The following is a 57,671-nucleotide window of genomic DNA, read 5'->3' on the forward strand; positions in this document are numbered from 1 at the left end:
CAGACATATTTGATTTATTTGCCCAATCAAGAAGTCCTAACTCTCATTTATTAATTCGAGGAACTCATAACCGAAAAGTTAACTATCTCGAAGATAAGCAAAGGTCAGGGCATCCAGAGACTAAATATTTACATCAATCCATCAGAGAAATAAAAGCCTGTGGTAGCCTAGATGTGCAAGTAAAACGCAATCCTAATCACGAGGCTAGACTAGCTAAACTAACAGTTAGATTTGCCAGTTTTGAAATACAAGTACCTAGCCATCACTCCAAGGCGACCCCTCGTCAACCAGTCAAATTACCGGTAATTTTAGCTGAAGAAGAAAATCCGCATACCGGGGTTAATCCTATCAGTTGGCTCCTCTTAACTAGCCTAGACATTAGTAGCTTTGAATCGGCGATAACCTGCGTGCGCTGGTATAGTTATCGCTGGTTAATAGAACGCTATCATTTTGTTTTAAAAAGTGGTTGTGGACTAGAAAAACTGCAATTAGAAACGGGTCGGAGAATTGAGATGGCCTTAGCTACCTATTCAATTGTAGCTTGGAGATTACTCTGGTTAACCTATCAAGCACGCTTACACGGAGAGGAGAGTTGTGAAAGTTTTTTGGAAGAACATGAATGGCAATCTTTGTGTGCCACTATTCATAAAAAGAGTCCGCCACCTGAAAAGCCGCCCTCCTTTCGAGAAGCGGTCAGAATGATTGCTTCTCTTGGGGGGTTTTTAGGTAGAAAAGGTGACGGTGAACCAGGTGTTAAAACTATTTGGTTGGGACTGCGAAGGTTACATGATATCAGCGAGACTTGGAAACTATCTCATCAAATTAGTTCCCCCATAGAACCCCCTTGAGCCATCTGGCACACTTTTCTCTTTTTGTCAAATTTTATGTTAAGAAAGATGTGACTAATGGATAGCCTTGATAAGGGGGGGGTGCCTTTTGCATGAGTGCCTCTTGCCTGGTCTCAACAAGCAATTTAAATTACGAACAGCTTATGTTAGTTAACGCGCATTTGTTGGCGCTGTTAAACGAGCCTCTCCGATTTTATGTTGAAAAATGAAAAAACCAGCGTATGCAGGGGAAGCATTGGGGGGAATATCTAGTTTAGATGTATTTAATGCGTAAACAGTAATTTGATAGTTATGGGGTTTTGAGCCTTCCGGTGGGCAAGCACCACCAAAGCCGTTGTAGCCGAAGTCATTCCGCAATTGAATCGCCCCTTGAGGAAGCTTTTTACTGTCTTTCACGCCAGCATTTTCTGGTAAACTACGCACATCTGCCGGGATGTTGACGACCACCCAATGCCACCAACCGCTTCCTGTTGGTGCATCAGGATCGTACATAGTGACAGCAAAACTCTTAGTTCCTTTGGGAACATCGCTCCATTTCAAAGCGGGAGATTCATTTTTACCAGTACATCCCCATCCATTATAGATTTGTGCATTTTGTAATGATTTACCGTTTTCAATTGTTGGGCTAATTAATGTCATAGCTTGAGCGCCCAAGCTAAAACCGCCCAATGCAATCAAGCCGGCAACAATCTCTGCTTTAAACATAAAATTACTCCTTCGCTCTGGATAAGATAGGGGACAATCTCACTGGGGAAACGCCCCCAGCATTACAGATTTGTGGAAGAATAAGTAGGGAGGCACAATTATTTGTAGGATGGGTTAGCGGTAGCGTAACCCATGCTGGCTGCTTGACACCCCCCCCTGAACGGTTACAATGTTCTTGCTATGTTGCAGAGAACTCACAAAACCAATAGCGATCGCTATTGGACAAAAACTTTTCCATCTACTGATATTGTTATGCCAAAGTTTGTCTTGGATATGCTTGATTGTGACATACTCCTACACTTCTCTTCTTTTTGTCTGAAGTTGGATAACTTCTTCCAGATTAGCTCTTTTTTTATCCCTCAAAACAAAATTGATGCTCTAGTAGGCTTCTCATCCAATCCAGCTATTGCTTCGGAGGCGATGAGCTTTGTTTGGCTCTACCGAACCTGTCATGCAAAACTATTTTTTGCTAGGCTGCTTGTCAGCATTTAATTTGGATTACACCTATCATTGTCAGTCTAAGAGGAAATAAAATGACAATTAAAAAGCACAATAATATAGCTCAATATATAGCTAAACAAATCTCTAAACAAAGCTTTTCTCTTATCCGAGCAGATGTTTTACAAGCAAATGTTGATTTGACGAAAAAAGACTTACAACATTTTTTTGAAAGTTGGAATGATTTAAAAGTAGATAGCTATATGAATGATGGAGGTCGTTATCGTTATCGTAGATATTCAGTATTTAGATATGAGGGATCTCAAAAAAAATTAATAGAAAGGCAGGGGGAACCTCATTATCAATACAAAGAGTTTAATGTATTAAATGGAGGAATCAAAAGATATTTTGAGCCAATTAAAGCCGAAATTCAATCGAGTTTAGTATTTGTTAAAATAATTAGCTTGTGTATTAATACCTTTGAGGAAATCAGTATGAAAACCAAAGATTGGCATATAGAAGCTCATCAATTTCGTATTATGACAAATGCACAAGATTTTGGCTTCCCTACCCCAGAAGGAATTCATCGAGATGGAGTAACCTATGTCTTTATTATGCTAATCAGCAGAAAAAATATTATTGGTGGAGAGAGTCATCTGTAGGATGATCAAAAACAGCATTTTTTTAGCTATTTTTTAGAAAATCCTCTGGATTGTACTTTTTTGGATGATGAGAAATTAATGCACAGTGTTTCAGCTATTCAACCTTCCAAAGATGCTCAGGAAGGATATCGTGATACCTTAGTTATCACATTTACTAAACTATAAAAGATCAAGACTATGTACCCACTCTATTACTGATTGTGAATGCAAATGTATCAAGTAAATTTTAATACTGGAAAAATTTTTTTAATTCTCTTTTTCGGAGTTTTTGGAATATCAACAGCTGCTATTTTTGTTAAACTTGCAACAGAAACAACAGGATTAGATGGAATAGGATTTAGCCTATTTTTAGCAGCTTCTCGCTTGATAATTTCCTCTTTATTAATGTTCCCCTTTTGGAAACAATTAAAACACGCTAAAATACAGCCTAACGCAATTAGATACTCCATTTTAGCTGGTATTTGTCTAGCTATTCACTATGCTACTTGGTTTTTATCTCTTTCTTATACATCAGTTACTGCTTCTACTGCAATAGTTACAACCTGTCCAATTTGGGTTGCACTAATATCAAGATTTTTCTTTGGGGAGAAATTATCAAAAGAAACAATTATAGGAATTACAATAGCAACATTTGGAGGACTTATTATTGCTAATGATGGAATGAAAGGAGGCACACCTGCCCAAAATCCAATCTTAGGAAACTTACTGTCTTTAGTTAGTGCATGGGTTTACAGCATCTATTTCTTGTTTGGTAAAGAGGCACAACGGAAGGGATTAGTAACAAGTTTGTATGCAGTGATTGCTTATAGTGCTTCAGCGATAACTCTTTTCCCTTTACCCTATTTTTTTCAAACAAATTATATTGGCCATCCTATAATTGTCTATTTGTATATATTTTTGATGGCGATTTTTGCTCAAATTATAGGGCAAAATTGTCTTAATCTCTCGCTACGGTGGACATCACCTATTATTGTTACCTTGGCTGTTATGTTTGAACCTATTTTTGCAGGTATCCTTGCTTATATTGTTTTTGATGAAGCTCCTAGTTATATTTTACTAATTGGTGTAACAATTCTTCTAATAGGTGTAGGAGTTACTGCCGTTAATCTCAAAACCTGAGTGAGATCGCCGCTTCGTAGATTGTTTTGACATTCATGAAACCCAACATTTCTACACAAACAATATTCCCTTAATTTGCTGGGTTACGTTCCTTAACTTAACCTACCGTTGTTAATTTATAAATCAGGCTTTTTCACCTTTGAACTAGATAAATCTTGAGACTTTTTAATGAATTTCTCATCAAAAGTATAAAACTCGAAACAATGAAGACTAGATGCCAAATGAAAAGCATCAGCAAAATCAAGTCCATTTTCATGCCATTCAATAACTTTTAAAATCAGCCTTTCATTAGTCAAATACACATTGGGTAAACCAAAAACTTTTCTAAAAGCCTGACAAATTTCAACAGACTTAAATTTATAGGCAAATCGCAATACCCATTCCGTTTCTAAAATTACCGTGTCAGCAATAAAGATATTTTTATCATGGAATATCTTAAAACTCTTTTGATATTGTTCCTCATTATCCCTTGTTATTAATCTAACAATAACATTTGTGTCAATAGCGATCAATGATTCCATGATTTTTGTATTCCTTCAGCAATTGCTAGATCCATTTCTTCAGTGGTTTTTGCTTTACCCCGATAGTTCAAACAGCCAGCAACTTCATCTAACTTTGTTTTCGAGAAAAGTTTTTTAGGCTTTACTAAAACTCCATCCCCTACATTAATTAGGATTAATTCTTGACCCTCTTCCCACTGCTCTCGTAACGACGGAGGAACAGTCACTTGACCCTGACTAGATAGTTTTGTAGTTTCCATTACCAGAATCTTAAAAAATTTTCTCTATTTGAGCCTAACATAAAATGAGCAGCCATAGGTTGTTTTGACATTCATGAAACGCAACATTTCTACACAAACAATATTCCCCGAATTGGCTGGGTTACGCTCCTGAGCTTAACCTACCTTTATTTGTAGTGCGATCGCTGTTTCCATCGTTGATCCACCTCGTCTTCAGAACCTTGCTTGAGGCTTTCGCCGAGAGCTTCACAGATTATCCTGAATCCGAGTTAGCTGCCTGCTTGTATTTTGGCAAAAAGGGACAAACCCACCAGCCGTGGTCAAGATGTTAGTTAACGCGCATTTGTTGGCGCTGTTAAACGAGCCTCTCCGATTTTATGTTGCAAAATGAAAAAACCAGCGTATGCAGGGGAAGCATTGGGGGGAATATCTAGTTTAGGGACTGGCGTAGAAATAATATCCCAGCCAGAAAATCGCTCCGTAGAAAAACCAGACCAGCCAGATGGCACATTATCAAAGCGCAAGTCCCTAACATCTCGAAGGCTCTCCCCCTACTTAGGGTGATCAGCAAACCTGAGCGAGCGGAGGGCGCAAGCTTTGCGCCCCTACAGTAACGGATTTTGTCCACAATGTAGGGGCGAACTGCGTTCGCCCAAAAGGTACATTATCAAAGCGCAAGTCCCTTAGATGTATTTAATGCGTAAACAGTAAAAGGAAAGCGAAAAAAAGTGAATGGGCAAAGAAAAAGAGGAAGGGTGAATGTGATGGGAGCCTTAAGATATAATGATAAAAAACGAGTCTGTTTTATGATCAAAAAAGGAAATTCAGAAACTTTCCATGAACAATTAAAGAAACTTCATGAAGAAATTCGTCAAGAATGGATAAACTTGGGAAATCTGGTTCTTCGTTACTTAGTATGGTTCGATATGGGGGCATAAATCGACTGAATCCTTATCTGGCAAGAGATTTAATTGATTAGTTCGCTCTAGATCGAAACCAATTAACAAAAATCGCCAAATGTCTTTCTCTATAAGAGTTTCATTCCTTATAACCCTGTACGTTGCATAAGACAAACCGAAGAGCCGGAAATCTGCCCGAAGATTTTCCAGAAAAAGGACCGAAGATTATCATTATATTAGACAATGCTAGTGATCACAAAAAGAAAGATGTTATTGAGCAAGTGGAAAAAGAGTTGCCCAATATTAGGCTAGAGTTTTTACCAGCTTATAGTCCAGATTACCACCTAATAGAATTAGTGTGGCATTCCGCTAAAGAATACATAGCTAATCGAGAATTTGAAAATAAAGAAGAACTGGAAAAAGTAGTCAATCAGCTTTTAAATGAAGGGGGATTGATTATTAAATGGAGTAGAAAACTGAAAAATAAGGGTAATGCTGTCAATGTAACTTAAATGCGTAAAAGCTTATCAGTTATCAGTTATCAGTTCACTGATAACTGTTTACTAATAACCTATGAAAAAAACCTGATCTAAATAGGGCTTGCTGAATAATGGTAAAACCCTTTTAAAATAAGGCTTTTGACCTGTTAAAATCCGATGTTAGTGCAAGAAAATAGGATTGGGACATTCAAAAACCTTGCATTATTCTTTTTGTAGTACATAAACTGGTACAAAAAACTAGGGCAACAAAGCCTGAAACTCCTGACTCCTGACTCCTGACTCCTAACCCCACCAATACACTTTTTCAGCAAACCCTAAATACCATTTTTCCAAAGTAACGACAGAGATGGTCATGTCTGCTACGAATAAAGAAAAATGGTATTATTCTTCTTCTAAACTTAATCCTAACGCCTGTAAGCGTTCCGCTAGTCGATCCGCGCGTTTCTTTTCTTTATCGGCACGTTTCTTTTCTTTATCGGCACGTTTCTTTTCTTTATCAGCGCGTTTCTTTTCTTGACGCATTTGAGACTCTAACTCAACAGTTGTTAAAAATTTCTCTCCATCGGGACGATACAATTCTAAACTAGATTTATCCCAGATAAAACGCATACCTAAGCGGGGACTTATCCAGTCATTGATGGGGATAATTTCTCTTAAATTTTCTCCCTGTCTTTGCCAACCTTGTAAACGACAGCGCATCGGGTTATATAAATAGTATTCTTCTACACTATATGTGTCATAAAACTCTAATTTTCGACTCATCTCTGCTTTTGTATTCTTCGGTGATAGAATTTCAAAAACTACTTGAGGAGCGATATTTTCTTCCTGCCATTGACGATAGGAACCCCTCCGTCCTTTGGGACGGCCAAAAGCTACCATCACATCGGGAGCAACCGGTGAAACCAAAGTAGAACGCAGAGGATACCAGAGTAAATCTCCGGCAATAAACACCCTAGGGTCATCGGCAAAGATAATCTCTAAATTCTCCTTAATTTTGACAATCCACTCATATTGTTCGGTATTATCTGCCATCGGTTGACCATCACTATCTGGGAAAAGAAGATCGTCGTCAATATCAAGATAACTAACCATTGTCTTTTATTTTTAATAGATGGTTGTTTTTTGATTGTAGCAAGATAATTATGAATTATGAATTATGAATAGGAATTATGAATTGGGGAGTGGGGGAGATGGGGGAGTGGGGGAGTGGGGATGAGGGGAGGAGGGAGAAAAAAGCTGATGGCTGACAAAAGGTCTTAAGCGGCGGTTATATCTAGTAGAGTCTATATTTATCAAAAAGTTAATTGACTAGAATCTATAAAAGCGTTAGGATTGATGGTGACAAATAGTTATTATTGAGGAGGGGATAAGAACTTGATACAGGCAACCCTGCACCAGTTAAGGGTTTTCGAGGCTACCGCACGACACAGTAGCTTCACCAAGGCGGCCGAGGAGTTATTTATCACTCAACCTACCGTCTCAACCCAAGTCAAACAACTCACAAAAGCTGTGGGTTTACCGCTATTCGAGCAAATTGGCAAACGTTTATTTTTAACCGAAGCGGGTCAGGAATTACTGTTCACCTGTCAAGAGATTTTTAATAAATTGGACAACTTTCAGATGAAAGTGGCCGATATTAAGGGAACTAAACAGGGAAAGCTGACTTTAGCCGTAATTACCACCGCTAAATACTTTGTACCGCGATTACTGGGGGCATTCTGTCAACAGTATCCCGGTATCGACATCGCTCTACAGGTGACTAACCACCAGAAACTGCAAGAGCGAATGTCAAACAACGAGGATGACCTCTATATTCTCAGTCAACCGCCGGAAGAAGTGGAACTGTGTTCTCAGTCTTTCCTCGAAAATCCCCTAGTGGTGGTGGCGCGACGAGATCATCCATTGGTGGGCCAGAAAAATCTCCCCCTTGAGTGCCTCAATCATCAACCTTTTATTATGCGCGAATCGGGATCCGGAACCCGCCAAGCGGTACAAAAATTATTTAATCTCCACGATATTAAAGTTAAGGTGCGCTTGGAATTAGGCAGTAACGAGGCGATTAAACAGGCTATTTCTGGCGGTTTGGGAATATCGGTACTATCTAAGCATACTCTCATCTCGGAAGGGGAAAACGGAGAATTAGCCATCCTCGACGTGGAACAGTTTCCGATTCAGCGCAATTGGTACGTTTGTTACCTGGCCGGAAAACAACTTTCCGTGATTGCCGATGCTTTTTTCAAATACCTGCTGGAAGCTAGTCAAACCATCCCCATTCATGCCCCGTTAAAAAATGATCACAGCTTATTAGTGAGCCATTAAACCTTAAACTTTAATTCAGGATCATTTTTCTTCTTGAGGTGGTTATATGTTCGAGTCCTTCAGCCAGACTATCTGGTTGGTACCTCTTTATGCCTTTGCGGGCGCACTTCTGGCTCTACCCTGGTCTCCCGGTATTATCCGGCAAACCGGCCCGCGACCGGCTGGTTATCTGAATTTGATCATGACTTTCTTGGCTTTTTTCCATAGCCTTTTTGCTTTGCTCGCCGTTTGGGGTCGTCCGCCGCAATCTATAGCATTTAATTGGCTAAATGCCGCAGATTTAAGCATATCTTTAGATGTGCAGATTTCGGCTGTTAATATCGGGGCTTTATTGCTAATTACTGGCTTAAACCTCGCCGCGCAGGTATATGCGATCGCCTATCTAGAAATGGATTGGGGTTGGGCAAGGTTTTATTCTCTCGTCGCTCTCTTTGAAGGGGGTATGTGCGCCCTAGTTATCTGTAATTCGCTATTTTTCAGCTATTGTGTGCTAGAAGTTCTCACCCTCGGCACTTATCTACTGATTGGTTTCTGGTTCAATCAATCTCTGGTAGTGACGGGGGCGCGGGATGCTTTTCTGACTAAACGGATTGGCGATTTAATCCTGTTGATGGGAGTGGTGGCCCTTTTACCCCTGGCGGGAACCTGGAACTTTGACCAATTAACACAATGGGCGGCTACAGCCAATTTAAACCCCAATGTGGCTAATTTACTCTGTTTAGCCCTGATTGCCGGTCCGATGGGCAAATGCGCTCAATTTCCCCTGCATTTATGGCTAGATGAGGCCATGGAAGGACCGATGCCAGCGACAATTCTGCGGAATACGGTCGTCGTTTCCACCGGCGCTTGGTTATTGGTGAAATTAGAGCCGGTGCTGCAATTATCGCCCTTAACCTTGCAAGTAATGATCATTGTTGGCTCTGTCACTGCCATCGGTGCGGGTTTAATTGCGATCGCCCAGATCGATGTCAAGCGCTCCCTTTCCTATTCCGTCAGTGCCTACATGGGACTGATTTTTATCGCTGTGGCCACCGGACAAACGGAAACCGCTTTAGTGTTACTCTTTACATACGCGATCGCTATGTCCCTGTTAGTCATGGTGGTGGGTAACATCATTTGGAATAATATCAGCCAAGATTTAAGCCAATACGGCGGTTTATGGTCTCGTCGTCCCGTTTCTGGCATTTGTTATCTCGTCGGTGCCGCTAGTTTAGTCGCACTGCCTCCCTTTGGTGGTTTTTGGTCATTGGCCCGCATGGGCGATCGCCTCGCAGAAATCAGTGGTTTACTGTTATTAGTGCTATTGTTGGTCAATGCCTTAACTGCCTTTAGTGTCACTAGAGAATTTTGCGTTTTCTTTGGCGGTAAAATCAAACCAATGACCCTGCGCTCTCCGGAAGCTCTTTGGCCCTTAGTTATCCCCATGACTGTGACCATGGGTTTCGCCCTTCATCTGCCGATTTTATTAGCGCAATGGCATTTATTACCAAGTAACTTAAATCTGGGAGTGGCTTTTCTCTTGGTGCTTTCCACTGCTGGGGGCGTAATTCCGGCAGCATATATTTATCTGAATGAAAATATCTCCAAACCGATCGTTTTTCAACCGAAAGCCCTTCAAGATTTCTTTGCCAACGACCTTTATACAGCCAAATTGTATAAAGTCACCATCGTTTTTGTCGTCGGATTAATTTCGCAAATTATTAACTGGATCGATACCTTTCTGGTGGATGGGATCGTTAATCTGGTGGGATTAGCCACGGTTTTTGGTGGTCAGAGTTTGAAATATAACGTCTCAGGCCAGACCCAATTTTACTTTCTGTCGATTATTTTGGGGGTGGCTTTGATTGGTATTATCATCTGCTGGCCCCTACTAGCACAAATTTCTCTAGTTTTCAGTTAAAGATTTGATAACTTAGGCTTTTCTTTAGCATCCCCGGCCCTGACAATAGAATTTGTCCTGATTAATGGAAACAACTACCGATGTTCAATACCTCTCGTCGCCAATTAATCCGTTATGGGGGTGGTTTTTTGGGAACCGGTCTGGCCGCTACTATTTTAGGCTCGCAACTGTCCCAAACTAACGCCCAAACTGCTGTTAATTCTGAGCCATGGCTAACTGCTCAAAATAAGGGATTGAACCCCGACCAAGCTTTAACTATGCTCATGGAAGGCAATCAACGTTTCTGGGAACGAAGACAAAAAAGTCCTAACCGCGATCAAGCTCGACTCACAGAAGTGGCCGAAAGTCAAGCCCCTTTTGCGGCAATTTTGGGCTGTGCCGATTCTCGCGTACCGGCAGAAATCGTTTTTGATCAAGGATTAGGAGATCTATTTGTTTGTCGGGTAGCGGGAAATTTAGCCACTTCCGAAGAAATTGGTAGTCTCGAATTCGGCACGTTGGTGTTAGGAGCTAAGGTAATTATTGTCCTCGGCCATTCCCGTTGTGGAGCGGTAAAAGCCACCATTGAAGGGGGTCGTTTCCCCGGACAAATCGGTCGTTTAATCGATGGCCTACAGGTGGGAGTTGATCGGGCCGAAAAACAACCCGGTTCCAACAAACTTGAGCGAGCCATTAAATCCAATGTTGTCTATCAAGTAGAGAAATTAGGCAAGTCCCCAGTCATGGGTGATTTAGTAGATAAGAAACAATTAAAAATTGTTGGAGCCTACTACGATCTCGATACCGGCAAAGTGAGTTTAATTTAGTCAATTCTAGATTAGTCATCGTGTCGTTTGGCTAATCCTTTTCTCATCCCAGTCATTATAAATTCGATCGATACCAATATGCTCAGTACCCTGCTTTGGTTGCCAATAATTGGAGCAATTATCGTCGGTCTTTTCCCCGATAAATTTGCCCCAGCAAAATTACGTCAAATTACCCTCTTTTTTGTTGCCGCCGTCCTCCTTTGGTCTTTATATCTGCTGACCCAATATAACTTAACCAGTAATGGCTTTCAATTTTCTGAATACCGCGAATGGGCAAAACCAATCGGTTTAAGTTATAACCTCGGAGTCGATGGTTTGTCCTTACCGTTAATTATTTTAAACTGTTTCTTGACAGGAATAGCTATCTATAGTACCGAAGAAAAAGTAGAGCGTCCCCGACTTTATTACATCCTAATCCTCCTGATTAACGCCGGGGTTTCTGGGGCATTAATGGCCAAAAACCTGCTGCTGTTCATCGTTTTCTATGAACTAGAATTAATCCCCTTTTATCTGATGATTGCTATCTGGGGAGGCGAAAAACGTGGCTATGCTTCGATTAAATTCCTTCTCTACACTGCTGTCTCTGGGTTATTAGTCCTAGCGGCATTTTTAGGCATAGGTTTCCTCAACGGTGGTACTTTTGACTATTCCTCCCTCTCCACCGCCGATTTCTCCCAAAAAACCCAATTACTGCTCTTAACTCTGCTGTTAGTGGGATTTGGCATCAAAATCCCCCTCGTACCTCTCCATACTTGGCTACCGGATGCCTATACGGAAGCTTCCCCCGCTACGGCAATTTTACTAGGTGGTATCCTCGCTAAACTCGGTACTTATGGCTTAGTTCGCTTTGGTCTGCAATTATTCCCGGAAACTTGGTCTTTAATCGCCCCCGGACTGGCAATTATCGGCGTTATTAGCGTTATTTACGGAGCCTTGAGCGCTATTGCCCAAAAAGACATTAAACGCATGGTGGCCTACAGTTCGATCGGTCACATGGGCTATATACTGGTAGCAGCCGCCGCTGGCACGGGTTTAAGCGTCCTTGGTGCCGTCGCGCAAATGATTAGCCACGGTCTTATTCTCGCCCTCTTATTCTATCTGGTGGGCATCGTCGAACGCAAAGCCGGAACTAGAGATTTAGACGTTTTAAACGGTTTAATGAACCCAATTCGCGGTTTACCCTTGGTTAGCGCTCTGTTAATTCTCGCCGGTATGGCCAGCGCTGGTATCCCCGGATTAGTGGGATTTGTGGCGGAATTTATCGTTTTTCAGGGGAGTTTTTCCCGTTTTCCCGTGCAGACGGTTCTCTGTATCATCGCTTCCGGTTTAACGGCGGTTTACTTTGTTATCCTGCTTAATCGCACCTGTTTTGGTAAATTGGATAATAAACTTGCCTACTATCCCAAAGTCCTGAAATCGGAAACTATCCCCGCTTTTGTCCTAATGGTATTAATCGTCTTTTTAGGTATTCAACCCAATTATTTAGTCCGTTGGATTGAACCCACCACTAACTCGATGGTTGTCAGCTTATCGGGGGAAGCAAAACCTAGTTTTGTCTTCAAAAAATCTCCGCAAAAGTCCTCAAAAACCAACTGGTTGAATCGGGGTAAATTTTTGAGTAATAGTTAGTTATCCCTCGCTGTTTCCGAATTATTGTAACCGCTGCTAATTACTTTACCTAAAACTATGACTGGGACATTAATCAAAGCCAAAATTCCCCCTTCTACTCACGAATTTGCCGACATTATCCACCGTTTAGAAGCGGGTGGTTCCATGTTACCGGATACTCCCGAAAACCTGATGCAAATTATCGGCATTTATAAAGCTTATGCCGTGCCGATGGATTTTTATTGGCGAGATCTGCTCTATATTGCCGAACGAGTTTTCCTCGATCCTTTGCCCTTTTTTAAATATTTTCTACCCCAAGAATACCTAGACCTACAAAATCATTACGCTGGCGATAATGCCGATTTACGCATCTGGCGCGGTACGGGTTCTGCTCACCCTGAATTGTTAGAATTCATGGATAAAGGTAAAACCAGAAAAATGCCCAGATTAATCCATCATCTTTGGCATGACCGCGTTAATATGGAATTTGCTGAAGCTTGTATGCAAGCCATGTTATGGCATGGCCGCGATATGGGTTGGGGTTTATTTGATGCCTATCTTGATTCAGAAGAATATCGCCAAAATGCCGACCGCGCTATTAAGGCCTATTTCAAGAAAAACCCCGTGATGATGAAACTTTATGACCTGTTCCCCGATATGTTTTTGGAACAGGTGCGGATGATGTCCTACTACTCTAATTTAGGACTATTCTGGGAAGTGATGGCCCCGGTGTTTTTCGAGATGTCTGATATCTACGATGAAGGCGGGTTTAAAGGTGTTCCCGATGCTATGAATTTCCTAGTTAATGGCATTTTTGCCATCGCCGGCCGGCCAATTTACCATCACGTTTATATTGATGGTCAATGCTACGAAATTATCCCCAAATCAAAGGCTTTTACTTGGCTTTATGAAGCGGCTTTACCCTATGTGGAAGCGGTCTTTTATCGTACTGCTCCCTTCCGGGGTACAAAGTCCTATAATGCCCAAGCAAAACAGGTTCCCGACCAACAAAAAGACTTTCACTATGGTATTCTTTACGCGGATGTTTTCCCCGTGGGTACTGCGGGAATTCCCCCGACGTTGTTAATGGATGATATGTATCATTTTTTACCCCAATATCTGATTGATTACTATCAACAAAACTGCCGGGGGGAAGACGATATTTTGATTCAATTGGGTATTACTTTCCAGCGATCGATGTATAATGTTACTTCGGCAGTTATTCAAGCTCTACGCACTGCTTTACTCTATCCCCTCGACGATCCTAATCCCAAACATTTACTCAAAAATCGTCAATTCTTTGAGGCACAAATGGACAGATTTAAACGCCCCGAAGCGCGTCTTAGAGATATCCAAAATCCTAATTATCGTTAAGGTTTCTTGATTATTTTTCTGGTGGGTTTATCGCCCACCTTTTTTGATATAATGAGATAACCGACACCCAACCTCAAAAAAGATGACCACTTTTCCCATCATCGACAATAACGAGTTTTGTGCGGATGAGGTAAAATTTCCCCCCAGGGATATCTGGAGTGAGGAACCCCCCTTGGAAAGCTACGCTCATTTACAACAAATTCTGATTTTACTTCAATGTTTAGAATGGTTATGGCAAGATCGCAATGATTATTTTGCCGCCGCTAATTTGAGCATTTATTATAGTCCTAATCAGAAAAAATCTGAGGATTTTCGCGGGCCAGATTTTTTTGTCGTTTTGGGAACAGAAAGACGCTTAGATCGAAAAAGTTGGGTAGTTTGGGGAGAAGGGGGCAAATATCCCGATGTTATCGTGGAAATTCTCTCTCCTAGTACCGCCAAAATAGATCGCGGCCAGAAAAAACAAATTTATCAAGATATTTTTCGCACTCCCGATTATTTTTGGTTCGATCCTGAAACCTTAGAATTACAAGGATTTCGGCTAATGGAAGGGCAATATCAAGCAATTGAACCGACGGACCGGGGTTGGTTATGGAGCGATCGCTTAGGCTTATTTCTGGGTATTTATCAACAACAATTACGCTATTTCAATAGGGAGGGTGAATTAATTCCTACCCCCGCAGAAGTGGCTAAACAGGAACGTCAAGAGAAGGTTTTAGCCTTACAACAAATAGAACAGTTAAAATCTCGCTTACGCGAGTTAGGAGCCGATTTAGAAGGTATTTAGAGCCAGTTTTTTTGAGGAGAAACAGGTAAATTTTCCGTAAATTCCCCCACCCCTAACACCTCACTCCCCTCTCCCATTTAGATAGTCAACAGCTTAGTATTTTTTGCCTCTTGCCTGACTGGGAGTCACAAGTCTAAGCTAAGAATAGCTTGCCAACCCGTCCCGACCACCGGATAACTGATAGAATGAATGATTCTAACGCTAATTCTCCCGCTCAATCCTCAGAAGAGACAATAGATGAAACCAATTGGGTAGATCTGGGGGAAGAGGAGAAACCCCTAGATAAACCCACTGCCAAACCTATCCAACCATCTCCTCTCAAGTCTATCGCTACCCTGATCACGGTGGAGACGGCTTTTTTGGCCAGTGCTACCAGTTTAATCTGGTTAATTGACTATTATTTTCCCCTCGGACCGTTATTAAGGGTTTTCTTCCCGATTCCTATCGCTTTAGCCTATTTACGTTGGGGCGCTCGTTGTGCTTCCATGACAGCATTAGTTTCCAGTTTACTTTTGTCGGTGTTAATGGGACCGACTCGCAGTATCGTCTTTTTGATTCCCCACGGCTTGATGGGGTTACAATTGGGGCTATGCTGGCGCCGGGGTGCGCGCTGGGAATTTTCTATCTTGACTGGGGGACTGTTGGGTGCTTTTGGTTTATTCTTTCGTTTTTGGCTGTTTTCAATTCTTTTAGGCGAAAATCTCTGGTTATATGTGATTACCCAAGCGACTAATTTTATCGATTGGATTTTCACCCAGTTAGGGATTCTCGCTAAACCGACGCTGCTGCAAGTGCAATCGATAGCAGTTGTGGGCATATTTGTCAATAGTTTATTATACTTATTTGCCGTGCATTTAGTGGCGTTATTAGTTCTCGATCGCCTCGGTAATCCGATTTCTCGTCCGCCCAAATGGGTGCAGGTCATACTAGATTATGAGTGATTATTTAGCGCTTTATCGTCAGTATCTCCAGTCAATTAATCCGGCACTGGATGGAGAGTTTTTAATCGCAGAAAATCTATCTACTAATTGGGATGAACCAGAAACGGCTTTAGATTTTCATAACTGTGCGGTGATGGCTTTAATTGAAGCGGAAAATTCCCCAATGCGATCGATGTATGTGGAGATGGCTTTTCAATCTCTGCAAAGAGTCCTATAAATGGCGGTTTATCCCCTTGCTACTGCCCATTTAGCTCTAGTTTATTATCTAGTAGGCGATCGAGATTTAGCGGCACAAAATGCTTTTAATGCTTTAGTCCAAGTGCTATCATCGGTGAATGCTAATTACCCCCAGGGTTTAATTTACTATTTTCCTGCCCATAACCGACAGGAATTATTAAGGGATTTATTGGAGACCGCTAATTATAGCGAGCAGACCTTGTTCTTATCCACAGAAATATTATATCGCTCATCCCTAGCTTTTTATAATCAAAATGGGGTAAGATTTCTGGAATTAGCCAATCATGTTAACCCCAATTCCTGTCATCTCAATCGTCAATTAGGTATCGCCAAATTAATTAATCAACAGCTAGAAGGTTTATTTCATCTCCATCGCGCCGTTAATCTCGATCCGGAAGATGCCGAGAATTTGCAAGCCCTTTATTTGGCCTATCGGGGATTAGGACAACAACAATTAGCTAATTTTTGGTTAGAAACAGCGAAAGTAACGGGTAAAAGTTGGACAAATTTAGATATAAATCAGCCCTTTACCTATCTAGATTTTGATCGGGATATTACCCTAGCTGTAGAAGCAAGTTTTCGCAGTTTTGTCACGGGAGTTTTACTCGCGCAAGGGGATTGGTTTGAAGCAGAAATGGAATTTTGGCGCCATAGTATTAGGGAAGGAATGACGGTTATTGATGTGGGGGCAAATGCCGGAGTTTATACTTTTAGTGCCGCTCATCGAGTCGGAAAAACGGGAAAAGTTATCGCTATCGAACCTTTTTCCCAATGTATCCAGTTACTAGAAGAAACCTGTCGGGTTAATCAATTTTCTTGGGTTTATCCCTGTGGAGGAGCGGCCAGTAATCAAAGGGGAAATGTTTATTTATCCCTGTATCAAGCTAGTGAATTAAATGAAGTCGTTACCGATGCAGCCCAATTAAAGTCAGACAATTACGAAGCAGTTCCCTGTTTTACCCTCGATAGTTTAATTGATACCTATCAGTTAGAAAGGGTGGATTTACTCAAAATTGATGCGGAGGGCCACGAATTACCGGTTTTAGAAGGTAGTCAACTTTTACTTGAGCGTTTTGCCCCGATTATTCTCTACGAAAATATTGCCGGTAATCAAGGCAGTAATTTAGCCGCGGCCCGATGGTTAAAGGGGAAAGGTTATCGACTATACCGTTATCGTCCCTACCTGCAAGAATTGCTAGAAATCGAGTCAGAAGCCGATTTACAGGGAATTTTGAACGTTATCGCCTTACCAGAACGGGAATTAAGGGATTAAGGAAACCGTCAATCCGGTCATCTCATGAATAATCCTAGCTGGACTAGCGGGTTAATTAATTCTTTAGAAAGCCAAAAGGAGATAAAAAGAAAATTTTAGCCTAAAAAGTCAGCTATATAGCTTTTTAGGTCTATTTTATTGCCTATCATTGCTCCTGACTCCTGAATTCTAGCTATTGACTCCTTTCTTGCCCCGAAAAATTTATCTTGGTCAGGGGATCATCGTCTTGTCAGAGAGTGACCGAGTGAGTTATAGTCGTCTATAAGACTCGATTAAAGCATTTCTTAAAAGAATCGTGGTTTTTGGAAAATCGAAAAGTGCGCTATTTTCCCTTCCACAGAAACCTGTTGCCGAGGGGAGTAACTCAAAAACTCCTTTTTTCCTAGATTCTGATAGACAGAACCGGCGGAAACGGATAAAAAATGCTGTTATCGAGCAAGACTCAGGGATTAATTGAAAATCTCGTCTCCTGGCTGTGCTTACCTAATTGTGGGTCAAGCCGGCAGTTGCCAAACAGACTTAACAACTGAAACCAAGACTCAGTTCCCACGTCTGAGAGGCAGATGAACATCAAGATGAGGCTTTAACGATGCGGACTCATCTTCTTAGAACTTTCTTAACAAGACCAGATTTCCAGAAGTAGCCTCAAAGCATAGACAAATAGCCCATGGTCCGTCGCTTTTGAAACCGAAAGATTGAGGAAATTGAATGCCAAAACAAATAATCATAGCCGAACAACACCATATAGCGGCTGTTTTTTGGGAAGATCAAATTCAGGAATTAGTTGTAGCCACAGGTAATCAGCAGGTGGCCGACATCTATCTAGGATTAGTAGAAAATGTCATCCCCGGGATAGATGCAGCCTTCGTCAATATTGGCGATGCGGAACGCAATGGCTTTATCCATGTCACCGACCTGGGCCCCTTAAGACTGAAAAAAACCGCCGGTGCCATCACGGAATTACTGGCCCCCCAGCAAAAAGTGCTGGTACAGGTAATGAAGGAACCCACCGGCAATAAAGGACCGCGACTAACGGGAAATGTCACTCTCCCTGGTCGTTATCTGGTATTGATGCCCAATGGTCGCGGGGTGAATCTTTCCCGTCGCATCCGCAGTGAAGACGAGCGCTCCCGTTTACGAGCTTTAGGGATTTTGGTCAAACCGGCGGGGATGGGTTTGCTGGTACGCACCGAGGCCGAAGGCAAAGCGGAAGAAGCGATTATCGAGGATTTGGAATTTCTGCAAAAACAGTGGGAGAGCATCCAACAGATGGCCGTCAGCAGCCGCGCCCCGGCCCTGCTTAACCGCGATGATGACTTTATTCAAAGGGTTTTGCGGGATATGTACAGTGCCGATGTCAATCGCATTGTTGTGGATAACCCGGTGGCGGTAAAACGAGTTAAACAGCAATTGACGAACTGGGGCGGCGGCAAAGCTCTCGAAGGGGTTTATATCGACTCCCATCGGGAAACCCAGCCAATTCTCGACTATTTCCGGGTTAACGCCGCCATTCGCGAGGCCCTCAAACCCCGGGTTGATTTACCCTCCGGCGGCTACATTATCATCGAACCGACGGAAGCTTTAACGGTAATTGATGTTAACTCCGGTTCCTTTACCCGTTCGGCCACGGCCCGAGAAACCGTACTCTGGACTAATAGCGAGGCCGCCACAGAAATCGCCCGACAACTGCGCTTGAGAAATATCGGCGGTGTGGTGGTGGTGGACTTCATCGATATGGATTCCCGTCGCGACCAGTTGAAACTGCTGGAATTGTTTAATAAGGCCCTGAAAAGCGATAAGGCCCGGCCCCAGATTGCCCAATTATCGGAATTGGGGTTAGTGGAATTAACTCGTAAGCGTCAGGGGAAAAACATTTATGAATTATTCGGCAAAACCTGTGACCATTGCGGCGGACTGGGCCATTTAGCCCATCTACCCGGAGAAGGCAACGCCATCGCCTTAGAAACCCCCACCCTTAGCCGCGCGGAAAAAGAAACCCTTGTCGTTGCCCCAATTAATACAAAAGTTCTACCAGATAAGAGCGCTCCTAGCGTTGCGGCGGCCGAACCCTATCTAGAAGTTTTCTCCGAATTTGAGGCCGAAGAAAACGCCCAAGAGATAGATCTTTCCTTCCATCCCAACTATCAAGAACAGGTTAATAATTCTCGTCGTCGCCGTCGTCGTCGTCCCTCGGAACTGTTACTAAAAGAGGAACGGAGCGAAAAAGCCTCTACTAACGGTGTTAACAACGAAATCGAGCCGGAATCAGAACCCCAACGCCTTGAGGAAAAACGAGAACGCCCGGCCCGTCTCTCGAAACGGGGAGAAGATGCCGGTGCTGGCAAAAATATCCCCGTCACCGAACGGGAGCGGGTTTCCGTGGAAATGACCCCCGTAGAACAGGAAGTTTATTCTTTAATGGGCATTTCTCCCCTGATTCTGGTGGATAAGGAGTTTAGAGACCCGAAATCGGTGATTGTTTCCGTGAAACTGGCAGGGGAAAGAGAAGCGGAAAACCCAGAAATGCCTGTTACTCCTGAAATATCCTTGACTCCTACCCTAGAAGTCGAGGACACCCCGGTAGAAGCGACGGAAACCAGCGAGGAAGCCGAAAATCGCTCCTTGGTGCGCCGTCGTCGTCGTTCCACCACTAGCGAAGTTGGTCAGGAAATCAACCAAGAAGCTAGTCCGCCACTGACTTTTACCCCCGAACCGATTGCGCCCGAAACTCCAGTTTTTCCGAGCGAAGTCATTCCTTTAGAAACCCCGGTGAGCGCCGAGGTGACGGAGGAGCCACAAGTAGAGGCTGAAACTGCGGTGCTGCGTCGTCGTCGTCGTCGTTCCTCCGCCACTGTCGATGAGTCATGAGCGCAGAACCCTTAATTGCCGGTGTCGATGAAGTGGGGCGCGGGGCTTTATTTGGCCCCGTGGTGGCGGCGGTAGTGGTCACTGTCCCCTCTGATTTTCCGCGGCTGTGGGAGTTGGGGGTCAAGGATAGTAAGCAACTTAGCCCCCAAAAACGGCAAAAATTGAGCCGGCAAATACAACGGGATTTTGTTTGTCGCATCGGTTATGCTACGGTTAAAGAGATCGATCGCTTGAATATTTTTCATGCCTCCCTACTGGCGATGAGCAGAGCTATCGGGAAATTACCCCTTTCCCCCAGTCTCTGCTGGGTCGATGGCAAGCACATTATTAAAGATTTGTCAATCCCCCAAAAGGCGGTAATTCAGGGAGATCAACAATCGCCAGTAATTGCGGCGGCTAGTATCGTGGCGAAAGTCTGGCGCGATGACTTAATTACTCGTTGGCACGGACGCTATCCCGATTATGGACTCGCTCGTCACAAGGGTTATGGCACTGCTCAACACCTAGAAGCGATTGGCAACCATGGACTTAGTTCTCAGCACCGGCTCTCTTTTAGTCCCTGTCAATGATAAGGCGTTGCTGAATCAAGGTATGAATGTCATCGGATGCAAAAGTTAGTTTGGGTCTAGGTTTTAAAAATCCCAGAAAAGAAGATTCATATCTCAAATCAGCAACCCCGTCAAAACTACTCTTCAACAATTTCGACTTCTCTAGTGAAAAGGGGTTCTTGGGTAACAATTTCTACTTCAATAGCCTTTTTCAGGTTAAGTTTTAGCACTGGAGAAATTGGCAAACTTTTCACCTCATTGATGAGATATTCTTGAGTTTCTGTTTCACGACGTTTGAGATAGACTGCTTTCAGCACTGCCTCAATGCCATAACCCGTAACCATGTCACCAATAATAGTAGAGATACCTAAGACCCCAAGTCCACCAATTACCCCTAGCGGACCGCCTAACCCCAAAAGTGCATAAATCATGGGATAGGTTGTACTACTGGATGCGGCAACAGCAATAATGAAAATAATGCCGGGGAGTCCAAGAGAGGCAAGTTTTTGAACGACTTCATCCAGAGAAATTCCCCAGGAAACAAGTTTTTTGTTGATTTCTGCGGGATTAATTCCGAGAAAATCCCAGGCAATGACGGGTGCGGTAGTTTCCGTCATTGATGAGACTCCTAAAATCACTAAGTTGGATTGGTTGCTAGGGATTTCAGTCATATAAAGTCCATGGTAAGGCAAAGGCGTACAATAGCGGCCGTCTAGGGATTCCGATGCCTGGCAGCATTCTACATCAGTCTTACTGTGCACACAACTTGCAGAAAATCCTCAGTTCTTAAAGAAATAGCCATTTCTGGGCATTATCGGGTTAACCCCTAGGGCATATCCCAGAGGGAGGCCAGAATGGGCAAGCTGACAATTTAGATTCTGTCTCTTTTGTCAAGTCCAATTTATACTAAAATTGATACGCTTATCAATCTCGGACAGAGCTATTATTATCACACCGTAAGATTAATGTTAATATCCTACAGTCATCAGTTCATTTTTTTTCATGTCACAAAAGCTGCGGGGACAAGCGTTAAAGCGATCTTAGAACCTTATGCACAACAACCTGAAAAATTCAAAATTAATCGTCCTCCCAGAATGTTAGGAGAGCAAATTAATCCCCTGTATGAAATGTGGGAATCCTCTCTTTGGCACGCTAAAGCCAGAGATATGCGAAAAGAACTGTCAGAGGAAGTATATAATAATTTTTATAAATTTTCTTTTGTCAGAAACCCTTGGGATTGGCAGGTATCCTATTATCATTTTATTCTTAAGCAGAAAGATCATGTTAGATATGAATTAGTTAAATCTCTGGCTGGTTTTGAAGAATACTTGGAATGGGTTATTAGTACAAAAAATCCCTTTCCCAAAGGAGCAACTAAACTACAAAAAGATCTTATTACTGACTTAGAAGGCAGAATCATAGTTGACTTTGTTGGTAGATACGAAACTTTAGAAGCTGATTTTGATCGGGTCTGTCAAAGGCTGAATATTAAAGCTTCTCTGCCCTGTTTAAATAAGTCAAAACATCGTGATTATCGAGAATATTACAACAACAGAACCAGAAAATTAGTAGAAAAACACTTTCAGGATGACATCGCCTTATTTGGCTACACATTTGATGGTTATCAATCCGAAATTGCGGCGGAAAAAATTTTCGTCACAGCCGCCGGGTGTTATTGAGAGTTTACAAAAATTTAGCTAAACCAATTTTCTGCCCCGGGGTTCAAAACCAGCGTCTATGTGAGTGGTTCTAATTAATCTGATCCCCCCGCCTATCGGCACCCCCCTTATTAAGGGGGGCAGGGGGGATCGAACCTAAAATCCATTTTTAATTTAATTATAACCAGCGTCTATGTGAGATATTCTAACAATAGTCCATTGACAAGACAAAATCTAATGATTTCACAAGCATCATCCCCTATTATCTTGACAGAACGAGAAAAAACCCAGCCAAGAAACATGAGTGACCTAATTGTCGATTATTTAGAGCAATTAGGAGTAGAATACGTTTTTGGCATCCCGGGAGGACATAATAGTGCCTTCTACGAAGCCTTAGCACGCAGTGAAAGACGCGGGGGGGTTCGTGCCGTTTTGACTTGTCACGAAACCGGTGCCGCTTTTATGGCTGATGGTTATGCTCGTGAAACCGGAAAAATCGGGGTTTGCTGCGGCACAACTGGACCGGGTAGCACCAATTTCATTACAGGATTAGCCTCAGCTTATGCTGAAGGGATACCTCTACTTGTTATCACCGCACAAACTGCCCTACCTCATTTTAGCTGGAGTGCCTTTCAAGAATCATCCCCCGATACCATTGATACAGTGGCCATGTTTAAGCACTGTACCCGTTATAACACCCTCGTCACCCACCCTAATCAATTAGAAAGAAAATTGGCAGCGGCATTAACAACAGTTTTACATTCACCTTTTGGACCGGCTCATCTTAGTATTCCTGTGAATATTTTCCGGGTTGAGTCTCCCTCATCCCTTGCTTATCCCCAGGTAGTGACTCAAGCTGCTGCATTAGTTGATTTAAAAGCCTTAGATGAGCTTGATAGTACCATAAACAATATCTTAGATCAAGGTCAAACCATCGCCATCTGGGTTGGTCAAGATTGTACGGAAGCCACCCCAGAAATTATGGCATTAGCCGAATTAATTAACGCTTCTATTGTCACAACTCAAGGTGGTAAAACCTGTGTTAATCCTTATCATCCTTTGGTAAAAGGTGTCTTTGGTTTCGCTGGACATCAAACAGCCCGTCAAGCTTTAACTGATGATTCTGTTGCTTTAATTTTAGCGGCTGGGATGAACTTAGGGCAATGGGAAACCTCGGCTTGGGATCAGGCATTGTTAACTAAAAAAATAGTTCATATTCATCACGCAAGGGATTATTTTAAAAGTTCTCCGATGGCCAGTTTACACATTCAAGGTACAATCAAAACCACCTTGGCAGAATTACTAAAAAGATTGCAAAAAACTCGGCAAAGGGGACAAGTAAAACCGCAGTTATCAACCAGCTTATCCCCCGAATTTTCCCAGCCTTATCAACCCGCTCAAATTACCGTTAAAGAACCGGATAGATATCGACTTTCAGAGGATAATTCCCCCGTTAAACCCCAGCAATTAATCGGTGAACTCATACAACATTTTCCCCCAGAAACCCGCTATTTAGTCGATGTAGGTAATTGGTTAGCTTGGACAATTCACTATTTCTTCCCACCCCGTCCGGAAAATTTCCGTTTAGCTGTGGCCACTGCCCCCATGGGTTGGGGAATTGGCAGTGCGATTGGAACAGCTATGGGGGCAAAAAATACCCCAGTGGTTTGTCTTACAGGTGATGGATGTTTTCTAATGCACGGCAACGAACTTGCCGTTGCTGTTGCCGAAAAATTACCGATTATTTTTATCATTCTTAATGATCGATCTTTTGGTATGGTTAAACACCGGCACCGTCAAACGGGAGTAGAATCTTTAGAATTTGCTTTACCATCAGTAGATTTTAGTCAAATTGCTCGAGGAATGGGAGCGAATGGTTATATTATTGGTAATAGTCAAGACTTGCAGGAATTAGATTATGAGGCAATTTATCGGGATGGCAAACCTACCGTCTTAGATGTGCGAATTGATTCGGAATATGTTCCCCCCATAGGAATGTTTTAAGGTGATGAAACCCGTTCAATATTTTCCCTATTCACTATTGACTGAAAAGCGATGTCCTATACAAAGTTAGTGGCCAAGCGATTACTAATTAATTCCTTGCCAAAAAGTGGCACTCATTTATTGGCTAAGTCCGTTGAAATTCTGGGCTATAAAGAACATTTTGAAGATCAAGAAGTTCAAGAAGTGCCTCTATTTTTTAACTATCGAGAAGTTAAAAAAAGAATCGAGCATCAAACTCAATTTAGCCAAAAACAAATTAGCATAGGGGCCTTAACCCCCTACTATGTAGATTTGGCGATTGTTCGACATTGGTTAACTCTTATTGCTCAAAACCGATACATTTTAGGTCATATTCCTTGGACACCTCTGTTAACCCCAATTCTTCAGGAATTGAATTATCAGCATATCTTCATTATTCGTGATCCTCGTGCTGTTATAGCTTCCTCAATTCCCTTTGTTTTAGATACGGGAAAAATGCCAGCAAGACACTTTTTAGAAGAGGATTTTAAGTCCATGTCTCCTAGCCAAAGATTAGATTTTATTTTAGTGGGAGGCTATGGGGCAAAAGCGGGAGTAGAAATCAGAAATTTTGCCGAAGTGTTCCGTTCTATGTTAGCTTGGTCTCAAGAGCAAAATTGTTTATTTATCCGTTTTGAGGATCTGGTGGGAGAACAGGGAGGTGGCAAGTCGGAAAAACAAAGGGAGACGATGGAAAAAATTTGCCACCATTTGGATATTCCTTTTAATGAAACTATTGCTTCTCAGTTGGGGGAGATTTATAACCCTTCTGCTAGAACATTTAGAATGGGGAAAATAGACGGATGGAAAGACTCAATAGAGCCGGCAGATATCGAAAAATTAAACACCTATTGTCAACCATTATGTCAAGAGGCGGGTTATGAAATGTCTTGAGTTATACCTACGGATTGGTCTAATAAATTACCAGTTTATTGGTGATTATTTTCCTAGATATGGTACGATCCTTCCACGACTTAAAATAAGGAAACCCAAAAATGGACTTACAAGCAAATCTTGAGAGATTTAAAAGCAAACACCCCATCAGTCGCAATCATTATATTTCCTATCGTAGTATATACAAAGCTACTCCCAGTCTCAAATTCATATTCAAGCATTATTGCCCGATTTATCATATTTCACTAGATGAGTTTTTTGAATATTATCCGCTTTTAGCGTTTATTGAATACCTTGTCTATGAAACTGATACAGAGATGGAAAGCAATCAAAGGGATAGCAGCCCATCAAGTCAGTCTTCTCTATGGGATTCTAAAAAAATCATCATTCGATCTTTTTTACAGGAATTTGATTTAGAAGATCCTAGGATTTTAAATCAAATGGATAATTTAGGGAAATACATCGAATTGGAAAGTAAGCTATTAACCTCTGAAAAGATCACATTAGAAGACGTAATTCGTGCTTCTGAATTGCGGTCTTCTGACGAGTTAATTCTCCACTGTACCTTGATTGCTATGTCAGGTAAACCTTATAGAGATGAAATTTTTGAGATTATGTCACCTATACATATTCTGCTAGAATTTCATGATGATTTTCGTTCCTATCAAGAGGATAGGGCAGCAGGTAATTATAATACCTACTGGATGTTTCAGAAATTGTATGGAGAGGAAGCACAGCATTATTTAAAGGCAGAAATAGACCGTTACAGTAAGCTATTTGAGGCAACCCTGAAACGATTATCTGAACGAGAACAAGAAGTTTATTCAGCAAAATGGTCTCGTTTATGGCAAAATGTATTTCCCTATTTCTCTAGTGCTGAACTTCTTCGTCAAGCTATTTTAGAAGGGGTTTAAACCTGTTATTTGACTGTACAAACTTATTTGTTTAAAAATTCAAAAAGGAGAAACTAAAATGAACCCGCAAATGTCCCCTGGGATAATTGAAAGAAAAAAAACCGTTAGTCAAATCCCTTATATTTCCTATTATAGTATCTATAAAGCTACTTCAGTTTTAAAGCCGTTTTTTAAGATATATTGTCCAATTTATGACATTTCTGATGATGAATTTTTTGAATTTTATCCACTGTTAGCATTTATTGAATATCTGATCTACGAAACTGATGTAGAACTAGAAGAGAGTAATCAAAAAGATGGCTCACTATTAACTCAAGTTTCTCCTTGGGATGCCAGAAAAAAAATTATTGAATCTCTGTTATATGAACTTGGTGTAGAAGGCTCCGCAATTTTAGCACAAGCAGACAACTTAGGTAAATATATTGAATTAGAAGGTCAGCTAATTGCTTCTGAAAAAATAACTTATGAGGACTTACTTCTTGCTTCTGAACTAAGGTCTTCTGATTTGAGGATTCTACACTCTGCTCTCGTTCAAATTTCAGGTAAACCCTACCGAAGTGAAATTTTTGATCTGATGTCACCTCTAGAAGTTTTAATAGAATTTAATGATGATTTTCGTTCCTACAAAAAGGATATAGCATCAGGTAGTTACAATACCTACTGGATGTTTCAAAAGTTCTATGGAGAGAAAGCACACCATTATTTAAAAGCAGAAATAGACCGTTATAAAAATATATTTGAGGAGAAACTTAAGCGATTGCCTCAAGAAGAACAAGAGATATATTTAGTAACATGGTCTCGTTTTTGGCAAAGATTTCCCTATCTCTCCGATGCCGAACTTATTCGTCAGGTTGCTTTAGAAGGGATTTAAAAAACACATGACTAAACCTGTGACTCAACAGTTAGACCTGAAAGCGGAAGTAAATTTGGATTCCTCGATTCAATTTGAGCAATCGCTTTCCAAGAATGTACTAGAGCCAAAAGCTATCTTATTGACAGGAGCAACTGGTTTTCTTGGAGCTTATTTACTCGAAGAACTTCTCCAGAAAACCAGCGCAGATATTTATTGTTTAGTTCGCTGTTCTAATATAGAAGAGGGAAAAAATCGTCTTCAAAAAAACTTAGAGTTTTATTCTCTTTGGCAAGATGATTTTAATTCTCGTATTATTCCTATTATTGGAGATTTAGGGAAACCTTTATTCGGTCTTTCTCAATTAGCATTTGAGGGATTAGCGGCAATAATTGATATTATTTATCACAATGGAGCTTGGGTTAACTCTGCTCGTCCCTATTCTACTTTAAAACCGGTAAATGTCTTGGGGACGCAAGAAGTGCTAAGATTAGCTAGTAGGGAGCAAACTAAACCCGTTCATTTTGTTTCGACTCTTGGGGTTTTTCTCGGTGATAATCAGGAGGAAATTGGCAGAATCACTGAAATGGATAGCCCTAATTTTGTTAATCTGCAAGGAGGTTATCGCCAAAGTAAATGGGTGGCAGAACAATTAGTGATGGTCGCACAAAAAAGGGGATTACCTGCTTGTATTTATCGTCCTTCAAGAATTATCGGGAATAGTAAAACGGGGATTAACGGTAATTTCCAAGATTTCCTGTGTATTTTGCTAAAGGGTTGTATTCAATTAAAAAAATTCCCCGATTTAAACACACAAATAGATATCGTTCCCGTTGATTATGTCAGTCAGGCAATTGTCGGTTTATCCCAGCAAAAAAACCATGCTGGGCAAGTATTTCATTTAATTAATTCTCAGCTAATTTTCTGGGAAACTTTCTTTAATTCTCTTCAACTTTTAGGCTATTCCTTAGAAAAAGTTGATTATGATAATTTTTATGCCGAATTAAAATATCAATTGTCCCAGTCTCCCAAGAATAAAGTATATTCATCTTTATTACTGCTTTTGAAACTGTCAAAACTATTTTCTTCTGATAAGCTAGAATTTGACGCAACTCGAACATTGATAGAATTAACAGAGCTATCTATCTCCTGTCCCGTTATTGATGAAAAATTGCTCAGTTTATATTTTTCTTACTTTCAGAAAGTTGGCTATTTTCCCCCTATCATAGCCGTAGGTTGGGTTAAGCAATAATAACTCTTGTCTGTCAAATATTATCGACGCTGGAGCGAAACCCAACTGCACCGATGTCTTTAAGAATGTTGGGTTTCACTCAAACCATTGCCTCGAGCAGTTTTGTTGCCAGTATTAAATCGCTCAACCCAACCTACAAGCTATCATAGATAGGCACAAAGTTGTGTAAGGGCTGCTATATATTTTTAAGATTTTGGAAGATAGTAATTGGCCGATGAGGATTCGTAACAATTTCCGACCATATCTGCATGAAATCTCGGTTAATTTGAGTCATTGAATCAAACTCAAAATAATCTTTTTTATATTGCCACCAACCCTTAAGAGAGGGTTTTGGGGAAGTTTTATTTTCCCAGAGTATTAACTCTAAGTCGGGCCTAACCTCAAACTCTTCCATTTCCCAAGATTTCACCTCTAACCCCGGTAGTTTAAATTCTTCTTCGGGGGACTCTGACAAAACCGCAATAACTGCTTTAAAACTAGAATTATCAAGGCGATATTCTGGTTTGATAACTTTTGCTAAATGCTCAAAGGGAATATCTTGATACTCTAAAGCTTCTAATACTACCCTTCGCACTCGCGTTAGTAACTCTTTAACAGTAGGATTACCACTTAAATTAACCCGGAGCAACATTACATTACTAATTAGACCAATTAGAGGCTTCAGGTGTGGATGATTACGAGCGTCACGGGGAGCGCGGATGATAATATCTTCACAGCCACTATAGCTATAGAGTAAAACAGCAAAGGCTGTTAGTGCAGTCATAAATAAAGTGATTCTTTGCTCTTGACAGAGGATGTTTAATTTCTCTGTGAAATCCCTAGGAATTTCAAAATCAAAATTAGTCCCTAGACTTGAAACCGATGAATCGGATAATTTATCGTTAGATTTAGACGGCAAAATCGGGTGTGGGGGAATTTTTAAGGTTGGTGGCTCTCCGGCTTCTAAAATACGTTTATAGTGGTTAATTTTCGGTTCAATTAGTTGAGAACTAAAGGACTTTAGTTGCCATTGAACATAATCAACATACTGGATAGGTAAGGGAGGTAAAGGGGAGGAATTACCTAAGACAAAAGCCTGATAAAGTAGCTCCAATTCTTTAAAAAAGAGCGTCAAGGATGAATTATCTATAATAATATCATGGATGTGAGTGAGGAGAATGTGATCTTTGTCATCCAAACGAATTAATATCAGTCTGATTAAAGGGCCATTAATCAAGTCAAAGGGTTGATGAATAATCTCTTGTAATAATCTTGCTAATTCCTCATTTTTTTGGTTCTCTGGCCAGGGTTGTAAATCAATTATGGGTAGGGTTTTTTCGGTGTAGGGGTTAATTAACTGAACGGGGGAACCGTTGACTTCTCGAAAGGTGACACGCAATATTTGATGGCGATAGATAATCTCATTCAAGCTGGCTGTTAAAGCTGCTAAATTGAGGTTTCCTTTAAGGTAGTGTCGTCTAAAATTACCTGAAAAATGGATGACTGTATTGGATTTTTCATAGGCCCATCTTTTCTGTTGAGTCAAAGATAAGGGAAAATAAGGACAGCCAGATAAGGAATCAATTTTTGGGGAAGAATCGGCAATAAAATCCTCGTCTATGATTAAGGGATTAATTACCTCATTAAATTTTATTTTATCAATTTTTTCGATTAGTTCTGGATGATTTTTCCGTAAATAATCGGCAAATTCGGCCACCGTTGCAGCATCAAGAATAGTTTCTACAGCAAACTTTTTTTCAAAGTGAGACTCTAGCTTCTTACAGAGGGCAATAACTTTAAGGGAATGTCCCCCCAATTCAAAAAAGTTCTCATCAATTCCTACTTTTTCTAATTCCAAAACCTCTGCCCAAATTGCAGTTAATAGTTCTTCTTCTGGATTTCTTGGCGGTGTAACCAGACGAGAAGTGTCATAATTTAGAGGCAATTTAGCTAAAGCTACACGGTCAACTTTATCATTAGGGGTCAAAGGCATTTTCTCTAAAATTACTAATGCCCGGGGAATCATATAATGGGGTAACTTTTCTTTTAGATAGTCGCGCCATTGAGCGAGAACTTGCTCGACTTTAACGGTGGGATTAATAACAGCATAAGCGATTAATTGAGGATCATTTAACTGCTCTTGACGGACAATGACTACCGCTTGGTGAATGGCGGTATTTTCGTTTAAGATACCTTCAATTTCTCCTAATTCAATTCTTAAACCGCGAATTTTAACTTGAAAGTCTATACGCCCTAACCATTCAATATTACCATCGGGAAGATAACGGGCTAAATCGCCGGTTTTGTATAACTTCGCCGATGGATTATCATCAAAAGGATGGGGAATAAATTTTGCCGCAGTTAATTCGGGACGATTGAGATATCCCCTAGCTAAACCTACTCCCCCAATATGTAATTCTCCCGCAACCCCCACAGCCACTTTTTTGAGAGACTGGTCGAGGATATAAGCTTGCGTATTGGCAAGAGGACGACCGATGGTTAAGGGACTATCAGGGCTACATTCTGCTATGGTGGCATCAACGGTGGCCTCGGTGGGGCCATAGGCATTAAAAAAGCGTCTTCCCATTGACCACTGGGCCATCAAGGCAGGGGGACAAGCTTCTCCGCCGACAATTAATACCTGTAGGTGTTTTAAGGGTGCTTGAGGGAGGACGGCTAATACTGATGGGGGAATTTGTGCATGGGTAATAGCTTTTTTTTGCAGAAAATTAAGCAAGTTGTCTCCCGGAAGTAAGGAGTTAGAATTTCCTAGACAAAGTTGCGCTCCCGAAGAAATAGCGGTGAAGATTTCCGAAACGGAAGCATCAAAATTTAAGGAAGCAAATTGCAGAACACGACTTGAGGTATCTAAATTAAATAGTTTAATTTCTGTTTGAACTAAATTAACTACTCCTTTATGAGTAATTAAAACCCCCTTGGGTAGTCCCGTGGAGCCAGAAGTATAGAGGATATAGGCTAAGTTGTCGGAGTTTACAGTAGTTTTAGGGTTTTCTTGACTTTGTTGAACTAGGGACTGATCTTTATTGAGAAAAATTACTTTTATCTGGTCAAGGGGTAGATTTATAAGGGGTTTTTCCTGTGTCAATAAGATAGATATATCGGCATCTTCTAGGATGAATTTTAGCCGTTCTTTGGGGTAAGCAGGATCGAGGGGTACATAACCTCCTCCCGCTTTGAGAACACCTAAAACCCCGATGATCATTTCTAGGGAACGCTCAACACAGATTCCTATTAATTGTTCGGGTTTTACTCCTAATTCAATTAAATAATGGGCGATTTGGTTAGCGCGGTCATTTAACTGCTTATAGGTTAAGGAGGAATCCTCAAAACTTACCGCAATCTGATTAGGGGTCTTCTCCACCTGGGTTTCAAATAATTGATGAATTGTGGTGGAATAAGAATAATTTTCTGCCCTAAAATTCTCCTCAATTGGCTGTAATTGTACTTCAATCATGATTTAAGTAGCTGGTTATAATTAAATTAAAAATGGATTTTAGGTTTGATCCCCCCTTAGTCCCCCCTTAATAAGGGGGGTGCCGATCCCCCCTTAGTCCCCCCTTAATAAGGGGGGCATCTGAAAGTTTTCAATACCTACCTACTTAAGATACTGCAAAAAATCAATTATGTTTTCTAAGTCTGGTAACACTGTGGCCAATTCCCGTTCATGTTTGCGCCATTTTTCCTGTCTAGGAGCAGATAGGGTTCTTTGAGCGATGGGTAAGGGTTGAGAGAGAATTTGCTCGATTTGTTGGTCTTGCTCTAGTTGGGCAAATTGGGCAATATGATTAATAGTTTGCCCGGGATGTTCAACTAAGTCGCGATAATTGACCGGACACCAACAGGAAGGGTTGAGGGACTGAAGGTCTTCTATGAGGTAGGAATTAGCCATTTTCCACTGATAGGCGGCAATTTCTACCAGAGCGGATTCCTGGAGAGATGACCAACCGGGTACGAGCAGAAAACTCCACTGACTATGCTCCCAACCGGGTAAGGGTTGATAGGCAATAAAACGATGCGATCGCCATCCTTCTAACAAACTACTAATATTTTCCTTAGCATCTCGATAAAGATAGATAAAGAGAGCATCGGGAAATAAAGTCTTTAAGAAAGGAACTCTTAGGGCATTTTTCGGCGTTTTTTCTAAAAAACGAATTTTGCTAGGACGCTCATTTTCAGCAATGTTTAAATATTTTACCCCCTCCCGATTTTGTAATTGTTGGGTAAAACCTTTTCTCAGAGTTGCGCTAATTTCTGGGGTAGCATCACCTTCATCCAAGCGGTTAGAGCTAAAATTGCGTGCGGCCGGATGTAAAGCGGGTATTCCTTCGATAATTTCGTGACTTTCATCTCCAATTGTCCATAAATCGGGGAATTTAGCCAGGGTTTCAAACAATAAACTACTTCCTGCTCTGGGTGCAGAAACAATAAAAATCGGCTTTTCAAACTCTGGGATTGAGAGGTTTTTATCTTCTACTTCTAGCTGAGATTGGTGCTGTTTTCTGGCAATTAACAAACGCTTTCTCTGCATCAGAGAAAGCATCTCGCCATCTTTTCCCCTCAGGGGTGGGGAAGGGGATAGGGTTGAAAGCATGGAAGTAATAGGATTAATTATCTCTTGGATTGCCACGGATGAAGATAGCCATTTTTGTAATAATGGTGCAATTTTTCGGCTAAATTCCCCGATTAAATCTCGATAGGCTAATTCTCCTCGATAGTTTTGTCCAAATTTGGTAAAAACCGATTGCCATTGGCTTTGAAATTCTGCCAGTTTTTCGGTCAGTTGCTCTAGTTGTCCCTGGGGAAGGGAGCAATTTTCAAGAAGACCATAAATAGCGGCTACTTGCTCTTCAATTTCCGCATCAGTAAGCACGGGTAAATCATTAAGTGTGACCTGAGCTAAACTGTTTGTTCTGCACATCTCATCCTGGTCATTTTCAACAATGAACAATTATTAGTTAGCGATTATCCAGTTTCTAGATTTTAACTGAGTAAGGGGGTCAGAACCCCTTACTCAGGGGGGAAATTGACAATTTTTAACACCTACCTACTTACTAACTTTTGAGTTTTTTGAGAGATGCTGCTAAAGTTTCGCCCACATAGTCCCCATAAAGAATCCCCTTAGGGGTTAATTCAATTTCTTGGGTAGATACGGTGACAAAATCATCTCTTTCAAGTGCGAACAAAGTTTCCGCGCAAAGGGATTGTAATTTAAACCCATGTCTTTGCTGAAATGCAATTAAATCAAAACGTAATGTCTTGATTCCTAGTAAAACTTCCCGCACCATCCGGTCCAAGCTAGTCAGCTTATACCCGCGAGATAAGGGTAGTTCTCCTTGGGCCAGAAGGGTCGCATATTTTTCCATATCGCCAGTATTTTGTAACAGAGAATCCCCTAAACAGCCAAAAGCAGAGACTCCCAGTCCATAAAACTCCATTCCGTGCCAAATATTAAAAATGTATTCACTGCGATATTGTTTGGTACTTGTGGCCAAATCGCTGTCATTTTTAACATAAGTGAAGTGACTCCAGGGATTATAGTTTGCTTGGGCAAAGCGTTCCATGGCCAACTGCATAAACTGCATTTCTAGCTCTGCTGATGGCAATTCTATAATTTCTTGGCGAACCCCTTGATCAAATACTTGGGTATTGGCAAAAGCTTCCATTTTATAAACGGTGATGCTTTCTACTCCGGTTTTTAGAGCGCATTCTAAGCTTTCTTGCCAAGTTTCTAGAGTTTCTCCCGCTAGTCCACTCAACAGGTCAATATTAATTGACCATTGACCCTCGCCAGCGTTTTGGGCCACATCGATCGCTCGATAAGCTTGTTTTTCGTCATGACCTCTGCCACTCAGTTTGATGATTTGATCATTAAAAGATTGAACACCTAAACTCAGGCGATTTACCCCTAATTCTTTGAGTACCCTCATTTTTGATGGGGAAACACTCAAGGGTTCTGCTTCTACGGAAAACTGTTTCTTTTCTTCAAAGTAGGAGAAATTTTCCCGTAAATTCTCGACAACTTGGACTAACTGGTTTCCGGTTAAGGTAGTGGGAGTTCCTCCGCCAAAATAAACCGCCTGAATCCGTCGGTTTTTCAAATTGAATCTTTCGGAAACGAGTTTAATTTCTTGGCAAAGCGTATCTACATAGGCCTGTACTTGGCTCTCTTTTAGGTCAACGGTTTTGTAGTAACAAAAAGCACAGCGTTGAGTACAAAAGGGGATATGAACATAGAGACAGATTGGCTGTTCTTCTAGTTTTTCGGCGATTACCCCTGCTTTCCACTGGCGAAAGGGGGGATAGTTAGGGTTTAAGGGTAAACGTTGCGGCGTTTGGGTTTTCGGAAGTTCGATGGTTAAAGTCATGATTTTTGACCAGGGTATTTTTATTTAGATTGCGTTAACTCTAGATCAAGCTGTGACTATTATTTGTTCACTTGCTGGCATTTTCTGAGCAATGCAACTAGCTAAAACGTTAAGATTACTAAAGGATTCTAGATTTAAATCCGATTCCGCAAACTCAACCTCGAAATGTTGTTCGGTCAAAGCAATTAACTCAACTACTGCTATGGAATCCAATCCTAACCCGTCTTCAAATAGGGAGGCAGTTTCGTCAATTTCCTCGATTTTGAGATTGACATCCAGTTGTTCGGCAATAATTGTCTTGAGTTGATTTAAAATATTTGTCGCCATTTTCTAAGCTTTGGGTAAAAAACTGACTAATTGCTGATGATCGATCTTCCCGTTAGGTAACATCGGTAAGGTTTTCAAAGTGACAATGCGGTCTGGAATCGCTCTTTTCGGTAGTATATCAAAGCACAATTCTCTGATTTCATTCTCAGATAGATGACTCCCTTTTGTCAACACACAAAAAGCGACTATACCTTTGCCTCTTTGACTCTCTCCATGGCATTGAACCGCAACCGCTTCAATTTCCCCTAGGGTTTCCATATTTTTCTCGATGTCAGAAAACAAGACCAATAGACCATCCCGGTTAATACTGCGATCGCATCTTCCCCAAACTTCTAGATGACCGTCTAAATGTAGCTTACCTAAGTCTTTAGTAGGGAACCAATCATCGGAATTTGTTGACATCAGCGGCACTCCTGCCGGATCCACATAACCATCAAAACCTAGGGGATGCTGACAGCAAATTTCCCCAACTTCTGACATTTCCGAGTTTAAAGATTTATTAAGTTGCAATCGGACACCTGGCATAGGTAAACCGACCGTTTGACAACGGAGGGATGGTTCTTCTTGGGGATTACCTGCGGCAATTACCCCCATTTCGGTGCTGCCATATAACTTCACTAGGGGGCCGAAATTCTCTTCATATTTAATAAAAGTGTTTTCTTTGATCAGATCTCCCGCAACTACTGTTAATTTATACTCTCTGGCTGATTTTCTGCCTTTAACTAAGGTTTCACAAAAGCTAGGAGTCATAAAAGCAACATTAGGATTAAAGTCTTTCTCTCTCTGAAGATAGCGTAAAAGGTTAGCACCTTTCTGTAAATCAATAGAGGCCCCAACAGCCACACTAGGAAGAAAAGCAGCCCCTAAACCATAGAGATGATAAATCGGGACTGGAATCGCTACTCTCGCCTCTGAATTTAATCTCAATCTTTCCACACAGTTAAGCACATTTTCTAGCAATTTGGTCTGAGAATGAACCACTATTTTTGGTGTTCCCGTACTCCCAGAAGTCCTCATATATAGCCTTTTACCCTTATCATCGATAGTTTTATATTGATGATTTTCGGTAATTTTCAGCCAATTGGCAATCTGATCTAAACTGTCAGTTTTTTCTAGTTTGGGAGTGAGACAATAGCGACAAAATTCAGGAATAATAGAGGACGAGTTTGACTGAGGATGCAAAAAGAAACTATAGCCCTTTTCTAGCAGAAATAGCAGAGTTAAAGCACTGGGAAGAGAATTTTCACACTCTAGGGACAAGCAGTCTGAATGATCGATTTTTTCTTGCCTGAAGAAGCTTGACAAATTGTCAAATATTTCCCCAACATCTTGCCAAGAATAGGTTAAACATCCATCAGTAAGCACGTTTGATCGACATAAGTTTAGGGAGGGGATGCGGGCTATAAATAAGCTGTTCAACATTTACATTGGTATGGAAGGTTACATGGGGGTGAGGTAGTGGCGGGAGAAATCAGGGGAAACGCAGCTCAAACGCTATTGAGAATTGGCTAATTTTGTCGGCCGTTGGTCTGCTGTGTAGGCATTGCAAGTGCTATCAGTCAATCAGAATATTTACGAATTGTCAAGGATTTTTAAAATAGGTTTATCCCTCGGTCAAAGTGTGTTAGACTCCGGGAGATTGATTTTTAGGAGTTTCTCATGGACGAAGTTAACGAACAAGCTGCTGCTGAATCTTCATCCCAGAATGTTAACGAACAGGCTGCCGCTTCGGAATTTTCTTGGGAGGAAATCGGCAAAAAACTAAAGCTTGCCCCTGTTGAAATCAGCAAAAAACTGGCATACTGGGGGGTTTCTTTGGACGAAGTAGCCAAGAGAATTGGTTCTTTGGGACTCCCCGGCGTAATTCTCGTGGTCACGGTATCCACCTCGGGAGCTACCACTTATCCCATTGCCTTCGCTCTGGCCACTTTAGGGGGTCCCCTTGGCGTTTTCGGCGGATTAGGACTGCTTAGTCTGACCACTGTTGTGGGAGATGTCTTGACAAACTATGGAATTGAAGCGGTTCTTGCCGCTATCTATAAAGATCGTCGTAAACAGGAAGCTCAGGAAGACTTAATCAAAGAAGTTGAAGGTTTACCGATTACGCAAGGACTGAAACTGAAGCTCAAACAGCAAATAGAGTCGGTGGAAGTTGTGTCTGAGGATATTGGTTCCCCTCAAAAAATTGAAATTGCCGAATGATAATTTAAATTAATTTATCCTTTCATTTCAAAGGCTCACAGTCCTTATTTGAATTTGATGAAGATAGATTAATTTGTTCTCTGTTTTGTTATCCACACAGAGGAAATGGAGAAAGAGGGTTTTATTCCTCACTGCGCTTTGGCTGCCCATCCCCAGCTAAAGCGCAATAAAAGATACAATCAATTTGTTCGTCTTTTTCCGAGGAAATCAATCCACTAATTATCGATGGGCTAACTTTATAAATCTCTCTCTATCAAGCAAATTAAGGAATTGTGCCATGATGCCAGCGAAACCAGCGAGTCGGTGTAAAATCGAGTTGCTAAAAAATAGTTTTAGCAAAACCCCTCTTAATCTTTCGGAGTTAAGCACACTCCAGCGAATCATTTTAATAACCGATGGGACTCTGACCGACATTTTAGAGATTTATTTGTTGGAAAAAATGTCAATTGTTAAACTGTCTGAAGAAGCGGTATATTTAGAGGAAGAGTTGCCGGTTTTAGATCTTGAAAAAGGTAGCAAAATTATCAAAAGAAAAATATTTCTTTGCAGTACAGTCAGCAAAAAAAAATTAGTTTATGCCGAGTCTATTATTGTTATTGATAGACTAGACACCAAGTTTCAAGACGAATTAATCAATTCAGGAAAACCCATTGGTAAGCTTTGGTTAGAAAATCGGATGGAAACCTTTAAGGAAATCGTTGATTTATCTCAAGAACCTGCGGGGGATTTGGCTGAGGATTTTAAAATCAGTCCAGAAGAAAAACTTTTTTCTCGTACCTATCGTGTTTTCTCCCAGAAGCAACCGATTATGATGATTACAGAAAAATTTCCTGAGAGTTATTTCGTCTAAAAATATCTCCAGAGTCATTCCATTAACAACCATCTCAACTTTGCTCATTCAATCATGTTTAATCTTCAGCGAGAAAATCCCAGGCAAATGTCTGATAGAGACACTGTCTTGCAGATGATAAGGGGTTTTCAGATTAGCCAATGTATTTATGCGGCCGCCAAATTAGGAATTGTTGATATGTTGGCAGATGAAACAAAATCTTATCAACAGTTAGCCACTGAAACCAATACTCATGCTGATTTACTTTATCGTTTTTTGCGGACGTTAACCAGTCTGGGGATTTTAGAAGAAACCCAACCCAACTATTTCCAAAACACTGCTTTAGCAACTTATTTAAGAGATAAGCAACAGGGAACTGTTCGCAATTTTATGATGGCGGAAATAGAAGAAAGTTATGCTAGTTGGGGAAATCTGACTCAAAGTTTAATCACAGGTCAAGGTGCTTTTGAGTCTATGTATGGTGTCAATATTGAAGAGTTTCATCAACAAAATTCTGATCAAGCTGAAGTTTTTGATCAAGCAATGGTTGATATAACTGCAATTCAAAACCCCCTGATTTTGGCCGCTTATGATTTTTCTGTCGGGGAAATTGTCGCAGACATTGGTGGAGGATACGGAAAATTTCTGGCTGCTATTTTACAAAAATATCCCCAGATTCAAGGGGTGCTATTTGAACAACCCTATTGTATTGAGCAGGGGAAATATCTACTAACACAAGAGGGAGTGATCGACCGTTGTAGTTTGATTCCTGGGAGCTTTTTTGACCCCATTTTCCTTAAAGCAGACATTTATTTATTGAAGAAAATTCTGCTCAATTGGGATGATCAAAAAGCCCTTGAAATTCTCAAAAACTGTCGTCAGGCTATGGCCCCATCCTCTCGATTGTTAATCGTGGATCGAATTTTGCACAAAAATCGTTGGAAGGATAATTTAGCTGATCTCAATTTATGGATGCTAGGTTCAGGAAAAATTCGCTCGGAATCGGAATTTAGGGTATTATTAGAAACGGCTGGCTTTCAAATAACTAAAATTATTGATACTCAGTCTATAGAGAGTTTAATTGAAGCTACTCCACTCTAAACCAGAAACTTAAATACCGCTCTGTTTGCCAAACTACTCAATTCAACCTTATTAGGAAAAATTTTATGACTAACAACATCTCTACTAAACCTCTCAAGCATATTGCCATCATTCCAGACGGCAACAGGAGATGGGCAAAAAATCAGGGCTTATCTCCCCAAGAAGGTCACAGAAAAGCATTTATAGAGGTGGCACCTTCCCTATTAAAAACCCTTTGGGATAAGGAAATTTACGCCGCAACATTGTGGCTGTTCTCCACTGAAAACTGGAAGCGTTCCGATAGCGAAGTTGATAACTTAATGGATGTTTTTAGTCAGTTTCTCAGCAATTTATTGTCCTTATCGGTTGAATACTCAGTACAGTTGCGACACTTAGGTAGAAAAGATCGCCTTCCTGAACATCTCTTGTCTATTGTTGAGGAGGTAGAGCATAGCACCAAAGGAATGACCGGTCACATCTTCAATTTTGCCCTAGACTACGGTGGTGAAGATGAGATAATCCGCGCAGTCCGCCGCCTAGTAGAAAAGGGGGTTAAACCTGAAGAGATCGAACCTCATCAGCTAATGGATCAATTTTGTCCGCCGCCAGATCTGATTATTCGGACCTCTGGAGAATGTCGGTTATCTGGATTTATGCCCCTACAGAGTTGTTATAGTGAACTCTACTTTACAAATACCTTCTTTCCGGATCTAACTCCAGCAGATATTGAAGAAGCTATCCACTGGTTTCAAAATCGCGAGCGTCGCTTTGGAAAATAGGATCAAGCAAATTAAGCCAACTATGGCCCTTGAGTTAAATCAAATCTCTTTAGTTCCCATGACTCAATCTATTCATCAATTATTTGAACAGCAGGTACAACGCACCCCTGAAGCTATGGCGCTGATTGGGGAAAACCGGCAAATTAGCTATGAAAGCTTAAATCAAAAAGCCAATCAACTGGCCCATTATTTACAAAAATGTGGGCTAAAACCGGAAAGTCTCGTCGGTTTATCTGTGGAACGTTCCCCGGAAATGGTGATGGCCCTTTTGGCTATTCTAAAAGCCGGATGCGCCTATGTTCCCCTCGACCCCGACTATCCCCCGGAGCGCTTGGATTATATGATACAAGATGCTCAATTATCTCTTATAATCACCAATAGTTATTTAATCGGTAAATTCGGGGACAATCAGAGAGTTAAATTTCTGAAATTGGATGAAGATTGGGAGCTAATTGCCCTAGAAAAGCCAGAAAATCCCGATATTGAAGTTAACCCCGAAAACCTCGCTTATATTATCTATACATCAGGTTCCACCGGAAAACCGAAGGGCGTGATGATTGAACATCGCTCTGTGGTTAATTTTATTGAAGTGGTTAAGACTACCGCTAATCTCAGTCAAAGCGATCGAATTTTACAATTTGCCTCGATTAGTTTTGATGTTGCCGTCGAGGAAATTTATCCTTGCTTAACTGTTGGTGGCACGGTTGTTTTGCGAACTGAGGCGATGTTAAGCTCATTTTCTAGCTTTATCCAAAAGTGTCGAGAATGGCAACTGACAATCTTAGATTTACCCACAGCTTTTTGGCAGGCTTTAATTACCGAATTAGCACGAACTAAGGAACCCTTCCCCGAATCGGTGCGATTATTATTGGTGGGGGGAGAAAGTTTATTACCCGAAAAACTCAAACTATGGCAGCAATATATAGAAGAAATGCTACAAACTGGGAAACTCCGCCGAGTACCCCAATTAATTAACGCTTATGGACCGACAGAAACCACTGTCGAAGCAACCTATTGTGATTTATCTAATTATAAATTAACAGAAAACTGTACCTCTGTCCCTATTGGTCGTCCCATCAATCAGACACAAATCTATATTCTTGATCAGAATTTACAGCCTGTCCCCCAAGGAACTCAAGGGGAATTATATATTGGCGGTATTAGTTTAGCGAGAGGTTATCTCAATCAGCTAGAATTAACCCAAGAAAACTTTATCAATAACCCTTTCAATCCCTCCGAACGGCTTTATAAAACTGGAGATTTGGGTCGCTATTTAGCCGATGGTGACATTGAATACTTAGGACGCATTGACAATCAAATTAAGATTCGAGGTTTTCGGGTAGAACTAGGAGAAATTGAGAACGTATTGATTCAACACTCGGCGATTGAGTCGGCGGCGGTTATCCTCAGCCAAGATCAATTAGGGGATAAACAGTTAATCGCTTATGTCGTTCCTCATCTAACTTCTGAGGATTCCTTAGAACAGGAAAAAACTCAACAAGAATATCTGGCTCTTTGGAAAACTGTTAATCAGCAAACTGACAGTCAAACCCCTATTCAAAGTGATCTTACTTTTAATATTATTGGTTGGGATAGTAGTTATGACGGACAGCCAATTCCCAAAGAAGAAATGCACGAATGGGTGGATAAAACCGTTGAAAGCATTCAAGAGTTACACCCAGAAAAAGTTTTAGAAGTTGGCTGCGGTACGGGATTATTATTAACTCGAGTTGCCCCCGATTGTTCCGAGTATGTAGGTCTTGATTTTTCTCGTCCTGCTTTAGATCATATTCGGAAAATTCAGCAAACAATAGGCGGTTTAGATCATGTAACTTTGTGGGAAAGAAGCGCCGATGACTTAGCGGGATTGGAGTCAGAAAGTTTTGATACTATTATCATCAACTCTGTGCTGCAATATTTCCCCAGTACCGCCTACCTACTGCAAGTTTTAGAAGGGTTGATTAAACGGGTTAAAAAAGGAGGTCATATTCTTGTTGGAGATATTCGTAATTTAGCCCTTTTGCCAACCTATTGTACTTCGGTAGAAGCTTATCGAGCTAATGATCATGTTCTTGCCTGCCAATTGCGAGAAAGAATTACCCGCAAACAACAAGCAGAAGAAGAGTTGTTATTACATCCCTTTTTCTTCCTAGCACTTCAACAACAATTTCCTGAAATTACTCATGTGCAAATAAAACCCAAAACTGGGGTTTATGATAATGAATTAACTCGCTTTCGTTACGAGGCGATTTTATCTATCAATACTTCCGTTGAACCGTTGACAGAGATTGATTGGTTAGACTGGCAAAAAGAACAACTGAACTTAGCCGAAGTTAAACGTATTTTAACTGAAGATCAACCGAAAAATTTAGGTATTTCTCGTATTCCTAATGCTCGTTTGAGCAAGGAAGTTAAGGTTCAACAATGGTTAGAAGAAGCTGATCAAAGCGACTCACTTAAGCAACTAAACCAGTGGCTAGGTAAGCAGCCGAAGCATGGGGTAGAAATTGATCGGATAATGGCTCTTGTGGAGGACTTACCTTATCACCTAGAGATTAGCTGGATTAATACCGATGCCACAGGATATTATGATCTAGTTTTTAGCCATAAATCCGCACCATTCCAACCAGCAATTTTTCCCATTAGTTCTCCTATTGAAGATATATTTACCTATGCCAATAATCCAATCGAGATTAAATTTAAGCAGCAATTAATATTAGAAATTAGCCAATTTATTAAAAGCAAATTGCCAGAATATATGATGCCTAATGCCATCAGTATTTTAGACAAATTGCCCCTTACGCCTAATGATAAAATAGACCGTCTGGCCTTGTCAAAACTGGCAAAACCGAGTTATATATTAACCAGTAATAAAGCTAATTTTGTAGCTCCTCGTAATCGAGAAGAAGAAATATTAGCGAACTTGTGGTCTGAAGTTCTGCAACTAGAGCCAATCGGTATTAATGATAACTTCTTTGAGTTAGGCGGAAATTCTCTCAAGGTCATTGTTTTATTGAATAGAATCCAAGAAAGGTTGAATAAAAACTTGCAGATGCTTGACCTATTTCAGTCACCCACCATTGCTGAATTAGTAACTTGTCTATCAGAAAAATCATCAACATTTAACAGAATTGAAGCAACAAATCTCCAACCTGCCGACGAAATTCGTTATTATCCGCCCTCTTTTGCTCAAGAGCGATTTTGGGATTATCGTCATTTAGGTAGCTTTTATTATCTACCTAACTACTTCCATCTGGAAGGAAAGCTTAATATAGCTATTTTGGAAAAAAGTTTTAATGAGATTATTCGTCGCCATGAAATTCTAAGAACAAAATTAGAAGAAATCAACGGTTCTTTAAGGCAGGTTGTCTATCCCAACACAAAGATAGCTCTTGAAATTATTGATCTGCGAAACCGCTCAGAAGTAGAGCAACAGCAAGAAATAGAAAGAATAACCGCAGAAAAAATCAAAAAACAAGTTTTTCTGGACAAAGATCCTTGGTTGTTTGTTAATCTACTACAATTGTCAGAAACGTCTCATATTTTGCTGATCGGTTTACACATGATGCTGGCCAATGAACAATCTTCGGAAATATTAATGCCAGAATTGAGCCTTCTCTACGATACTTTCCTCTCTGATAGCCCTTCTCCTTTGCCCGAATTACCCCTACAGTATGGCGATTATGTGATTGCCGAACGTCAATCTCTTACAGAAGAAGGACTAAAAATAAGGCGCGACTATTGGCAACATTGGTTAAGTCGAGAACCCCAACCTTTAAATCTTCCCACTGACAGACCGCTACCAGAGGTGCAAAGCTTCCAGGCGGCCACCCTAGAAACAGAGATTTCTCCTGAACTGACTACTCAGTTAGAAATTTTGAGTCAGAAACAAAAAGTGACTTTTTTTACCACCATCGCCACTACCTTTGGACTTTTACTCCATCAGTACGCTCCTCAGGAAAGTCTCGTTATCGGCGTTCCAGCGATTGATAGCAATCAGCAGCAATTTGCATCTGTCATGGGAGATTTTGGTAAGCACTTGCTTTTAAGACTTGATTTTGGCGAAAATGACCACTTTTTCCACCTATTAAAACGGGTTCAACAGGAGATGCTTGCTGTTATCACTCACCAAGATGTCCCTTTTGAGCAAATCGCCAAAACCTTTGACCCGCCGATAGAGCGAAATAAACGCTTTTTTAGAGTGTATTTAGACTTTTTGCAAAAAGCTCCCACAGAGCATTTAGAATTATCGGGTTTGAATGTCACCCCCATACCGCTTAAATTATCAATGGCAAGAGTAGATTTAGGAGTATTGTTCTGGAAAAAAAATACCCCTTCCGGAACTGTTATTAAGCTATGGTGGAAGTATAAAAAAGATTTGTTTGAAGCGGATACCATCGCTAGGATAGCGTCAAATTTTGAAAATTTATTAGAGGTAATCGTCAATCAATGAAAACCGATCAATCCCACGTTTTCAATACAACTCGTTGGCATAATACCTGTTTAATGGCAGAATCGGGAAAAGGTATTTATGTTTATGATTCAGAGGGAAAAACCTATCTAGATGCCATCGGGGGGACTCATGTTATTTCCATCGGTCATGGTGTCACAGAAGTGGCCGATGCCATGGCAGAACAAGCTCGTCAACTGTGTTTTATTCATAAGGCTCAATTTACCAGTGAACCCCAAGAAAAGTTAGCTAATGTGGTGACAACAATGGCTCCCGAAGGTATGGATAGAGTCGGTTTTGTCACCAGTGGTTCAACAGCTAATGAAATGGCTTTTCAAATAGCTCTTTATTACCATAAACTACGAGGCAAAGCCAGCAAATACAAAATTATTTCTCGTTGGCATAGCTATCACGGACATACAATTGCCACTCTCGCCATGACTGGTAGTAGGTTTGTGCGAGAAAGTTTATCACCCTTTGACCTCTTAAATTTTCCCCATATTCAAGCACCTCACTGTTATCAATGTCCCTATAAACTTACCTATCCCAGTTGTGAATTAACTTGTGCTAATGAACTAGCAAGAATAATCGAACAAGAAGGAGCAGATACCATAGCAGCTTTCGTGGCTGAACCGATTATTGGCGGTGCCGGGAGTGCCATTGTTCCGCCTCCTGGCTATTATGAAAAAGTGCGAGAAATTTGTGATTTCTATGATATTCTTTGGATTTCTGAGGAAGTTATCACGGGTTTTGGTCGAACGGGTAAAAACTTTGGGGTTGACCATTGGGCGGCAATTCCTGATATAATTACAGCCACGAAAGCCTTAAGCAGCGGGTACGCTCCCATTGGTGCAGTTATTGTTCATCAACAGGTTCGGGAAGTATTTGACAATGCAACTAAAAATATACCCCTGTCATTGTTTACCTATGCTGGTCATCCTATTAGTTGTGCTGCGGCTTTAGCTGTGCAGAACTATATGGCTAAACATAATTTAATAGAACGATGTGCAGTGATGGGTAAATACCTCAAACATCAATTAGAAAAACTGGCTGAACGGGAGCAAATCATAGGCGATGTTCGGGGGGAAGGATTATTAATAGGAATTGAATTTGTTAAAAATCGAGACAATCATCAACCTTTTTCTCGTTCCCTGGGTATCACTGAAAAAATTATGCAAGTAGGCTTAGAAAATGGATTAATCCTCAGAGGGAGGTTTGGTACTGGTGTCGGAGTCGATGGAGACCATATCTTAATTTCGCCACCCTTTATTATCACAGAAACTCAATGTGATGAATTGGTGGAAAAGTTAGAGTTAACTTTCAAGCAAGTAAAACATTCTTTAAAATTGGTTGAGGTGTGTTAAAGATGATCGCTCAAAACAGTCTGCTACAAACAGCTAAATCCTATTTAATATCATCCGTTGCCCCTAATGCAACAGAAATTGATCGGGACACCAATGCTTTGCGACAAGCACTTCATGGTCTGGCAGAATTAGGTTTATTGGGATTAAGAATTCCCCCTCAATGGGGGGGGACTCAAGTGAGTCAAGAAACTTTTGATGATTTTCAAGCGTTAGTAGCCAGATATTCTGGTGCTTTGGCATTTTTGCAAACTCAACACCAGGGGGCGGGAGTCATGCTGTCGCGCAGCGAAAACTTGACGTTAAAACAAAAATATTTGCCTTTAATGAGCCAAGGCAAACTTTTGTTAGGCGCCAGTAATTCTCATTGGCGAAGGACTAACGAACAGCCCTTAAAAACCTTCCCCGTGCCTGGGGGCTATCAGTTAGAAGGAAAAGTACCTTGGGCGAGCGGTTGGGACATATTGGAGGAACTTATTGTCGTGGCTGCTTTACCTAGTGGTGACTCTCTTTTTGGGATAGTTCCTTTTCAAGAAATGGTTCAGGAGCAAGGGGGTGTAATTAGCTTTACTGAACCAGCGCAACTAGGGGCGATGACATCCACTAACACGGTGAGTGTTATCCTAAACGAATGGTTTTTGTCTGAAGAGCTTGTGGTTGATATTAAATCAGCAAGTTGGATGGCGGAAAATGATAAAAATAGAATCTTGACTCGATTTACTTTTGCAACTATCGGATGTGCTTATGCAGCCTTAGATATCCTACAAAATACTGTGCAAAAAAATTCTCAGCCTTTTATTAAGGATGCTTTTGAAGCCTTGTCTTCAGAATTAGATAGCTGTAAAAATTCTCTCAAGAAAGCTAATAACAATCCAGCTTTAGATTTGGCAGAAAAACACAAATTGCGAGCTTGGACTATTGACTTGGCATGGCGTTGTACTCTGGCGGCGGTTACTATTTCTAAAGGCGCAGCTAATTTAGTCAGCCACCCCGCTCAAAGAATTTATCGAGAGGCTCTAGTTTTTGCTGTTTCTGGTCAAACTGAGGGAATAATACAGTCAAGCCTAGAATTGTTGACAAGTAAGGTAAAATCGTTAATAATTTAGCCAAGGATCTATTCTTAGCAAAAAATACCCTTTTTAGGGAATCCGTAAGCTCAATCAAAAAGGTCATTAAATTATGTTTAATCTTCCTGGGGAAAACCCAAATCAAATATCTCCTAGAGACACCGTTTTACTGATGATTAGGGGGTTTCAGATCAGTCAATGTATTTATGCTGCTGTAAAATTAGGAATTCTTGATCTGTTAGGAGATGGCTCAAAACACTATCAAGAATTAGCGACGGAAACTAACACTCATGCTGATTCTCTCTATCGTCTTTTACGAACTTTGGTCAGTTTAGGAGTTTTGCAAGAAAATCAACCAGATTATTTTCAAAATACTCCCTTAGCGGCTTATCTAAGGGATGATCAAGTGGGAACTTTACGCAACTGGCTAATTACCGAGATAGAAGAAAGTTATGAATGTTGGAAGGATTTTGTTCAAAGTTTAACCACCGGTGAAGGAGCTTTTAAATTCATGTATGGCGTTGATATTGAGGAGTACCATCGAGAGAATCCTAGCCTCAATAAAGTTTATGATCAATCAATGAATGATATAACCACATTCCAAATAGCCAAAATATTAGAAGCTTATGATTTTTCTTCCGTAGAAGTATTGGCAGATATTGGTGGCGGTCAGGGAAAACTGATTGCTGCTATCTTAAAACGTTACCCTCAAATAAAAGGGATACTTTTTGAACAGCCATACTCCCTTGAAAAAGCCAAAAATTTATTGAAACAGGAAGGGGTAAGCGAACGCTGTGAGTTGATAAGTGGAGATTTTTTTGAATCGGTTCCCGTCGTAGCGGATGTTTATTTACTCAAGCAAGTTTTGCTCAGTTGGAATGATCAACAAGTGGTTAATATTCTCAAAAACTGTCGCCAGTATATGCCTTCCACATCTCGATTATTAATTGCAGAAAGAATTATCCGCAAAATTTATTGGAGAGACAATTTAGCTGATCTACAGTTATGGATGCTTCATTCAGGAAAAATTCGCTCAGAAAATGAATTAAAAGTCCTATTAACAAGCGCTGGATTTCAAATAGATAAAATTATTGACACTATGCCTGTGCAGAGTTTGATTGAAGCAAGTCCACTCCCTAAATTAAATTAGATATGTCCTAGCAAAGCATGAGCAATCAAGAATGTATTCCAGATTTTAAAACAGAAGCTATTCTCAATCCTGATATTAGTTTTGACAGTCCTCTGAAGGAGGATATTGACGAGCCAAAATCAATTTTTTTAACCGGTGCTACTGGATTTTTAGGGGCTTATTTGCTCAGGGAACTGATCGATAAAACCACCGCTAATATCTATTGTTTAATTCGTTGTCATACTTTAGAAACTGGTAAACAGCGACTAAAAGAAAACCTACAATCTTACCAACTTTGGCAGCAACATTTTGATGCTCGTATTATCCCAATGCTTGGCGATTTGGCTCAACCATTGTTAGGTTTTTCTGAGAAAGAGTTTTGTCAATTAGCCACCGAGATTGATGTTATTTATCATAACGGATCACAAAACGACCCGATCACCCCTTACTCCCAAATGAAAGCGGTTAATGTTTTGGGAACTCAAGAAATTCTTAAGTTAGCCGGACTAAGAAAAACTAAACCTGTTCATTTTATCTCGACAGTCGCCTTTTTTTTTAGTCAGGCTCAAAGACAAGATACCCCCATTAGAGAGACGGACTTTCCTCTATTTTCTCCCAGTTTAAATACGGGCTATAAACAAAGCAAATGGGTGGCTGAAGAATTAATACACCTAGCTCAAAAAAGAGGTTTGCCTGTCTCTATTTATCGACCTACAAGAATTATGGGTGACAGCAAAACTGGAATTTATAGAAAATCGAATAATTTCTTTTTTCAGTTTATTCAAATATGTATTAAATTAGAAAAATTTCCGACTTTTGATGTGGATATCAATATTATTCCCATTGACTATGCCAGTCAAGCTATTGTTTATCTCTCAAGGCAAAAGCAACTTTTAGGAAAAACCTTTCATTTAGTTAATCCTGAATCAATTTCATGGCAGAGACTTTTTGAACTAATTAATGCCTGTGGTTATGCCACTGAAGCGGTATCCGATAAAAATTGGTTAGTGATGGTTGAAAATTACCTTTTTGAGCAGGGAGGAGAAAAAGCCGTTAGTTCTTGGTTCCCAATTATTTTAAAATCAGCTAAAATGATTGGTCAGACAAAGCCTCGCTTCGATGCTTGTCAAACTATCGAGGGATTAGCCCATAGCTCAATCGTTTGTCATCCTCTCGATTTATCCCTGATCTCTACTTATTTACTTGCTTGGAAAAATATGAGACAAAAATGTTAAACTAGCAGAGGCTCAACTGCTGCCCGACTACCAATAGCGTCAACCTCCTTTTTTTTGGAAATATGTCAACCCAAGTTGCTGAAAATAAAAATGTACTTGCTTCTTTTAACCAATTTTTGGAAGATGTCAAGGCGATCACTCAACCTTACTGGTATCCGACCGAACCAGGCACAAGAAGCTTTCCCGAGGTAATTCGTGCCTGGGGAATGCTATTTTTACTACTTTTTCTAATCCTCGGGCTAGTAGTCGTAACGCTTTTTAATAGTTTTGCTATTCGTCGCTTGATTGACGCAATTGTACAACAGGGAGACTATGCCAAATTTAATCGGGAATTGATCGCCTATGTGATTGGGCTGATCTTGGTGACACTGCTAGTCGGTTACAGTAAAAATATTTCCAAAAAAATTGCTTTGCATTGGTATGAATGGCTAAATGGTCAGGTTTTAACTAAATACTTCCATAAACGTGCCTATTATAAAATTAATTTCAAATCTGATATTGATAATCCCGATCAACGCATTGCTCAAGAAATTGAACCGATCACCAGTAATGCTCTTAGCTTTTTCTCATCTTTTCTAGAAAAAAGCCTGAAGATGCTTGTCTTTTTAGTAGTGATCTGGACGATTTCTCAGCGGATCGCTATTCCGCTACTTATTTATACAGTCATCGGTAATTTTATCGCCCTTTATTTAAACCAAGAATTAATCAAGATCAATGAAAAGCAATTAGCTTCAAAAGCTGATTATAATTATGCGTTAACTCACGTTCGCAATCATGCTGAATCCATCGCCTTTTTTCGGGGGGAGAAAGAAGAATCAAATATCATTCAGCGAAGATTTAAAAAGGTATTAGATGATACTCGAAATAAAATTGATTGGGAAAGAGGGAACGAACTGTTTGCTAGGGGCTATCAGGCCGCTATTCAAGTATTTCCCTTCTTAATTCTGGGACCTTTGTATATTAGAGGTGAGATCGATTATGGACAGGTGGAACAAGCTTCCACAGCCTGTTATATATTCGCTACTTCTTTGGGAGACCTGATCACTGAATTTGGCATTTCGGGACGATTTTCTAGTTATGTTGAACGTTTAAATGAGTTTTCGACTGCCCTAGAAACTGTTACTCAACAACCAGAGAATGTCAGCACGATCAAAACTATCGAAGAAAATCATTTTGCCTTTGAGAAAGTCACTTTACAAACTCCCGACTATGAGCAGGTAATTGTCGAAGATCTATCTCTTTCTGTTCAACCCGGTGAAGGATTACTAATTGTTGGCCCTAGTGGCCGCGGCAAAAGTTCCCTCCTACGAGCAATCGCGGGTTTATGGAATTCTGGTACGGGAAGTTTAATGCGGCCTCCCCTTGAAGAAATTCTCTTTTTACCCCAACGTCCCTACATTATCTTAGGAACCTTACGGGAACAATTGCTCTATCCTCAGACCGATCGTCAGATAACTAATACCGAAATTCAAGCAGTATTACAACAAGTCAATTTACAAAACGCCCTAAGTCGGGTGGATGAATTTGACTCTGAAAAACCCTGGGAAAACATTCTCTCCCTGGGAGAACAACAACGTCTAGCCTTTGCTCGGCTCTTAGTTAATCCCCCCAGTTTTATCATTTTAGATGAAGCAACCAGCGCCCTAGATTTAGTCAACGAAAGGATTCTATATGAGCAATTAAAAGCTCGTAAGACAACTTTTATTAGTGTCGGTCATCGAGAAAGTCTCTTTAATTACCATCAATGGGTTCTAGAACTCTCGGCTAACTCTAGTTGGGAACTCTTGACTGTTGAAAATTATCGCCTTAAGAAAGCGCAAGAAATGTTTACTAATACCCCTAATGGCAATTCTCTAAAACCCGATATTACCATTAATCATGGGTCAGAATCCCCAGAAACACATCAGTCTCTTGAGGGACTTTCTCATCAAGAGATGAAACTATTAACCGACTTATCGATCTCTAGTGTTCGTAGTAAAGCTAGTCGCGGAAATTTGATCTTAGCCAACGATGGTTTTACCTATCGTTATGACAAAAATCCTCAAATCTTAAAGTGGCTTAAAATCTCACCTTGATCTCTCTGGCTGGAAAAATTGATATAATCAGGCCAATAGCCAGACCTCGAATCGACCCCAGAACCTGGACAAACCCGTCGGCTGTCTAACCATGCCAGCAATTTAACTGCCAGTTTCTACCAACAACAATTGACCGAGAATATGGGATGAGAGGCTATTGGAGCTAAATTTTGTGAAAACTTCTCACTTATATCGCTAGATAACTAAAATGTGGTAAACTAGGCGGTGACGTTCACAAAGACCGCGACAGATAGATAAATCTCTTATTAGTCAGAGTCTCTGAACCCCTGATTACCTCTTTCTCCCCTAGGTGATTACAAAACCAATGGCTGAACAACGCTCTGTACTAAAATTTAATGGCATTGATGATTACATGGAGCTATCCGGGGGATTTCTCGATATCGATCAGAGTATTACCATTACATTTTGGGCAAAAGGAGAAAATAATTTAGCTACAGAAACCACTCTTTTAGAAGCTGTTAATCGGGACAATAACCGAGTCCTACATATTACCTTGCCTTGGGGCGATCCTGTGAAACCTGCAATTTTTTGGGATGCGGGAAATGAAGAAGGTTTCGATCGAATTGAAAAAAAAGTCAAGCTTAAGGATTATAGTGATTGGACTCACTGGGCCTTTGTCAAAAATGCCACCACAGGCCGAATGTTGATCTATCGCAATGGTATCGTTTGGCATCGTGGCAACGGTCATAACCGGGCCTTAACCGGGATTGAAAAAATTATCTTGGGAGCCTCTATTAATCCCGCTCATTATTGGCAAGGTTGTCTCGCTGAATTTTCTCTTTGGAATCAAGCACTTAGCCAAGAAGAAATCCAAAAAACGATGTATCAATCTCCCGGATTTGATGACCTTGGCTTAGTCACTTATTTATCACTTAATGGCAGTGCAGAGGATCAAACAAGTTATGGTAATCATGGTGTTCTTTATGGGACAACCTGGCAACTAGATAGTCTTCCCTCTAAACCAACCTCGATCCCTAAATCAAAAACTCAGACTAGCAGTAAAGCTAGAAGGAATGCAAAAAGGATAACAATGGTCAACGAAATATTTAACTCCCTTGAAGAAGAAGAAGTGATTGAACAGGATGCTCCAGCCGAACATCAAGAACCCTCCCCGAAAGAGAATCCAGAATCAACTATAATCACCGAAGAAGCTGATCTTCCCAACCATGAGAGCAATGAAATTGAGGAGATTACTGAAACGGCAATTTCTGCACCCGCTATCCTCACTTATTCAAGCCAGAAAAAACGGTTAATTATTTGTTGTGATGGTTCTTGGGAAGACTCGGTCAGTGCTGCTCCCACCAATGTGGTTAAATTCGCCGCATCTATTAAGCATATTGCCGAAGATCAAACCCCCCAAATCATCTTTTTGTCAGGTTATGGCAGCCCCGAAGACAACGAATTTATTAAAAATTTAGGGAATGAAACTTTTGGCTGGGGCCTCGATCGAATGATTCAAGATGCCTACCGTTTTCTTGTCCTTAACTATAATCCCACAAGCGAGGATGAAATTTATTTGTTAGGTTTTAGTCGAGGAGCATATATCGTTCGTTGTTTGGCTAGTTTTATCGATAAATGTGGAATCCTAAAACGCTCTAAGATTGAAGAGATTCCCCAAGCTTATCAACTCTATCGAGACCACACCGTTAGTTCTGATAGTGCTAAAGCTCGACAATTCCGTGCCGCTAATGCTAAAAAAATTGAGACAGAAAAGGAAGATTTTCAAGAGCGTATTCCAGTTAAGATGTTAGGTTGTTGGGATACAGTTGGTAATTTTGGTATTCCCGATTTAACTCCTTGGTTTCCCCTGGCTAAGTTCTATCATAAAAAATATGAATTTAGTAACACAAAATTAAGTCCGATTATCCAGAATGCTTTTCAGGCTGTTGCCATTGATGAAAAACGTAAAAACTTCCCTTCGACTCCGATAAAAGCCAACACCGAAAATCCTGAACAAGTTGTCAAAGAAGTTTTATTTGTCGGTGAACATAGCTGTCTAGGTGGTGGCAAAAAAGAATATCAAGGACTTTCCGACTACCCCTTACAATGGATGATGAATCAAGCCAAACAATTGGGATTAGAGATTAACTCACTCCCCCCTGAATCTGATGAATTCCCAATTAAACTAGATCCCACCATCAAGTTTGATAATACGGTTAAGGGATTGGCGGCATTGGGAGGGGAAGAATGGCGAACTTTCAACGCCAAAGTTGTCACCGTTCATCACAGTGTGGTAAAACGATTAAAGGCTTTTCCCGATTATCGTCCCAAAAGTCTTGAACCTTTTCTTCAAGCTCTACTTAACAGCGATCAACAGACAGATTAACCTGGCTTTAAAATTAAATTAATCCTTCGCTAAAAATTTGAGGTGATTTTTATGGAACTCGATAACATTATTAAAAAAGTGGCAGGTGCTTATTTAGCCTCCGCTATCATTGCTGTCATCGTGCTAATTGTTACCCTCGGACAACCCTTTGTCGTTTTTCTGGGTATCGGAGCGATGGGGTTGGTTACTGTCTTAGGAGATGCGATCGCTGAGTACGGAATTGAAGCGGTTCTGAATGCTTTTTACACCGAGCGAAGTAAAAAAGAATCTCTGGAAACACTTTTGACTGAAATTGATAGTTTACCTCTGACTGATGACCTGAAATTAAAAACTAAAAAACACTTAACCGAGCATCAAGAACAGACAGTAAAGCAGCCAGAAACGGTAACTGAGCCAACTCCTGAAAGTCCTCAAACAGTTGTTATTGAAAAGGAACCAATCATTGAAAAGGAACCAGTTGTTGAATTTGAAAATGTTTAATTAGGTATTGCTCCCTCTTGTAATAGCTGGGAGCAGCGGATGATTATTGCTAAGTACTGAGGAATTTTTTGGTCTAAGATAGCTATGCTAAATAGGAACTCTCCACATCTGATGACCTATAAAAAAATTGCCATTTATGAGCAAAGCTATCAACTTCCTGTTTTTAAAAATAGATACTTAAAAAATTTTCAGAAAATCATCAATCAACGTCGGAAATTAATTCAAGAAGGAGTTCGCTACCATTACTATTTTGGTAAGATTATTAAACGAAAAGAAAAAATTACTCAACAAGAAATCTTGATTGAGACTCAGTTATTAATTAAAGACTATAATTTATTAATTAATGGACTAGAAATCTATCAAGATGGATATTATCGTTTTTTACTCCAACTCAGTGACAATCTCAAAATTTTATTTTCCCAAAAATATCAAGAATTAAAAATCTTAGACTACGAGAGAATAAAGTTAGAGATTAAAAATAATAATAATCAAAATATTCTCAATCAACTCAAGCTAGAAAAACAGGAAAATTTTCGGGCAATTTTGCTACTGGGAAAAACATCTTTTTTGATGTTGAGAAAAACTAAATTACTAGGGGAAGGAGTTCATAAATTAGCCGAGGATACTCAAAAGCAGAAAAAAATTGTGCAAGCAATTATTCAAGAACTCAAAATTTATGAGGAATTAAATCATTACCAACTCAAATCTCAACGAGTTCGCCAAGAAATTGCTGATCTTGCCCAAAATGCGATTAATTTTGAAAACTACCTACAGGACTATTTTGCTCCTTTTCAATTATTAATAGAAGAAGTCATTAAGGTGGATGAAGAATTTTATGCAACAGTTGGAGAAATTAAGTATTTAGTAGATAATATTTTTCAACCTCAGCCTGATCTCTTAGAAACGTCAGATTCAGCAACAAGTTCTGAGTTTTTGTTAAATTTTCTAGCGACTGGTTACGAGAAAGAAGCAAGGTTAAAAGAGGCTTTTTCCTCTGATCAATTTAATGATTACCTATTCAATGAAAGTGAATGGTCAGCACAATTTATTTCCCTGGAAAAAACCATCAATAAATTATCTGATCATTTAGCAGAACAAGAGGCTTGTCAAAAAGATGCTATCCCCAAAACTCCCTTGGCAATAGTTGTCTCTCAATTCACTCAAAACAATCTTGACAAATCTTCTAGTTCTAAAAATCCCCCAACTTCCCCAAATATCTTAACTCAAGAATCGGCTGATCTTGATTATAATCAATTACAAGATTTGCTAAGAAAGCAACAGTGGCAAGCGGCTGATCGCCAAACGACCAAACTACTATTAAAAATTTTGGGTAGAACCTACTGGAATGAGGTTTATCCTCAAGATATTGCTCAATTACCTTGTTCAGAACTGAAAAAAATTGATCAACTTTGGCTGCATTATAGTAATGGTCATTTCGGGTTTAGTATTCAGCAGGCCATTTTCTCTAGTCTCGGTGGTTTAGTGGATTATGAAACCCAAAAGAAACTTGGCGATCGCTTAGGTTGGCGGAAGGAAGGTCAATGGCTCAATTATGAGCAACTAAACTTTCAATTAGAGCTGAATTCTCCCCTCGGTCATTTACCGGTTCATTGGTTGATTTTTGAGGAAAATCTTTGTTATTCATCTGCCGAGGTTGCTGACAATCAAAACTCCGTGGCTTTCTGGAGAGTTGGCAATTGGTTATTGTGGCAACTTCACCTCGTTTTCAGCAAAATTCAAGCCTGTGGAATTATTCCTCTGTCTGACTTTTAAAGCCATTATCCCATTAAAAACTGATTTGGTATCCCTACCAATTTCTTGACCGATAGTTAACTCTTAATCAGAAAAACCTCGCCCAAAAATTCCCCTTTTTAACGGAAATAAAAAGGGGAGAAAATATCAGATAGCTTTACAATTCAGTCATCCATTCCGTATGGAAAAACTCACCTCTGGGTTTATCGGTACGTTCGTAGGTATGAGCGCCAAAATAATCCCGTTGTGCTTGGGTGAGATTTTGCGGTAAATTGGCCCGACGATAACTATCAAAATAGTCCAAAGAAGAACTAAAAGCCGGGACAGGAATTCCCAACTTATTAGCCAAGACTAACACCTCACGCCAAGCTTCTTGGCGATCGAGGATACTTTGCTTAAATTCCGGCGCTAACAACAAATTCGGCAGCCCCGGATTTTCCGCAAAAGCTTTGCGAATTTTATCCAAGAAACCGGCCCGAATAATACAGCCGCCCTTCCAGATCCGGGCCGATTCCGGCAGACTGATATTATAGTTAAACTCCTGAGAAGCTTTAGCGATTAAGGCCATACCCTGGGCATAGGAACACATTTTCGAGCAGTAAAGGGCATCACCCACCTTATTCACAAATAGTGCCGCATCCCCCGGATAGGTTTCCCCAGGTCCGGGTAACTCTTTGGCGGCTGCCACCCGTTCATCCTTATAAGCGGACATCACGCGAGCATTAACCGCAGCATAAATAGTCGGAATTGACACCCCCAACTCCAAGGAACTTAACACGGTCCAGCGTCCGGTTCCCTTTTGTCCCGCCGAATCCAAGATTAAATCTACCAGATGATGACCGGTTTCCGGGTCAACATACTTAAAGATATCGGCGGTAATTTCAATTAAATAAGAATTAAGCTCATCGGTGCGATTCCACTCGGTGAAAGTTTCCTGTAACTGCTGATTGCTTAGTCCTAGACCATTTTTCAGCACATCGTAGGCTTCCGCAATTAACTGCATATCGCCGTACTCGATGCCATTGTGAACCATTTTCACATAATGGCCCGCACCCCCGGGTCCCACGTAGGTGACACAGGGACCATCATCGACTTGGGCGGCAATTTTGGTTAAAATCGGCTCTAATTCCCGATAGGCGAACTCTGTACCCCCCGGCATCAGGGAAGGACCGTGCAGAGCGCCTTCTTCGCCACCACTGACTCCCATGCCGACAAAACCCAGTTTAGTGGTCGATTCTAGGTCGCGGGTGCGTCTTTCCGTGTCCTCGTAGAGGGAGTTACCGCCATCGATAATCATATCTCCTTCTTCGAGAAGGGGTTTTAATTGTTCAATCACGGCATCCACCGGCGGGCCAGCTTTTACCATGACCAGAATTTTGCGGGGACGCTCTAAAATTTGGACGAATTCTTCTAAACTATAGGCCGCCTTGACATCTTTGCCGACGGCGCGAGTTTCCATAAATTCTTTAGTTTTGCTGGCGGTGCGATTGTAAACAGCTATAGGAAAACCCCGACTCTCCACATTGAGAGCGAGATTTTCTCCCATGACAGCTAGTCCGATAACACCGAAGGTACGTTTAGTCATAGAAATTCAGTCTCGGCTGATGCGTTCTTCCTCCCCTTTTAGCGCCTACTTTCCCTAAGATAGCTAAACTTTCCCTATTTCTTAAGCCTTGACTAATCAGTGATCAGTGATCAGTAATCAGTAATCAGTGATCAGATTTGGGTTTTCAGTGACCGGCATTGAGTGAGGAGTGTGACAGCGTTTCTCCTCAAGATGAAGTGTAACCTAATTTGGTATCACCCCCTGACGACTGGCTACTGTTGCCCGTTCCCTAAAACCAGAGACTTCCTGCCTCACCATTAAGATAACTGCTATAAATGGCATTAACAGTGCTGTGTTTTCACTGATGACTGAAAAACCCCCAAGCGCAGAAAAGTTAATGCTAATGTTAAATTAAATTAAGAAAATCCTCATTCTTGTTATATGCAGTTAACTTGGCTTGATAGTAATTCTTGGTTAATCGAAATC

Annotated in this window: 44 protein-coding genes and 3 pseudogenes (1 of these 47 running past the window's edge); 36 read left to right on the top strand and 11 right to left on the bottom strand. The window is 40.7% G+C overall.

Going from position 1 to position 57,671, the window contains the following annotated elements; translation table 11 throughout:
- A partial coding sequence (locus H6F92_RS20465; protein ID WP_190359273.1) for an IS4 family transposase occupies positions 1–848 on the top strand: 848 nt, incomplete at its 5' end.
- Between the two features lie 150 nt (positions 849–998).
- Here H6F92_RS20465 and H6F92_RS20470 read toward each other — a convergent pair.
- A complete protein-coding gene (locus H6F92_RS20470) occupies positions 999–1,553 on the bottom strand; it encodes a YbhB/YbcL family Raf kinase inhibitor-like protein (RefSeq protein ID WP_002787690.1) in 555 nt (184 codons plus the stop codon).
- 533 nt (positions 1,554–2,086) lie between these two features.
- On the opposite strand from H6F92_RS20470, the pseudogene H6F92_RS26255 reads away from it, so the two are divergent.
- A pseudogene (locus tag H6F92_RS26255) lies at positions 2,087–2,818 on the top strand (2OG-Fe dioxygenase family protein).
- Positions 2,819–2,863: 45 nt separating this feature from the next.
- Positions 2,864–3,772 (top strand): DMT family transporter, encoded by a 909-nt coding sequence (locus H6F92_RS20485; protein WP_190359316.1) that lies wholly within the window; start codon positions 2,864–2,866, stop codon positions 3,770–3,772.
- A gap of 116 nt (positions 3,773–3,888) precedes the next feature.
- On the opposite strand, the gene H6F92_RS20490 is transcribed toward H6F92_RS20485, so the two are convergent.
- Positions 3,889–4,293: a type II toxin-antitoxin system VapC family toxin gene (locus H6F92_RS20490; protein ID WP_002790613.1), complete on the bottom strand. Its 405-nt coding sequence runs from the start codon at positions 4,291–4,293 to the stop codon at positions 3,889–3,891.
- Entirely contained in the window at positions 4,281–4,532 is a 252-nt protein-coding gene (locus H6F92_RS20495; protein ID WP_002790612.1) for an AbrB/MazE/SpoVT family DNA-binding domain-containing protein, read from the bottom strand. Before H6F92_RS20495 ends, H6F92_RS20490 begins: the two co-directional genes overlap by 13 nt.
- A 683-nt stretch (positions 4,533–5,215) precedes the next feature.
- Here H6F92_RS20495 and H6F92_RS27120 point away from each other — a divergent pair.
- Both H6F92_RS27120 and H6F92_RS27125 read left to right on the top strand, forming a co-directional pair.
- Positions 5,216–5,401 (top strand): annotated as a pseudogene (locus H6F92_RS27120) (transposase); the annotation flags it as partial.
- 194 nt (positions 5,402–5,595) lie between these two features.
- Positions 5,596–5,922, top strand: a pseudogene (locus tag H6F92_RS27125) (transposase); the annotation flags it as partial.
- 369 nt (positions 5,923–6,291) lie between these two features.
- On the opposite strand, the gene H6F92_RS20510 reads toward H6F92_RS27125, so the two are convergent.
- Positions 6,292–7,002: a Uma2 family endonuclease gene (locus H6F92_RS20510; protein WP_190359275.1), complete on the bottom strand. Its 711-nt coding sequence runs from the start codon at positions 7,000–7,002 to the stop codon at positions 6,292–6,294.
- 282 nt (positions 7,003–7,284) lie between these two features.
- On the opposite strand from H6F92_RS20510, the gene H6F92_RS20515 reads away from it, so the two are divergent.
- The 11 genes from H6F92_RS20515 (at position 7,285) to H6F92_RS20560 (ending at position 20,592) form a co-directional block, all read left to right on the top strand.
- Positions 7,285–8,229: a LysR family transcriptional regulator gene (locus tag H6F92_RS20515; RefSeq protein ID WP_190359276.1), complete on the top strand. Its 945-nt coding sequence runs from the start codon at positions 7,285–7,287 to the stop codon at positions 8,227–8,229.
- 46 nt (positions 8,230–8,275) lie between these two features.
- Entirely contained in the window at positions 8,276–10,129 is a 1,854-nt protein-coding gene (locus tag H6F92_RS20520; RefSeq protein ID WP_190359277.1) for an NAD(P)H-quinone oxidoreductase subunit F, read from the top strand.
- An 80-nt stretch (positions 10,130–10,209) separates the two neighbouring features.
- Positions 10,210–10,935 (top strand): carbonic anhydrase, encoded by a 726-nt coding sequence (locus H6F92_RS20525; protein ID WP_190359278.1) that lies wholly within the window; start codon positions 10,210–10,212, stop codon positions 10,933–10,935.
- Between the two features lie 78 nt (positions 10,936–11,013).
- Positions 11,014–12,564, top strand: coding sequence for an NADH-quinone oxidoreductase subunit M (locus H6F92_RS20530; protein ID WP_190359279.1), 1,551 nt, complete (start codon positions 11,014–11,016; stop codon positions 12,562–12,564).
- Between the two features lie 57 nt (positions 12,565–12,621).
- On the top strand, positions 12,622–13,917 hold the full coding sequence (locus H6F92_RS20535; RefSeq protein ID WP_190359280.1) for a CO2 hydration protein: 1,296 nt from the start codon (positions 12,622–12,624) through the stop codon (positions 13,915–13,917).
- An 82-nt stretch (positions 13,918–13,999) separates the two neighbouring features.
- Positions 14,000–14,704 (top strand): Uma2 family endonuclease, encoded by a 705-nt coding sequence (locus tag H6F92_RS20540; RefSeq protein WP_190359281.1) that lies wholly within the window; start codon positions 14,000–14,002, stop codon positions 14,702–14,704.
- 185 nt (positions 14,705–14,889) lie between these two features.
- The gene (locus H6F92_RS20545; RefSeq protein ID WP_190359282.1) at positions 14,890–15,645 is read left to right on the top strand and encodes a DUF2232 domain-containing protein; all 756 of its coding nucleotides are present in this window, start codon (positions 14,890–14,892) and stop codon (positions 15,643–15,645) included.
- Complete coding sequence (locus H6F92_RS26265) at positions 15,638–15,862, top strand: hypothetical protein (protein ID WP_242030209.1); 225 nt, start codon at positions 15,638–15,640, stop codon at positions 15,860–15,862. Before H6F92_RS20545 ends, H6F92_RS26265 begins: the two co-directional genes overlap by 8 nt.
- Positions 15,863–17,155 (top strand): FkbM family methyltransferase, encoded by a 1,293-nt coding sequence (locus H6F92_RS20550; RefSeq protein WP_242030210.1) that lies wholly within the window; start codon positions 15,863–15,865, stop codon positions 17,153–17,155.
- A 708-nt stretch (positions 17,156–17,863) separates the two neighbouring features.
- A complete protein-coding gene (gene rne / locus H6F92_RS20555) occupies positions 17,864–20,023 on the top strand; it encodes a ribonuclease E (protein WP_190359283.1) in 2,160 nt (719 codons plus the stop codon).
- Positions 20,020–20,592 (top strand): ribonuclease HII, encoded by a 573-nt coding sequence (locus H6F92_RS20560; RefSeq protein WP_190359284.1) that lies wholly within the window; start codon positions 20,020–20,022, stop codon positions 20,590–20,592. The genes rne and H6F92_RS20560 overlap by 4 nt, the downstream gene beginning before the upstream one ends.
- A 116-nt stretch (positions 20,593–20,708) precedes the next feature.
- On the opposite strand, the gene H6F92_RS20565 is transcribed toward H6F92_RS20560, so the two are convergent.
- The gene (locus H6F92_RS20565) at positions 20,709–21,188 is read right to left on the bottom strand and encodes a hypothetical protein (protein ID WP_190359285.1); all 480 of its coding nucleotides are present in this window, start codon (positions 21,186–21,188) and stop codon (positions 20,709–20,711) included.
- 348 nt (positions 21,189–21,536) lie between these two features.
- Here H6F92_RS20565 and H6F92_RS20570 point away from each other — a divergent pair, with 348 nt between their 5' ends.
- From H6F92_RS20570 to H6F92_RS20595, 6 genes are all read left to right on the top strand, one after another.
- A complete protein-coding gene (locus H6F92_RS20570; protein WP_190359286.1) occupies positions 21,537–22,250 on the top strand; it encodes a sulfotransferase family 2 domain-containing protein in 714 nt (237 codons plus the stop codon).
- Between the two features lie 279 nt (positions 22,251–22,529).
- The gene (locus tag H6F92_RS20575) at positions 22,530–24,233 is read left to right on the top strand and encodes a thiamine pyrophosphate-binding protein (protein ID WP_242030211.1); all 1,704 of its coding nucleotides are present in this window, start codon (positions 22,530–22,532) and stop codon (positions 24,231–24,233) included.
- A gap of 51 nt (positions 24,234–24,284) precedes the next feature.
- Positions 24,285–25,145: a sulfotransferase domain-containing protein gene (locus H6F92_RS20580; RefSeq protein WP_190359288.1), complete on the top strand. Its 861-nt coding sequence runs from the start codon at positions 24,285–24,287 to the stop codon at positions 25,143–25,145.
- 101 nt (positions 25,146–25,246) lie between these two features.
- The gene (locus tag H6F92_RS20585; RefSeq protein WP_190359289.1) at positions 25,247–26,059 is read left to right on the top strand and encodes a hypothetical protein; all 813 of its coding nucleotides are present in this window, start codon (positions 25,247–25,249) and stop codon (positions 26,057–26,059) included.
- Between the two features lie 58 nt (positions 26,060–26,117).
- Complete coding sequence (locus H6F92_RS20590; RefSeq protein ID WP_190359290.1) at positions 26,118–26,930, top strand: hypothetical protein; 813 nt, start codon at positions 26,118–26,120, stop codon at positions 26,928–26,930.
- Positions 26,931–26,937: 7 nt separating this feature from the next.
- Positions 26,938–28,161: an SDR family oxidoreductase gene (locus H6F92_RS20595; protein WP_190359291.1), complete on the top strand. Its 1,224-nt coding sequence runs from the start codon at positions 26,938–26,940 to the stop codon at positions 28,159–28,161.
- Positions 28,162–28,336: 175 nt separating this feature from the next.
- Here the strand turns inward: H6F92_RS20595 and H6F92_RS20600 are convergent, their stop codons facing one another.
- From H6F92_RS20600 to H6F92_RS20620, 5 genes are all read right to left on the bottom strand, one after another.
- Positions 28,337–31,615 (bottom strand): non-ribosomal peptide synthetase, encoded by a 3,279-nt coding sequence (locus H6F92_RS20600; RefSeq protein WP_190359292.1) that lies wholly within the window; start codon positions 31,613–31,615, stop codon positions 28,337–28,339.
- A gap of 141 nt (positions 31,616–31,756) precedes the next feature.
- Positions 31,757–33,079 carry a sulfotransferase family protein gene (locus tag H6F92_RS20605; protein ID WP_190359293.1) on the bottom strand — a complete coding sequence of 441 codons (1,323 nt, stop codon included), beginning with the start codon at positions 33,077–33,079 and terminating at the stop codon, positions 31,757–31,759.
- A 133-nt stretch (positions 33,080–33,212) separates the two neighbouring features.
- A complete protein-coding gene (locus H6F92_RS20610) occupies positions 33,213–34,526 on the bottom strand; it encodes a coproporphyrinogen-III oxidase family protein (protein WP_190359294.1) in 1,314 nt (437 codons plus the stop codon).
- 45 nt (positions 34,527–34,571) lie between these two features.
- On the bottom strand, positions 34,572–34,853 hold the full coding sequence (locus H6F92_RS20615) for an acyl carrier protein (protein WP_190359295.1): 282 nt from the start codon (positions 34,851–34,853) through the stop codon (positions 34,572–34,574).
- A 3-nt stretch (positions 34,854–34,856) separates the two neighbouring features.
- On the bottom strand, positions 34,857–36,218 hold the full coding sequence (locus tag H6F92_RS20620) for an AMP-binding protein (protein ID WP_265795554.1): 1,362 nt from the start codon (positions 36,216–36,218) through the stop codon (positions 34,857–34,859).
- A gap of 294 nt (positions 36,219–36,512) precedes the next feature.
- Here H6F92_RS20620 and H6F92_RS20625 point away from each other — a divergent pair, with 294 nt between their 5' ends.
- The 13 genes from H6F92_RS20625 (at position 36,513) to H6F92_RS20685 (ending at position 55,660) form a co-directional block, all read left to right on the top strand.
- Positions 36,513–37,055: a hypothetical protein gene (locus tag H6F92_RS20625; RefSeq protein WP_199308276.1), complete on the top strand. Its 543-nt coding sequence runs from the start codon at positions 36,513–36,515 to the stop codon at positions 37,053–37,055.
- A gap of 277 nt (positions 37,056–37,332) precedes the next feature.
- Positions 37,333–37,905: a chorismate--pyruvate lyase family protein gene (locus H6F92_RS20630; RefSeq protein WP_190359297.1), complete on the top strand. Its 573-nt coding sequence runs from the start codon at positions 37,333–37,335 to the stop codon at positions 37,903–37,905.
- A gap of 87 nt (positions 37,906–37,992) precedes the next feature.
- Entirely contained in the window at positions 37,993–38,985 is a 993-nt protein-coding gene (locus H6F92_RS20635; RefSeq protein WP_242030212.1) for an acetylserotonin O-methyltransferase, read from the top strand.
- Positions 38,986–39,050: 65 nt separating this feature from the next.
- Positions 39,051–39,743, top strand: coding sequence for a polyprenyl diphosphate synthase (uppS, locus tag H6F92_RS20640; protein ID WP_190359299.1), 693 nt, complete (start codon positions 39,051–39,053; stop codon positions 39,741–39,743).
- Positions 39,744–39,801: 58 nt separating this feature from the next.
- Positions 39,802–44,196: a non-ribosomal peptide synthetase gene (locus H6F92_RS20645; protein ID WP_242030213.1), complete on the top strand. Its 4,395-nt coding sequence runs from the start codon at positions 39,802–39,804 to the stop codon at positions 44,194–44,196.
- The gene (locus tag H6F92_RS20650) at positions 44,193–45,557 is read left to right on the top strand and encodes an aminotransferase family protein (RefSeq protein ID WP_190359301.1); all 1,365 of its coding nucleotides are present in this window, start codon (positions 44,193–44,195) and stop codon (positions 45,555–45,557) included. The genes H6F92_RS20645 and H6F92_RS20650 overlap by 4 nt, the downstream gene beginning before the upstream one ends.
- Positions 45,558–45,559: 2 nt before the next feature.
- The gene (locus tag H6F92_RS20655) at positions 45,560–46,660 is read left to right on the top strand and encodes an acyl-CoA dehydrogenase family protein (protein ID WP_002783467.1); all 1,101 of its coding nucleotides are present in this window, start codon (positions 45,560–45,562) and stop codon (positions 46,658–46,660) included.
- 73 nt (positions 46,661–46,733) lie between these two features.
- Entirely contained in the window at positions 46,734–47,771 is a 1,038-nt protein-coding gene (locus H6F92_RS20660; protein ID WP_190359302.1) for a methyltransferase, read from the top strand.
- Positions 47,772–47,788: 17 nt separating this feature from the next.
- Positions 47,789–48,985 carry an SDR family oxidoreductase gene (locus H6F92_RS20665; RefSeq protein WP_242030214.1) on the top strand — a complete coding sequence of 399 codons (1,197 nt, stop codon included), beginning with the start codon at positions 47,789–47,791 and terminating at the stop codon, positions 48,983–48,985.
- Positions 48,986–49,047: 62 nt separating this feature from the next.
- Positions 49,048–51,060, top strand: coding sequence for an ABC transporter ATP-binding protein/permease (locus tag H6F92_RS20670; protein ID WP_190359303.1), 2,013 nt, complete (start codon positions 49,048–49,050; stop codon positions 51,058–51,060).
- Positions 51,061–51,385: 325 nt separating this feature from the next.
- Positions 51,386–53,407, top strand: coding sequence for a phospholipase effector Tle1 domain-containing protein (locus tag H6F92_RS20675; RefSeq protein WP_190359304.1), 2,022 nt, complete (start codon positions 51,386–51,388; stop codon positions 53,405–53,407).
- A 51-nt stretch (positions 53,408–53,458) separates the two neighbouring features.
- Positions 53,459–53,887, top strand: coding sequence for a hypothetical protein (locus tag H6F92_RS20680; RefSeq protein WP_190359305.1), 429 nt, complete (start codon positions 53,459–53,461; stop codon positions 53,885–53,887).
- A gap of 111 nt (positions 53,888–53,998) precedes the next feature.
- The gene (locus H6F92_RS20685) at positions 53,999–55,660 is read left to right on the top strand and encodes a GUN4 domain-containing protein (RefSeq protein WP_190359306.1); all 1,662 of its coding nucleotides are present in this window, start codon (positions 53,999–54,001) and stop codon (positions 55,658–55,660) included.
- 136 nt (positions 55,661–55,796) lie between these two features.
- On the opposite strand, the gene gnd is transcribed toward H6F92_RS20685, so the two are convergent.
- The gene (gene gnd / locus H6F92_RS20690; RefSeq protein ID WP_190359307.1) at positions 55,797–57,224 is read right to left on the bottom strand and encodes a decarboxylating NADP(+)-dependent phosphogluconate dehydrogenase; all 1,428 of its coding nucleotides are present in this window, start codon (positions 57,222–57,224) and stop codon (positions 55,797–55,799) included.
- A 402-nt stretch (positions 57,225–57,626) separates the two neighbouring features.
- On the opposite strand from gnd, the gene H6F92_RS20695 reads away from it, so the two are divergent.
- A protein-coding gene (locus tag H6F92_RS20695) for an MBL fold metallo-hydrolase (RefSeq protein ID WP_045361798.1) crosses the window boundary here: on the top strand, positions 57,627–57,671 show its 5' portion. Its footprint extends 738 nt past the window's final position; the window shows 45 of its 783 coding nt (coding positions 1–45); the start codon lies at positions 57,627–57,629; its stop codon lies off the right edge, out of view.

The organism is Microcystis wesenbergii FACHB-1317 (assembly GCF_014696875.1).
Taxonomy (GTDB): Bacteria; Cyanobacteriota; Cyanobacteriia; order Cyanobacteriales; family Microcystaceae; genus Microcystis; species Microcystis wesenbergii_A.

Bases quoted from the DNA above. Each gene is read 5' to 3' on its own strand.
- H6F92_RS20470 (WP_002787690.1), bottom strand. From the start codon at position 1,553: ATGTTTAAAGCAGAGATTGTTGCCGGCTTGATTGCATTGGGCGGTTTT.
- H6F92_RS20485 (WP_190359316.1), top strand. From the start codon at position 2,864: ATGTATCAAGTAAATTTTAATACTGGAAAAATTTTTTTAATTCTCTTT.
- H6F92_RS20490 (WP_002790613.1), bottom strand. From the start codon at position 4,293: ATGGAATCATTGATCGCTATTGACACAAATGTTATTGTTAGATTAATA.
- H6F92_RS20495 (WP_002790612.1), bottom strand. From the start codon at position 4,532: ATGGAAACTACAAAACTATCTAGTCAGGGTCAAGTGACTGTTCCTCCG.
- H6F92_RS20510 (WP_190359275.1), bottom strand. From the start codon at position 7,002: ATGGTTAGTTATCTTGATATTGACGACGATCTTCTTTTCCCAGATAGT.
- H6F92_RS20520 (WP_190359277.1), top strand. From the start codon at position 8,276: ATGTTCGAGTCCTTCAGCCAGACTATCTGGTTGGTACCTCTTTATGCC.
- H6F92_RS20525 (WP_190359278.1), top strand. From the start codon at position 10,210: ATGTTCAATACCTCTCGTCGCCAATTAATCCGTTATGGGGGTGGTTTT.
- H6F92_RS20530 (WP_190359279.1), top strand. From the start codon at position 11,014: ATGCTCAGTACCCTGCTTTGGTTGCCAATAATTGGAGCAATTATCGTC.
- H6F92_RS20535 (WP_190359280.1), top strand. From the start codon at position 12,622: ATGACTGGGACATTAATCAAAGCCAAAATTCCCCCTTCTACTCACGAA.
- H6F92_RS20540 (WP_190359281.1), top strand. From the start codon at position 14,000: ATGACCACTTTTCCCATCATCGACAATAACGAGTTTTGTGCGGATGAG.
- H6F92_RS20545 (WP_190359282.1), top strand. From the start codon at position 14,890: ATGAATGATTCTAACGCTAATTCTCCCGCTCAATCCTCAGAAGAGACA.
- H6F92_RS26265 (WP_242030209.1), top strand. From the start codon at position 15,638: ATGAGTGATTATTTAGCGCTTTATCGTCAGTATCTCCAGTCAATTAAT.
- H6F92_RS20550 (WP_242030210.1), top strand. From the start codon at position 15,863: ATGGCGGTTTATCCCCTTGCTACTGCCCATTTAGCTCTAGTTTATTAT.
- rne (WP_190359283.1), top strand. From the start codon at position 17,864: ATGCCAAAACAAATAATCATAGCCGAACAACACCATATAGCGGCTGTT.
- H6F92_RS20560 (WP_190359284.1), top strand. From the start codon at position 20,020: ATGAGCGCAGAACCCTTAATTGCCGGTGTCGATGAAGTGGGGCGCGGG.
- H6F92_RS20565 (WP_190359285.1), bottom strand. From the start codon at position 21,188: ATGACGGAAACTACCGCACCCGTCATTGCCTGGGATTTTCTCGGAATT.
- H6F92_RS20570 (WP_190359286.1), top strand. From the start codon at position 21,537: ATGTTAATATCCTACAGTCATCAGTTCATTTTTTTTCATGTCACAAAA.
- H6F92_RS20575 (WP_242030211.1), top strand. From the start codon at position 22,530: ATGAGTGACCTAATTGTCGATTATTTAGAGCAATTAGGAGTAGAATAC.
- H6F92_RS20580 (WP_190359288.1), top strand. From the start codon at position 24,285: ATGTCCTATACAAAGTTAGTGGCCAAGCGATTACTAATTAATTCCTTG.
- H6F92_RS20585 (WP_190359289.1), top strand. From the start codon at position 25,247: ATGGACTTACAAGCAAATCTTGAGAGATTTAAAAGCAAACACCCCATC.
- H6F92_RS20590 (WP_190359290.1), top strand. From the start codon at position 26,118: ATGAACCCGCAAATGTCCCCTGGGATAATTGAAAGAAAAAAAACCGTT.
- H6F92_RS20595 (WP_190359291.1), top strand. From the start codon at position 26,938: ATGACTAAACCTGTGACTCAACAGTTAGACCTGAAAGCGGAAGTAAAT.
- H6F92_RS20600 (WP_190359292.1), bottom strand. From the start codon at position 31,615: ATGATTGAAGTACAATTACAGCCAATTGAGGAGAATTTTAGGGCAGAA.
- H6F92_RS20605 (WP_190359293.1), bottom strand. From the start codon at position 33,079: ATGTGCAGAACAAACAGTTTAGCTCAGGTCACACTTAATGATTTACCC.
- H6F92_RS20610 (WP_190359294.1), bottom strand. From the start codon at position 34,526: ATGACTTTAACCATCGAACTTCCGAAAACCCAAACGCCGCAACGTTTA.
- H6F92_RS20615 (WP_190359295.1), bottom strand. From the start codon at position 34,853: ATGGCGACAAATATTTTAAATCAACTCAAGACAATTATTGCCGAACAA.
- H6F92_RS20625 (WP_199308276.1), top strand. From the start codon at position 36,513: ATGGACGAAGTTAACGAACAAGCTGCTGCTGAATCTTCATCCCAGAAT.
- H6F92_RS20630 (WP_190359297.1), top strand. From the start codon at position 37,333: ATGATGCCAGCGAAACCAGCGAGTCGGTGTAAAATCGAGTTGCTAAAA.
- H6F92_RS20635 (WP_242030212.1), top strand. From the start codon at position 37,993: ATGTCTGATAGAGACACTGTCTTGCAGATGATAAGGGGTTTTCAGATT.
- uppS (WP_190359299.1), top strand. From the start codon at position 39,051: ATGACTAACAACATCTCTACTAAACCTCTCAAGCATATTGCCATCATT.
- H6F92_RS20645 (WP_242030213.1), top strand. From the start codon at position 39,802: ATGACTCAATCTATTCATCAATTATTTGAACAGCAGGTACAACGCACC.
- H6F92_RS20650 (WP_190359301.1), top strand. From the start codon at position 44,193: ATGAAAACCGATCAATCCCACGTTTTCAATACAACTCGTTGGCATAAT.
- H6F92_RS20655 (WP_002783467.1), top strand. From the start codon at position 45,560: ATGATCGCTCAAAACAGTCTGCTACAAACAGCTAAATCCTATTTAATA.
- H6F92_RS20660 (WP_190359302.1), top strand. From the start codon at position 46,734: ATGTTTAATCTTCCTGGGGAAAACCCAAATCAAATATCTCCTAGAGAC.
- H6F92_RS20665 (WP_242030214.1), top strand. From the start codon at position 47,789: ATGAGCAATCAAGAATGTATTCCAGATTTTAAAACAGAAGCTATTCTC.
- H6F92_RS20670 (WP_190359303.1), top strand. From the start codon at position 49,048: ATGTCAACCCAAGTTGCTGAAAATAAAAATGTACTTGCTTCTTTTAAC.
- H6F92_RS20675 (WP_190359304.1), top strand. From the start codon at position 51,386: ATGGCTGAACAACGCTCTGTACTAAAATTTAATGGCATTGATGATTAC.
- H6F92_RS20680 (WP_190359305.1), top strand. From the start codon at position 53,459: ATGGAACTCGATAACATTATTAAAAAAGTGGCAGGTGCTTATTTAGCC.
- H6F92_RS20685 (WP_190359306.1), top strand. From the start codon at position 53,999: ATGACCTATAAAAAAATTGCCATTTATGAGCAAAGCTATCAACTTCCT.
- gnd (WP_190359307.1), bottom strand. From the start codon at position 57,224: ATGACTAAACGTACCTTCGGTGTTATCGGACTAGCTGTCATGGGAGAA.